Source organism: Marinovum sp. J2-8 (assembly GCF_055808435.1).
This window is the reverse complement of the sequence record NZ_JBVVRZ010000001.1, coordinates 602,501-660,171: the sequence shown is the minus strand read 5'-3', so window position 1 is coordinate 660,171 and position 57,671 is coordinate 602,501. Positions and strand designations below refer to the sequence as shown.

Annotated in this window: 41 protein-coding genes, 1 tRNA gene, 2 rRNA genes and 1 pseudogene (1 of these 45 cut by a window edge); 21 read left to right on the top strand and 24 right to left on the bottom strand. The window is 55.6% G+C overall.

Going from position 1 to position 57,671, the window contains the following annotated elements; all coding sequences use genetic code 11:
• The 9 genes and pseudogenes from AC0L4F_RS03280 to AC0L4F_RS03240 form a co-directional block, all read right to left on the bottom strand.
• A pseudogene (locus AC0L4F_RS03280) lies at positions 1 to 918 on the bottom strand (IS3 family transposase); it reaches 241 nt to the left of the window's first position.
• A gap of 30 nt (positions 919 to 948) precedes the next feature.
• Positions 949 to 1,353: a hypothetical protein gene (locus tag AC0L4F_RS03275; protein WP_244685320.1), complete on the bottom strand. Its 405-nt coding sequence runs from the start codon at positions 1,351 to 1,353 to the stop codon at positions 949 to 951.
• Positions 1,354 to 1,785: 432 nt separating this feature from the next.
• Positions 1,786 to 2,307, bottom strand: coding sequence for a hypothetical protein (locus AC0L4F_RS03270; protein ID WP_244685318.1), 522 nt, complete (start codon positions 2,305 to 2,307; stop codon positions 1,786 to 1,788).
• A 290-nt stretch (positions 2,308 to 2,597) separates the two neighbouring features.
• Positions 2,598 to 3,263 carry a hypothetical protein gene (locus tag AC0L4F_RS03265; protein ID WP_244685316.1) on the bottom strand — a complete coding sequence of 222 codons (666 nt, stop codon included), beginning with the start codon at positions 3,261 to 3,263 and terminating at the stop codon, positions 2,598 to 2,600.
• Positions 3,253 to 6,333, bottom strand: a complete 3,081-nt coding sequence (locus AC0L4F_RS03260; RefSeq protein WP_244685314.1) for an HsdM family class I SAM-dependent methyltransferase — start codon at positions 6,331 to 6,333, stop codon at positions 3,253 to 3,255. The genes AC0L4F_RS03265 and AC0L4F_RS03260 overlap by 11 nt, the downstream gene beginning before the upstream one ends.
• Positions 6,330 to 6,860: a hypothetical protein gene (locus AC0L4F_RS03255; protein WP_244685303.1), complete on the bottom strand. Its 531-nt coding sequence runs from the start codon at positions 6,858 to 6,860 to the stop codon at positions 6,330 to 6,332. The genes AC0L4F_RS03260 and AC0L4F_RS03255 overlap by 4 nt, the downstream gene beginning before the upstream one ends.
• A 77-nt stretch (positions 6,861 to 6,937) precedes the next feature.
• The gene (locus AC0L4F_RS03250; protein WP_244685300.1) at positions 6,938 to 7,891 is read right to left on the bottom strand and encodes a relaxase/mobilization nuclease domain-containing protein; all 954 of its coding nucleotides are present in this window, start codon (positions 7,889 to 7,891) and stop codon (positions 6,938 to 6,940) included.
• The gene (mobC, locus tag AC0L4F_RS03245; RefSeq protein ID WP_244685290.1) at positions 7,888 to 8,442 is read right to left on the bottom strand and encodes a plasmid mobilization relaxosome protein MobC; all 555 of its coding nucleotides are present in this window, start codon (positions 8,440 to 8,442) and stop codon (positions 7,888 to 7,890) included. The genes AC0L4F_RS03250 and mobC overlap by 4 nt, the downstream gene beginning before the upstream one ends.
• 122 nt (positions 8,443 to 8,564) lie before the next feature.
• On the bottom strand, positions 8,565 to 9,266 hold the full coding sequence (locus AC0L4F_RS03240; protein WP_244685288.1) for a type IV secretion system protein: 702 nt from the start codon (positions 9,264 to 9,266) through the stop codon (positions 8,565 to 8,567).
• A gap of 73 nt (positions 9,267 to 9,339) precedes the next feature.
• Between AC0L4F_RS03240 and AC0L4F_RS03235 the strand changes: the two genes are divergently transcribed.
• The 8 genes from AC0L4F_RS03235 (at position 9,340) to AC0L4F_RS03200 (ending at position 21,325) form a co-directional block, all read left to right on the top strand.
• Positions 9,340 to 10,499, top strand: a protein-coding gene (locus AC0L4F_RS03235) for an IS3 family transposase (protein ID WP_244685286.1) whose coding sequence is annotated in 2 segments (ribosomal slippage) — positions 9,340 to 9,589 and positions 9,589 to 10,499 — 1,161 coding nt in all. Because the reading frame shifts where the segments join, the coding sequence is not laid out codon by codon here.
• Between the two features lie 34 nt (positions 10,500 to 10,533).
• Positions 10,534 to 12,072, top strand: coding sequence for a type I restriction-modification system subunit M (locus tag AC0L4F_RS03230; protein ID WP_244685284.1), 1,539 nt, complete (start codon positions 10,534 to 10,536; stop codon positions 12,070 to 12,072).
• Entirely contained in the window at positions 12,069 to 13,124 is a 1,056-nt protein-coding gene (locus AC0L4F_RS03225; protein WP_244685281.1) for a restriction endonuclease subunit S, read from the top strand. The genes AC0L4F_RS03230 and AC0L4F_RS03225 overlap by 4 nt, the downstream gene beginning before the upstream one ends.
• 110 nt (positions 13,125 to 13,234) lie before the next feature.
• Complete coding sequence (locus AC0L4F_RS03220) at positions 13,235 to 13,741, top strand: hypothetical protein (protein ID WP_244685279.1); 507 nt, start codon at positions 13,235 to 13,237, stop codon at positions 13,739 to 13,741.
• A 23-nt stretch (positions 13,742 to 13,764) separates the two neighbouring features.
• Positions 13,765 to 14,688 carry a DUF4145 domain-containing protein gene (locus tag AC0L4F_RS03215; RefSeq protein WP_244685277.1) on the top strand — a complete coding sequence of 308 codons (924 nt, stop codon included), beginning with the start codon at positions 13,765 to 13,767 and terminating at the stop codon, positions 14,686 to 14,688.
• Positions 14,654 to 17,164 (top strand): type I restriction endonuclease subunit R, encoded by a 2,511-nt coding sequence (locus AC0L4F_RS03210; RefSeq protein WP_244685275.1) that lies wholly within the window; start codon positions 14,654 to 14,656, stop codon positions 17,162 to 17,164. The genes AC0L4F_RS03215 and AC0L4F_RS03210 overlap by 35 nt, the downstream gene beginning before the upstream one ends.
• 16 nt (positions 17,165 to 17,180) lie before the next feature.
• A complete protein-coding gene (locus AC0L4F_RS03205) occupies positions 17,181 to 19,988 on the top strand; it encodes an AAA family ATPase (RefSeq protein ID WP_244685272.1) in 2,808 nt (935 codons plus the stop codon).
• Positions 19,985 to 21,325, top strand: a complete 1,341-nt coding sequence (locus tag AC0L4F_RS03200) for an McrC family protein (protein ID WP_244685270.1) — start codon at positions 19,985 to 19,987, stop codon at positions 21,323 to 21,325. The genes AC0L4F_RS03205 and AC0L4F_RS03200 overlap by 4 nt, the downstream gene beginning before the upstream one ends.
• Before the next feature lie 359 nt (positions 21,326 to 21,684).
• Here the strand turns inward: AC0L4F_RS03200 and AC0L4F_RS03195 are convergent, their stop codons facing one another.
• Positions 21,685 to 22,470, bottom strand: coding sequence for a tyrosine-type recombinase/integrase (locus AC0L4F_RS03195; RefSeq protein WP_244685268.1), 786 nt, complete (start codon positions 22,468 to 22,470; stop codon positions 21,685 to 21,687).
• Between the two features lie 231 nt (positions 22,471 to 22,701).
• Here AC0L4F_RS03195 and AC0L4F_RS03190 point away from each other — a divergent pair, with 231 nt between their 5' ends.
• A complete protein-coding gene (locus AC0L4F_RS03190; protein ID WP_244685266.1) occupies positions 22,702 to 23,745 on the top strand; it encodes an IS110 family RNA-guided transposase in 1,044 nt (347 codons plus the stop codon).
• 190 nt (positions 23,746 to 23,935) lie between these two features.
• Here AC0L4F_RS03190 and AC0L4F_RS03185 read toward each other — a convergent pair whose 3' ends face one another.
• The gene (locus tag AC0L4F_RS03185) at positions 23,936 to 24,109 is read right to left on the bottom strand and encodes a hypothetical protein (RefSeq protein ID WP_244685263.1); all 174 of its coding nucleotides are present in this window, start codon (positions 24,107 to 24,109) and stop codon (positions 23,936 to 23,938) included.
• 889 nt (positions 24,110 to 24,998) lie between these two features.
• On the opposite strand from AC0L4F_RS03185, the gene AC0L4F_RS03180 reads away from it, so the two are divergent.
• From AC0L4F_RS03180 to AC0L4F_RS03170, 3 genes are all read left to right on the top strand, one after another.
• On the top strand, positions 24,999 to 25,730 hold the full coding sequence (locus tag AC0L4F_RS03180) for a hypothetical protein (protein WP_244685261.1): 732 nt from the start codon (positions 24,999 to 25,001) through the stop codon (positions 25,728 to 25,730).
• A gap of 107 nt (positions 25,731 to 25,837) precedes the next feature.
• The gene (locus AC0L4F_RS03175) at positions 25,838 to 26,116 is read left to right on the top strand and encodes a hypothetical protein (protein WP_244685258.1); all 279 of its coding nucleotides are present in this window, start codon (positions 25,838 to 25,840) and stop codon (positions 26,114 to 26,116) included.
• 2 nt (positions 26,117 to 26,118) lie between these two features.
• The gene (locus AC0L4F_RS03170) at positions 26,119 to 27,906 is read left to right on the top strand and encodes an ATP-binding protein (RefSeq protein ID WP_244685256.1); all 1,788 of its coding nucleotides are present in this window, start codon (positions 26,119 to 26,121) and stop codon (positions 27,904 to 27,906) included.
• A gap of 473 nt (positions 27,907 to 28,379) precedes the next feature.
• Here the strand turns inward: AC0L4F_RS03170 and AC0L4F_RS03165 are convergent, their stop codons facing one another.
• Complete coding sequence (locus AC0L4F_RS03165; RefSeq protein WP_244685254.1) at positions 28,380 to 28,685, bottom strand: tyrosine-type recombinase/integrase; 306 nt, start codon at positions 28,683 to 28,685, stop codon at positions 28,380 to 28,382.
• Between the two features lie 683 nt (positions 28,686 to 29,368).
• Here AC0L4F_RS03165 and AC0L4F_RS03160 point away from each other — a divergent pair.
• The 4 genes from AC0L4F_RS03160 (at position 29,369) to AC0L4F_RS03145 (ending at position 36,476) form a co-directional block, all read left to right on the top strand.
• Positions 29,369 to 32,038 carry a DUF4214 domain-containing protein gene (locus AC0L4F_RS03160; protein WP_244685252.1) on the top strand — a complete coding sequence of 890 codons (2,670 nt, stop codon included), beginning with the start codon at positions 29,369 to 29,371 and terminating at the stop codon, positions 32,036 to 32,038.
• A 684-nt stretch (positions 32,039 to 32,722) separates the two neighbouring features.
• Entirely contained in the window at positions 32,723 to 33,919 is a 1,197-nt protein-coding gene (locus AC0L4F_RS03155) for a tyrosine-type recombinase/integrase (RefSeq protein WP_280520442.1), read from the top strand.
• Between the two features lie 146 nt (positions 33,920 to 34,065).
• Positions 34,066 to 35,610, top strand: a complete 1,545-nt coding sequence (locus AC0L4F_RS03150) for a bifunctional DNA primase/polymerase (protein WP_244685239.1) — start codon at positions 34,066 to 34,068, stop codon at positions 35,608 to 35,610.
• Entirely contained in the window at positions 35,532 to 36,476 is a 945-nt protein-coding gene (locus AC0L4F_RS03145; protein ID WP_244685229.1) for a phage/plasmid primase, P4 family, read from the top strand. The genes AC0L4F_RS03150 and AC0L4F_RS03145 overlap by 79 nt, the downstream gene beginning before the upstream one ends.
• A 612-nt stretch (positions 36,477 to 37,088) precedes the next feature.
• On the opposite strand, the gene AC0L4F_RS03140 is transcribed toward AC0L4F_RS03145, so the two are convergent.
• The 7 genes from AC0L4F_RS03140 to AC0L4F_RS03110 form a co-directional block, all read right to left on the bottom strand.
• Positions 37,089 to 38,248, bottom strand: a protein-coding gene (locus AC0L4F_RS03140) for an IS3 family transposase (RefSeq protein ID WP_244685227.1) whose coding sequence is annotated in 2 segments (ribosomal slippage) — positions 37,089 to 37,999 and positions 37,999 to 38,248 — 1,161 coding nt in all. Because the reading frame shifts where the segments join, the coding sequence is not laid out codon by codon here.
• A gap of 286 nt (positions 38,249 to 38,534) precedes the next feature.
• Positions 38,535 to 39,308 (bottom strand): short-chain dehydrogenase/reductase, encoded by a 774-nt coding sequence (locus AC0L4F_RS03135; protein WP_244685217.1) that lies wholly within the window; start codon positions 39,306 to 39,308, stop codon positions 38,535 to 38,537.
• A 12-nt stretch (positions 39,309 to 39,320) separates the two neighbouring features.
• Entirely contained in the window at positions 39,321 to 40,454 is a 1,134-nt protein-coding gene (locus AC0L4F_RS03130) for a DSD1 family PLP-dependent enzyme (RefSeq protein WP_244685214.1), read from the bottom strand.
• 4 nt (positions 40,455 to 40,458) lie between these two features.
• The gene (locus tag AC0L4F_RS03125; protein ID WP_244685212.1) at positions 40,459 to 41,775 is read right to left on the bottom strand and encodes a TRAP transporter large permease; all 1,317 of its coding nucleotides are present in this window, start codon (positions 41,773 to 41,775) and stop codon (positions 40,459 to 40,461) included.
• On the bottom strand, positions 41,775 to 42,293 hold the full coding sequence (locus AC0L4F_RS03120) for a TRAP transporter small permease subunit (RefSeq protein ID WP_244685209.1): 519 nt from the start codon (positions 42,291 to 42,293) through the stop codon (positions 41,775 to 41,777). The genes AC0L4F_RS03125 and AC0L4F_RS03120 overlap by 1 nt, the downstream gene beginning before the upstream one ends.
• 5 nt (positions 42,294 to 42,298) lie before the next feature.
• Positions 42,299 to 43,384: a TRAP transporter substrate-binding protein gene (locus tag AC0L4F_RS03115; protein WP_244685207.1), complete on the bottom strand. Its 1,086-nt coding sequence runs from the start codon at positions 43,382 to 43,384 to the stop codon at positions 42,299 to 42,301.
• A 40-nt stretch (positions 43,385 to 43,424) separates the two neighbouring features.
• A complete protein-coding gene (locus AC0L4F_RS03110) occupies positions 43,425 to 44,798 on the bottom strand; it encodes an amidase family protein (RefSeq protein WP_244685205.1) in 1,374 nt (457 codons plus the stop codon).
• Positions 44,799 to 44,828: 30 nt separating this feature from the next.
• Between AC0L4F_RS03110 and AC0L4F_RS03105 the strand changes: the two genes are divergently transcribed.
• The 4 genes from AC0L4F_RS03105 to AC0L4F_RS03090 all read left to right on the top strand — a co-directional run bounded on the left by AC0L4F_RS03105 (position 44,829) and on the right by AC0L4F_RS03090 (position 46,742).
• Positions 44,829 to 45,119: an SH3-like domain-containing protein gene (locus tag AC0L4F_RS03105; RefSeq protein ID WP_280520441.1), complete on the top strand. Its 291-nt coding sequence runs from the start codon at positions 44,829 to 44,831 to the stop codon at positions 45,117 to 45,119.
• Positions 45,120 to 45,126: 7 nt separating this feature from the next.
• Positions 45,127 to 45,450, top strand: a complete 324-nt coding sequence (locus AC0L4F_RS03100; protein WP_280520440.1) for an SH3-like domain-containing protein — start codon at positions 45,127 to 45,129, stop codon at positions 45,448 to 45,450.
• Positions 45,451 to 45,528: 78 nt separating this feature from the next.
• Positions 45,529 to 46,074, top strand: coding sequence for a nitrile hydratase subunit alpha (locus AC0L4F_RS03095; protein WP_244685203.1), 546 nt, complete (start codon positions 45,529 to 45,531; stop codon positions 46,072 to 46,074).
• Positions 46,071 to 46,742, top strand: coding sequence for a GntR family transcriptional regulator (locus AC0L4F_RS03090; RefSeq protein ID WP_348524058.1), 672 nt, complete (start codon positions 46,071 to 46,073; stop codon positions 46,740 to 46,742). The genes AC0L4F_RS03095 and AC0L4F_RS03090 overlap by 4 nt, the downstream gene beginning before the upstream one ends.
• Before the next feature lie 161 nt (positions 46,743 to 46,903).
• Here AC0L4F_RS03090 and AC0L4F_RS03085 read toward each other — a convergent pair whose 3' ends face one another.
• Both AC0L4F_RS03085 and AC0L4F_RS03080 read right to left on the bottom strand, forming a co-directional pair.
• Positions 46,904 to 48,457, bottom strand: a complete 1,554-nt coding sequence (locus tag AC0L4F_RS03085; RefSeq protein WP_244685198.1) for a radical SAM protein — start codon at positions 48,455 to 48,457, stop codon at positions 46,904 to 46,906.
• 84 nt (positions 48,458 to 48,541) lie between these two features.
• Positions 48,542 to 51,781: a DUF4214 domain-containing protein gene (locus AC0L4F_RS03080; RefSeq protein WP_244685186.1), complete on the bottom strand. Its 3,240-nt coding sequence runs from the start codon at positions 51,779 to 51,781 to the stop codon at positions 48,542 to 48,544.
• Positions 51,782 to 52,254: 473 nt separating this feature from the next.
• Here AC0L4F_RS03080 and AC0L4F_RS03075 point away from each other — a divergent pair.
• Positions 52,255 to 53,375 (top strand): IS3 family transposase gene (locus AC0L4F_RS03075; protein ID WP_244685183.1). Its coding sequence is split into 2 segments (ribosomal slippage): positions 52,255 to 52,465 and positions 52,465 to 53,375, totalling 1,122 coding nucleotides; the frame shifts between segments, so codons are not numbered across the junction.
• A 287-nt stretch (positions 53,376 to 53,662) separates the two neighbouring features.
• Here AC0L4F_RS03075 and AC0L4F_RS03070 read toward each other — a convergent pair.
• From AC0L4F_RS03070 to AC0L4F_RS03060, 3 genes are all read right to left on the bottom strand, one after another.
• A tRNA-Met gene (locus AC0L4F_RS03070) sits at positions 53,663 to 53,739 on the bottom strand.
• Positions 53,740 to 53,849: 110 nt separating this feature from the next.
• Positions 53,850 to 53,964 (bottom strand): 5S ribosomal RNA (gene rrf, locus AC0L4F_RS03065).
• A gap of 143 nt (positions 53,965 to 54,107) precedes the next feature.
• Positions 54,108 to 57,650 (bottom strand): 23S ribosomal RNA (locus tag AC0L4F_RS03060).
• Positions 57,651 to 57,671 lie beyond the last annotated feature (21 nt).

The window sequence follows — 57,671 nt, the reverse complement described above, 5'->3', positions numbered from 1 at the left end:
TGAAGCTCTCGATGAACGCGTTCTGCTGCGGCTTGCCCGGATCGATGTAGTGCCACGGCACCTCGTTCTCGTCGGCCCATTTCAGGATGGCCCGACTGGTGAACTCAGTTCCATTATCGCTGACAATGCAGCCGGGCTTTCCGTAAAGCCGGATCAGAGCGCTGAGCTCCCGGGCGACCCTTGCGCCGGAGAGGCTGGTGTCCGCGATAAGGCACAGGCATTCCCGAGTGCAGTCATCGATCACTGCCAGCATCCGGAACTTCCGCGAGGCGCCGAAGCTGTCGGATACGAAGTCCAACGACCAACGAGCATTGGGATACGCCGCAACTGGCATCGGCACCCTGGTGCCACGCGCCCGTTTCCGGCCGCGCCGCCGCTTCACGGACAGCCCTTCTTCGCGATAGACCCTGTAGAGCTTCTTGTGGTTCATGGTCATGCCCTTGCGCTCCAGCAGCACGCCGATCCGGCGGTAACCGAACCTGCGCCGCTTGGCAGCGATGTCCTGCATCTCCTTGCGGATCTCGGTACAGTCCGGTGGGCGTTCTCGCCGGACTGTTTTGGGATCGACACCGACAAGCCTGCAGGCCCGGCGCTGCGAGATGTCATGATCCCGCATCGCCCGAAGCGCCGCGTCTCGCCGCTTGGTCAATGTCGTCAATTCTTTCCCAGCAAGTCTTTCAGCACGACGTTGTCGAGCATGGTATCGGCCAGCAGGCGCTTGAGCTTGGCGTTCTCGTCTTCGAGCGCCTTCAGCCTGGCGGCCTCAGAAACTTCCATCCCGCCATACTTGGCCTTCAACTTGTAGAAAGTCGCCGTGCTCAGCCCGTGCCTGCGACACACCTCCGCTGTCGGCATCCCTGCTTCCTGTTCTTTGATCATACCGATGATCTGCGCCTCGGTGAAACGACTCTTTCGCATCTGTCTGCTCCTTCAGAGTTGGCGCAGACTCTACATTACGGTGAGGGATTTCGCGGGGGGCAGGTCACCTCGCACAACTCCCCCCACCTGCTCGAAACAGGTCAAGTAGCCGTTGAGGAAGCCCTTCTTGAACGCCTTCTTGCGTTTATCTTCGTCCCAACTAACCCCAAGCTGTCGTTCCCATGTTCTGAAGTAAAGCTGCAATGAGGGTGAGAGCATTGACAGACATGTCCGGCCAAGCACCTCAAGTGCTTCAGAGGCCTCGATCCATTCGACTAGATAGGTCGGCTCGCCATCCTCGCTGTATGGTGGATTGTCGAAGGGCGGCGCGCCCTTCTCGATTGCCTCCATTGTCTGAAGAAACGGAACGGCTGCTGTGTCATAAAACTGGCGAATGAAGCGGGTGCGTTCCTTGAAGAAAAACAGGACGTCCATGGGGGCCTCAAATTGAATAGAGTAGTAAAACTCGTACGTTGGGAGCGCATCAGAGAGAAAACACCCAAGTTGTGCGTCGCAAATCTTGGCAAAGGCACTAGCTTGCTACAACACTCCACAGATCGCAGACGTCTAACGGAAGATCAAGACACCCGCGAGGCCCAAGTAGCTGCCATTCCAGAGATGATACGTTGTCGGCGCTGCCGGCTACAGGAGGCATTCGCGCCGAGCGAGAAATATTTTCAGTTTCAGCACCATAAAGCACTCCCCGCCCCACAAGCTCCCGTACTGCGAAATTCTCTTCTCAGACGCAGCCGGTTAGAAAATGAGAGGGGAACACTTTGACCGTCTATTTAGATATGTCCCCAAGGGCAGGCGGAACCATCAACGACTGAAACCGCGACACGCTTGGAAAGTGGCCTTAGCTGTGGGTCAATCACTCGACCTGTGCCAAGACATCTCTCCAGACTTAATCGCGGAAGTCGTTTCCGAAAAGCCCGCCCAAAGGCCTTCTGCTCCGGCGCCATCACCTCGCACACGCATTTGAAACACGCCGTGATAGCCGGATTTTCCGCCTCGGTTGTCGAACCAAAGACCTGTAGCAATCGACTTGTCACAACTCAACTTGCCAACAAACGCGTAGGGAATATTGCGACCTGACATCGTGGTGCCGCTCCCCTCAATAGCAAAGCTGTTGAAGCACCTATAGAGACGTCCCGTATCTTCATTGTCTGGTAGGAAATTCTCACTTCCAACACGCCAGGCAACATTCCACTTTCCGCTCCAAAGCGGGTCATTAAGAGCCCAGCTAGTTAGGCAATCGAAGATGCGTATAGCCCAAACACCCACCGAAATGCGCTTGGCAACATCGCCCCATAAAGATCGCCCAAGCGCCTCTAATGCGAGAGTAGCACCGCCACCGGCAACAGCCCAAAGCACTTGAGAAAAATCCACGATGATAGCTCCTTAAACAAAGTACGGATAAGCAGGCGTACAATAAATGTTTCTGGCATTCCATGGCTTCGCAAAATACTTCCACATTTCCTGCGGTTAGCCCCATAGAAGCCGCGTTTATTGCTTCGCTCTGGTGAGGTTTCGGCCCATTGCGGACCATCGTTGACGAGGCCGAGAACGGCAGGTCAGAGTCGGCGTGACGATTGCTGCGTCGAGTTCAAACGAAATCAATGCGCCCTGTTTGCTGTCGTGGGGAGGCGCAGCTATTGATCCTGAAAGCCGCCGTTGGCTCAATCGTTTGCGGGTGCTCCCGGCACCATATCAACGATGATATGCCGCAGACGGATAGAGGAACCATCGGGACGTTGGACGGCTCCCTCATGAATGGCGAGCGCGTCGTCGTGCATTTCCACCGTAGAAAGCGCCGCGGCTGCTCCATAATCCAATTGCAGACGACTGTTGACCGCTTGAACGATAGCATCCGCCGGTAGCGCAAGGGCATAGCCCAGCATGAAGCCCCAAGCGTGTCCATTCGCATATTGGCCATTTATAAATCGTTCGACCCCTTGGGTGACATAGCGGGAGTTTAGTTGGCTGAATGCGCTTCCAGCACCAACACGCTTGCATTCGACGCCGACATAGTCGTCTTCGTTTCCAAACTGACGCGAGAACTTCAATGTGAGGTCGATGCGCCCGAGCAATTTGGCCCCGTTGGTCTCCATGTCGTCGATCTCGACCTCGCCCGCGACCTCGAGATTGGTCAGGCCAAGTTCACGCTTCTTACGTTTCATAGCTTTCCGCACGATGACGGTCATCGGCACTTCAAGGAGGCCAGCTGCAATTTCCTGACGGGCTTCGCGGGCCCCCTGACAGATAAGATCGACCACTGTCTCGATCTCTCCTGCCTCTAGGTCGAAGGAGGGCACGCCGGCGGGCTGATCAAGTCTAAACTGCATGCGACGCCTTGAGCCAATGATCGGCAAGGATGACATCCGCATCGTTGAGGCCAGCCGTCTTCGTCCAATAGCGGACTTCGGAAGGTTTCACGATGAATAAGCTGTCGCCAAGATAGAGCCGCAAGTTTCGCCGCTCATTCAGATAAGGAGGCATGTCCGACTTCACCCATCCCTTCAATTGGTCCGCAAGTGCCGTTAGCTCAGCATCGTCGCCGAGCGCGATGGCTGGCTCGCGCGGCGGTGCTCCGGCGCTCATGCGAAAGCGAATGGCCGTGAGTCCGGCACCACCGTCGGCCCAGCTAGCGCTCACCAGAGGGCGCGTATAGACCGAAGCTTCGAGGTGTCGAACGCCTCGCCTACGCAGATAGCCATCGACAACGCTGGTCACGGTTGCTGCATAGGCTTTAAGCGGCTCACGCTGAGGCGGCTTGACGAACGCCAGGCGGCGCTTACGACCCTCGAAAATCAGCACTCGTGCGCGTTCGATGCTCTCTCGCGCGAGGACCAACTCGTGCCGATCGAATTCATAAAGCTCTGCGACGGCGGCATCGAGTGCCTGAAAATGCTCGGGGGTGGCCTCGCGAGCTACGGCGGCTTCAGCCTCGGCGATTAGCTGAAGGGACGCTGCGTCAACCCTGCGAAGATCGGGAACGCGTAGCGACAAAAGATCCTTTGGCTCGACGGTCGAACGCTCTAGCCCCCATGCACCGCCGCCATAAGCAAGTTGGAACGTCGTCACGCAGGAATTGAGGATTCCGGAAAGGGCCGCCGCAAGCTCGGAAGCATGGTCGGCGAACGAGATTCCGTAAAAGCTCTCGGTGTAGAGAATATCATGTGGGACCCTAGCGGCACTGTAGCGCCCCTCCTCGACGCTCAATTTGAAGCTTGCCTTGGGACAGAGCAGCAGAGGGCCACGATAGATCGATGTGTTGCGAATGCGGTGCAACGTCGGCTCCGAGAACGGCGGCAGCGCATCGGAATCGATACGAAATGGCTTGTAGTCGTCCGGAGTCAGCGTCGGAGTATCATAGAAATAGTCCGGTGGAAAATTGGGGTTTCCCTTGACCTGATAACCCTGTCCCCGACCCTCGGCCGCAACGATACCCAAGGAGTTGAGCGTTTCTCCCAGCGTAGGGAATTCCCGCTCGAGGCGCTCGATGAGCCAACTGTCGCGGACCGTGCCGAACGTCGCCGCTTTGAGCATCGCGGGGGTGCGCAGAACCCGACGGAGTGGGAGCATGCGTAGCTCACCCGGCCCGACTTGGAAAAGGCCGTTGCGAACAAAATCCGGTGTCCAAGGGATTGAACCGACAAGCAGTTGGTCGGCCTCCGGCATCAGCGAGCAGCGCGCAAAGAACAGCAACGCCGGACCGGTCGCATTAGGGAACAGGTGCTCCTTGCGGAGCGCCGAAAGATTGACTAGCGCCGCCGGCTTCATGCGCGAAAGTAACCCCGCCCTAGCTTCGACCGCATGTTCATCCTTGGAGAAGAAAGGTGATGCCTTCATCACCATGCCGATGCGGCCTTTCTCGCCGGCGAGCGTCGCGGCTACGTCGAGAAACGCCCAGTCGGGACTGCGACGCGGGCGCAAAGAGCGCGCATTGCTCTTATCGCGTGGCTTGGCCTTGATGGATTTGTCGAAAGTCCAAGGCGGGTTTCCGACGACAGCCTCGAAGGGACTCTGGACGAGTGGGGCGGGCAAATCCTCGCCGATCGCATCGGCCTCGAAAAGCGTCGTTCCGATCAGCCGGTCGAACTTCAGGTCGGCGATGTCGGTGATCGGCTCTTCATCAAATTCGAGCGCTGCCAAGTAGAGACTGAACGCGGCGATTCCGAGCGCGGATGGATTGATGTCGATGCCAAAGAGCTGATTGTAGAGGATATCGCGCACGACGGCGCGGGATGCCTGTTCGTCGCCGCAGCGCTTCCAGATAAGCCGACGAAACGCTTCGACGAGAAAGGCACCAGAGCCGCACGTCGGATCGATCAAGCGCGCGGTCGCGGGAAGGTCTTCGAAAACTGGATCGAGCGTCAGATGAACCAGCTCGACGGGCGTATAGTGCAAGCCCTGCACCCGCGCTTTTTTCTCCGCGCTCGACCTTGCGAATTGCTGATAAATCGAGCTGACAAGATCGACCGGGATCGCGTCAAATCGGAAGCGGAAAAGGCGTTTCTGCCCGTGGTTTTCGGGAACAAGGCTGCTGCCTTCGACGAAATCTCGCACCAATTCGAGATGGGCAGGCCCTAGGCGCATTTGCTCGGCGCCGGGATCGTCCATCGGGAAGAGATCGCCGTTGAAGGTATCGCGCAACCAATCAAACAGGTTGAATGCGCTGGTGGGCGTTGCCATCATCGCCGCAAGGTCGTCGGGCAACGAGCATGGAAGGAATGGCTGCGCGATGCCGCGGTCGAGCAAATACCACGTGAAAATGCAGCGACCGATCAGCCGTTGCGCAAAATCACGTGCTGCGGCGATTTCATTTTCGCCGTCCAAATGTGCTCCGCTCTGCACGGGGGGCAGCTCGGTTAACCGCCCTTCCAGCGCATTGATCTCGGCCAGCAATTCGCGGTCAACGCGATATTGACGATCGATCCTCTTTCCGATCAGGCTAGACCAGAAGGCGCCGGTTTCGGTCGCCACTCGTCCACACATCGCATCGAGCGCGCGAAGTCGGTCGTCAGTAGCAAGGTCGAAGCGGTCGAGCGGTGGCTCCGCAACTCCCAAACCCGTGCTGCGCCAAGGCGACGCATAACAGTTATATAGACGAACTTCGGTCGGTGTGATGATCCACAGCAGTGGCGCTACGCCGATATTCCAAGCCGCTTCGCGCCACTGGTCTACCTGCTCTTCGCTGGGTGTGAAATCGCCGGCGTCCTTGAAAATTGATGTCGGCACATTCTGTGCCGAGAAAACTGCATCTGCCTTTAAGCCAACGCGCGCGTCCTTGAGGACAGCTCGCAAGCGCGCGGCCTCCGGCGCGTCGTTAGTCACGAGGCCGGGTGCAGACTGTTCTTCGGGACCAAGGTACCCCGTCGCCTGCAGCGCTTTACGAAACGCATCGGAACTCATGCCCACCCTCGCAACTGCTGCTTGTGTGCGGCAGCCGCCGTTTCATCGCCTTTGGGCGCGAGTTCTGTCAAAACCGACCGTGGCGGGAAAAGTTCAAGCTGCGCCGTCGGCGGCAAACTCGGCATCGCGAATTTGGTCGCCGACGCAGCAAGATGGGAATCAAGATGAACGATGATGGCGTCGGTGGCCATTTGGTCGACCGAATCCGCATTAAGCACTTCCCAACTCTCGCAATCATAGATTGCAACGCTTGTACCCCACAACTTAACAAACGACGTATCATGCAGCGCCTCGCGCAGCACTGCGAACAGCCTGCGGCGTGCATGGAACTCGACATGAAAGCGATCCTTGAGCTGCAGCGCAATGCGCAACAGCGGAATCGCCTGCCAGCCAAACTGAGCCGGAGAGCCCCGCCCGCTATTCTGGATATCGGCGGGGATAAACGCCCGTCGGCTTGACCAATCCCTGAGCTGCTCGGTCGACAGCTCAGTCTGAATCTTCGCTCTGCGCGTTTTTACAAGCCGCACCGATATACCTCTTTGGTTCGGGTACGACACCCGACTTTCCCAGATCGGGTATCACACCCGACTTTCTTCTGGAAGGGCTACGTTAGCGTGGGCAGGTCAGTCGCCATCACCCGGTTGCGCCGCGCAATCATTGCATCGTCCCATGCCTTCTGCGGCAGGCGCCCGCCATTGTCGTCGAGATCGCGCCGAACTTGACGGATCTTTCGCGCATCAGCCAAAGGCTTACCGCCTCGTTGCCTGATCTTATAAACAGGTGTGACCTCACCCCGCCGCGCCACACCTCTGGCATGGCGGGGGGTGGATTCCGCCTCGATCCCACGGGCCCGAAGTTTCTCGGCAAACGTGTCGCGTAGACGTTGCAGATCCGCCTTTCGCAAATTTAGCTTCTGGCCGTCCGCGCCTACGGTGCGCAGCGTCAGGTGCACATGGGGGTGGTGCGTATCCGTGTGCAGGGCCATCGCATAGTCGTGACTCCCCTGAAACTCCTGCACAGCCAATGCCCTGACCGCATCCTTCAACGCTTCTGCGTTCACCGAACCCGGCATCGAAAACACAATGCTGGTCGTGATCCTGGTCCGATCCGTGGCTGAACCTTCACGGCGATCCTCGTCGTGCTTTTCCATCCATTCGCGATAGATCGCACCAACCTCCGTTCTCCCGTTGAAGACCTCGCCTAGATCGTTCTCAACCTCGAGCTTTCCGTTTCGGCTGATGTAGGCGAGGTGTTCTGAGACCCTTACCGCTTCAGATGCTCGGGTAACTTTGGTCGGATTACCTGTCTTGTCGTTTTTGGCGGGCTTGGACACTTTCACCATGACCTCCGGCACACCTTTGACGATACGCGCCAGACGCGCTTTGTCTGCCGCCGGAATCGTCTGCGCCTTGGCAGAGGGACGATCCGCAGTCAGAGCGACGGTCTTGAGATTTTTGCCCCCGCCACCGACTGATCCACCGGCAGGTTTGTTCAACTTCGAGTTTGCCACCGGGTCCCAACAGTCCTGGAAACCCATCTCAGACTTGAAATCGCTCATGTCTCCTCACCCTGCCCCGACTGAAACTGGAAGCGGCCTTCTGCATAGGCACTGAGCGCCCTGCGCAGCTGCGCGATATCCCGGCGCAAGCCTTCGACTTCAGCCTTGGTCAGGTTGGCACCCGCCCCGGTGAGGACACCTCGGTTCAGCGCATGGGCAATCTGGTTGGTGTTGACAGCCAGGCCGCGCAGTTGGCGATAGGCAGCCCGGACACCCCGTCTCTCGCCCGATACCATCTGCGGTGCCTGTCGCATCCGAGCCGAAAGCAGAGCGGCGGTCCAGGTTGAGATCGTGACCCCTTGGGAGCGCGCCTCCTCCTCGAGATCTTGCCGCACATCCGCGGCCAGTCGCACTGTCACCTTTCCCTCTCGCCGCGCGCGCGATTGCGGACGATCTGGCGGAGAGGTGGTCCCCTCTCCTTCCAGTGCCAGGCCAATCAAACGCCCCAGAAGGACCGACACCGTTTGCCCTTCCGATGCTGCCAAAGCCGCCAACTGCGCATGGCGCTCCGGCGGTAGGTACGTCTTGGCGGCTTTTTTCTCTGTGGGCATAATTACTCAAAAGTGGCCTACTTGCTGGCGCTTCGCCTATCCTGCATTAGAGCTCAACCGACGCGCAGATGTGGTCCCGGACCACATTCACATTGCTGAGATCGCCTTCTTTGAGGACTTCATCATCCATTTCGCGTGGCGCTGCCTTCGTAGCTGCTGGAGTTCTTGGAAGGGATGCCTAGCCGCCGCTCAACTGCGCGCTGGACCATGCCTGTCGATGCGCCTGCGCCTGCACTCAGCGCCGATGCCATCGAGGGCAGGAGGAAAAACAGGAAGAAGCTCGTGGCGACGATGCCCAGGAAATAGAACAGTCCGATGACTACCCCAAGCTTAGAATTGGCCGTGAGCGCATTCTCCAACATTCTCAGGATGACGATTGCCATGACATAGAGCAAGACCTTGTAGATCGTGAAATTGATCAGCTGTCCCAGCCAACTAAAGAACCAACCTCGAGAGAAATTGAACAGGGCGAAAGAAATGAATAGAGGTCCGATCGCAGCTAGCAGAGTTAAACCCAAGGTGACTAGGAGAGAGAACCCGAACGCAATTGCGCTCAGCAAGACTCCTGCGGCCATCGTGAAGAAATAATACAAGGGCCCCGCGACCCGGCTACTCACCCCGCCCTTCTGCGCATAGAACTCCAATACATCCTGGGCAACGCTGTTGGTCTTGGCAAAAATCGAATCCGAAGGGAGCACATTGCCTTCTCCACCGCCCGTCAGCTGGTCAACAAATTCGGGTAGCCCTTCGGTGATGGTGCTGCCCACCCAAGCCGTGTAAGAGCCCGCCTGAACGACCAAAGTCCAGATCACGAACAGCTTCATTGCTCGTGACCTGCCCCCCGCGAAATCCCTCACCGTAATGTAGAGTCTGCGCCAACTCTGAAGGAGCAGACAGATGCGAAAGAGTCGTTTCACCGAGGCGCAGATCATCGGTATGATCAAAGAACAGGAAGCAGGGATGCCGACAGCGGAGGTGTGTCGCAGGCACGGGCTGAGCACGGCGACTTTCTACAAGTTGAAGGCCAAGTATGGCGGGATGGAAGTTTCTGAGGCCGCCAGGCTGAAGGCGCTCGAAGACGAGAACGCCAAGCTCAAGCGCCTGCTGGCCGATACCATGCTCGACAACGTCGTGCTGAAAGACTTGCTGGGAAAGAATTGACGACATTGACCAAGCGGCGAGACGCGGCGCTTCGGGCGATGCGGGATCATGACATCTCGCAGCGCCGGGCCTGCAGGCTTGTCGGTGTCGATCCCAAAACAGTCCGGCGAGAACGCCCACCGGACTGTACCGAGATCCGCAAGGAGATGCAGGACATCGCTGCCAAGCGGCGCAGGTTCGGTTACCGCCGGATCGGCGTGCTGCTGGAGCGCAAGGGCATGACCATGAACCACAAGAAGCTCTACAGGGTCTATCGCGAAGAAGGGCTGTCCGTGAAGCGGCGGCGCGGCCGGAAACGGGCGCGTGGCACCAGGGTGCCGATGCCAGTTGCGGCGTATCCCAATGCTCGTTGGTCGTTGGACTTCGTATCCGACAGCTTCGGCGCCTCGCGGAAGTTCCGGATGCTGGCAGTGATCGATGACTGCACTCGGGAATGCCTGTGCCTTATCGCGGACACCAGCCTCTCCGGCGCAAGGGTCGCCCGGGAGCTCAGCGCTCTGATCCGGCTTTACGGAAAGCCCGGCTGCATTGTCAGCGATAATGGAACTGAGTTCACCAGTCGGGCCATCCTGAAATGGGCCGACGAGAACGAGGTGCCGTGGCACTACATCGATCCGGGCAAGCCGCAGCAGAACGCGTTCATCGAGAGCTTCAACGGCAGTCTCAGGGATAAGCTACTGAACGAGGAGATCTTCGACAGCCTGGATGATGCGCGGCGCAAGCTGGCCCTATGGCGTTACGACTATAACACGGTCAGGCCACACTCGTCCTTGGGCAACCAAACGCCGCTGCAAGCGCGCCGTGCGCTTGAGCAATTTGAAAACTCCGCGCCCGGCGCGCTTGCGTCAGACGCGGAAGCCGAATACCCAGATTCAACCTGCAAACTCTCATTATGAATGAGGGACCAGCAGGGGGCAGGTCAGCCCTTCAATGCTCACAGGCACCATCCGCACGCAAATCGACCAAATCTGGAATGCCTTCTGGTCTGGAGGCGTCTCCAATCCGCTCTCCGTCATCGAACAACTCACCTTCTTGCTGTTCATTAAGCGGTTGGACGAGATCCACACCCGCGAGGAAAGCAAAGCCGAGATGCTGGGCACCCCGATGGAACGCCGCATTTTCCCTGACGGCGCGGATGACAAGGGCGAACCCTACGACAACCTGCGTTGGTCCCGTTTCAAGAATTTTGAGGCCCGCGAGATGATGCGTATTGTGGATAAGCACGTCTTCCTCTTTCTGCGCCAGATGGGTGAGGAAGGATCTTCTTACGGCACCCATATGAAAGACGCGCGACTGGGCTTCTCCAACCCCAACCTGCTGGCCAAAGTCGTGCAGATGCTCGACGACATCCCGATGGAGGACCGCGACACCAAGGGCGACGTCTTTGAATACATGCTGGGCAAGATCGCCAGTGCGGGCCAGAACGGCCAGTTCCGCACACCACGCCATATCATCAAGCTGATGGTCAACCTCATGGCGCCAACGCCGAAAGACATCATCTGCGACCCTGCTGTGGGCACCTGCGGCTTCCTGGTGGCGGCGGGCGAATACCTGCGCGACCACCACCCCAAGATGCTGCGCGACCCTGAGCAGCGCGACCACTTCCACAACTCCATGTTCCACGGCTTTGACTTTGACAGCACGATGCTGCGGATCGGCGCGATGAACATGACCCTGCACGGCGTGGACAACCCCGACATCGCGTACCGCGACAGTCTGGCCGAGGAACATGGCGCCGATGAAGGGCGCTATTCCCTGATCCTCGCCAACCCGCCCTTTGCCGGATCGCTGGATTATGACACCACGTCCAAAGACCTGCTCAAGATCGTCAAAACCAAAAAGACCGAGCTGCTGTTCATGGCGCTGTTCCTGCGCCTGATGCGCACCGGTGGGCGCGCGGCGGTGGTTGTGCCGGATGGCGTGCTGTTCGGTTCCTCCAAGGCGCATAAGGACATCCGCAAAATGTTGGTTGAGGATCACCAGCTTGAGGCGATCATCAAACTGCCCTCGGGCGTGTTCCGCCCCTATGCGGGCGTGTCCTGCGCCATCGTGATCTTTACCAAGACCAACAGCGGCGGTACGGATAACGTCTGGTTCTATGACATGACCGCCGACGGGATGAGCCTTGATGACAAGCGCACGCCGCTGCTGGAGGACGCCAAGCTTGGCCCCGTGCCGGAAGTGGCGTTGACCGAGGACGAGCACGCCAAAAACAACCTGCCCGATATCCTGACCCGCTGGCAAGCGCTGGAGAGTGAGGCCGACCGCCCCCGCACCGCGCAAAGCTTTATGGTGCCCGCGTCCGAGATCATCGCCACCGGATCATGGGACCTGTCGCTGAACCGCTACAAAGAGATCGAGCATGAAGAGGTTGAGCACCAATCCCCCGCCGAGATTATCGCCGAGCTACGCGCACTGGAGGGTAAGATCGCCGAAGGGTTGGATCGGTTGGAGGGGATGTTGGGATGAACATGGTCCCCTTGGGTGAATTCATGCCCTCAAAGATCCCGAGCGTAAATCCAGCCAAGTTTCCTGATGAGACTTTTGAGCTTTGGAGCATACCTGCGTTTGATGCTGGAAAGCCTGAAGTCCTTCTTGGTTCGAATATAGGCTTATCGAAAAAATGCATTGAGCCCGGCGATGTTCTCCTTTCTCGAATTGTGCCACATATTAGGCGCTCCTGCGTTGTCTCGCCCAGAGGGTCCAACCGCCAGATTGCCTCAGGAGAGTGGATCACCTTTCGAGGCGATGCGTTCGATCCAAATTATTTGCGTCAAATTCTGGTCTCAGACCCTTTCAACACTGAGTTTATGCAAACCGTTGCCGGTGTTGGTGGATCACTTCTGCGAGCAAGACCAGAAGGTGTCAAACAAATCAAAATCCCCCTCCCGCCGCTGGAGGAGCAGAAGCGGATTGCGGGGATATTGGATCAGGCGGACGCACTCCGCCGCCTCCGCACCCGCGCCCTCGACAAACTCAACACCCTCGGACAGGCGATCTTTCATGAGATGTTTGTTGCAAATTCCGACCCATCTTGGCCGACCGTCACAGTTGAAGAAGTCACAGAAAATGCGCGAACCGGACCGTTTGGAAGTCAGCTTTTGGTTTCCGAGTTTGTAGATGAAGGAATTCCCGTTCTGGGGATCGACAACGCGGTTTCAAACCAGTTCAGATGGGCGAAGGAAAGATACATCACGCCCGAAAAATACGAAGCGCTAAAGCGCTTTACCGTCTTACCCAACGATGTGCTGATTACAATCATGGGCACGTGCGGGCGCTGCGCAGTTGTGCCTGATGACATCCCTATCTCCATCAACACAAAGCACCTGTGTTGCCTAACTTTAGACAGCCAAAAGATACTTCCATATTTTCTCCAAGCGACCTTTCTTCATCATCCTAACGTGTTGCGCCAATTGGGTGTTGAAGCCAAAGGCGCGGTCATGCCGGGGATGAATATGGGTATTATCAAAGCCCTAAAGATTTCCGCTTCCACCGTTAACAATTCAGTACGAGTTCACTAAACGTTTAGGGGGTATTCAGACGTTACAGGATGATGCACGGGCAACAGAAAATTGCAACAACGCGCTATTTGCCTCCCTTCAACACCGCGCCTTTCGCGGTGAGCTTTGACATGGCCGCTGCGCTCCATCGCCTTACCCTTCCGGGGGCAATGCTGCAACGGGGGTTCTGGCTTTATGTCTGGCGCATCGCCACGCCAAATGGGGCGCTGCATTATGTTGGCCGCACCGGCGACAACTCCAGCCCCCATGCCGCAGCACCCTTTACACGGATGGGCCAGCACCTTGGCACATCCCCCAATTCAAACGCCCTGCGCCGCAATCTGATCGCCCATGGTGTCACGCCAGAAGACTGCACCAGCTTCGAGCTGATCGCCCACGGCCCGATCTACCCGCAAGTGGATCATGACGGCAGCGACCGCGCCACATTGATGGAACGCCACAAACCGCTTCGCGATCAAGTGGGGGCGATGGAAAAGCTGCTTTGTGATGGGTTGAAAGACGCAGGTTACGACGTGCTGAACACAGTCAATTGCAATTGGGTTTTGTCGCCGGAGGGAGAAGAAAAGTGGGAAGAGGCAAAACAGGCCTTTCGCAAAGATTTTCCCGCATTAAGGTAATGCCATTCGCATAGGTTGTTTTAATGTCCCAATTTTCTTTTCTCTCCACCAATTTTCAAGACCTGAAGCAACACGCCGAGAAGGCGGAAAAACTGGCCCTGTCCGATCCACGCGGCGCGTGCTTCTGGTCGCGACTGACGTTGGAGACGGCGCTGAAATGGCTCTACCGTCGTGATCCCGCCCTGCGCCATCCCTATGAGCGCACGCTGGCCGCCCTGATCGCAGAACCCAGCCTTGAGGCGCTGACGGGTCCTGCCATCACCACCAAGGCGAAATACATCAAAGATCAGGGCAACCGCGCCGCTCATGACAGCGGCAAGGCCCTGACACCGCAAGACGCTGCCACTACGGTGCGCGAGCTGTTCCATGTCTGCTACTGGATCGCCCGCACCTATGCGACGGGGGCGAAGCCTGATCCCGCCCTATCGTTCGACATCGGCAAATTGGAAAGATCCCTGACGATCTCGGCCAGCACGGTTGCACAGATCCAGAAGATTGAAGGAGATGTCAAAGCCGCCAATAAACGCGCTGAAGAAGCTGAGGAAGCGCGCAAGGCCTCTGAGGAAGGTCGCAAGGCAGTAGAGGAAGAACTGGCGCGTCTTCGCGCCGAATATGCAGCCGCGCGCAAAGCTAATCAGGCAATTCAGGACGATCACGACTATGGGGAGGCCGCCACCCGCGATGCCTTCATTGATCTATTGCTACACGAGGCCGGCTGGGCATTGGACCAGCCTCGAGACCGCGAATACCTGGTCAAAGGCATGCCGAGCCAGAGCGGCAAAGGATTTGCCGATTATGTCCTTTGGGGAGCTGATGGGAAGCCATTGGCGGTGGTCGAGGCTAAGCGCACCAAGAAGGATTTCTCGCACAGGTCAGCAACAAGCCAAGCTCTATGCGGACTGTCTGGAAAAGATGTACGGCCAGCGTCCGGTGATCTTTACCACTAATGGCTATGAACACTGGATTTGGGATGATCTGCGGTATCCCCCTCGGAAGATATCTGGTTTCCTGAAACGCGATGAATTGGAGCTGTTGCAACAAAGGCGAGGCAACCGGAAAACTCTTGACGATGTGACCGTTGATGAGACGATCGCAGGGCGGTTTTACCAACAGCGCGCGATCCGCCGTATCGGACAAGCCTTTGAAAAGGATCGCCAACGCAAGGCGTTGCTTGTGATGGCGACTGGCAGCGGCAAAACTCGGACCGTCATTGCCCTGATCGACCAGCTGATGCGCGGCAACTGGGTCAAGCGCGTGCTGTTTCTTGCTGACCGTGTGGCACTGGTGAAGCAGGCACATGGGGCCTTCAAGACACACCTGCCTGCCACCCCGAGCGCAAACCTCTTGGAACGGCATGACCCTGCGCGCAATGACCATTCCGGCGCGAGGGTATTTCTTTCTACCTACCCCACCATGATGGGGTTGATTGATGAGATTAAAGGGGGTGAAAAGCGCTTCGGGCCGGGACATTTCGATCTGATCGTGATCGACGAAGCACACCGATCCGTCTACCGGAAATATCGAGCAATTTTTGAGTACTTCGACAGCTTCCTGGTGGGTCTGACTGCCACACCAAAAGATGAGATCGATCACAACACCTATTCTCTGTTTAACCTTGAGAGTGGTGTTCCGACCGATGCATATGATCTGGATGACGCGGTGCAGGATGGCTATCTTGTGCCCCCGAAATCAATTTCTGTACCCTTGAAGTTTCAACGCGACGGGATTGCATACGATCAGCTTTCAGACCACGAGAAAGACGAATGGGACGCGATTGAATGGGATGAGGACGGTACGATCCCGGATCGGGTTGAATCTAACGATCTGAACAAGTGGTTATTCAACAAGGATACTGTCGATAAGGTGCTTGAGCACGTAATGCGAAACGGTATCAAAGTCGCGGGTGGTGATCAGCTGGGAAAGACCATCATCTTTGCCAAGAACAGCAAACACGCTCAATTCATCATTGAGAGGTTCGACGAAAATTACCCCCACCTGGCTGGGCAGTTTGCTCGATTGATTGATTACAGCGTCACCTATGCCCAATCACTGATAGATGATTTTTCCGAGCCGGAGAAACCGCCGCACATCGCGGTGTCCGTCGACATGATGGACACGGGCATTGATGTTCCAGAAGTCGTGAACCTCGTGTTTTTCAAAATTGTGCGATCCAAGACAAAGTTCTGGCAGATGGTCGGTCGCGGCACTCGCTTGCGCGAGGACCTATTCGCGCCCGGTGAGGACAAAGAAGAGTTCATCATTTTCGACTTCTGTCAAAACCTGGAATTTTTTCGTGAGAACCCGGATGCCCGGAATGCCGGTACAGCGCTTCCAATCGGTGAACGTCTGTTTAAGACGCGTGTGGAGCTAATCGGGGACCTACAAGAGCAGGAAGGCACTCATGCTGACTTGGAGAAATCTTTGAAGGAACGCCTCTTTGATGAGGTTTCTGGCATGAACCTCGAAAATTTCATGGTACGCGACAAGCGCCGCGCGGTAGAGCAATTCAAAAAGATAGATCGCTGGGCAACTTTGGATCTCGACGCAAGGATCACGCTGACTGATGAGATCGCGGGTCTACCATCTGCCTTCCAGGACGACCATTTGCCTGCGAAGCAATTCGATCTTCTGGTGTTGAACGCACAGCTGCTTCTGCTACGCGGTGATGCCGGTTTTCAACGGCTGCAAATGCGAATGATCAAATTTTCCTCTGCTCTTGAGGGTTTATCCAACGTTCCCACTGTAGCCAAGCAGATGGAACTGATCCTTGAAATGCAAACAGATCAATTTTGGACTGATATTTCAGTCGATATCCTGGAGGAGGTCAGACGCAAGTTACGCATGCTCGCAGACCTAATCCAACCTAAGGAACGCAAGGTCGTGATAACCGACTTTGAAGATGAGATTGGTGGTAATGAGACCATAGATCTCCCAGAAGTAGGCACCGGGGTAGACAAGGCGCGGTTCAAAATGAAAGTCCGCAAATTTGTCGAAACACATATGGATCACATCACCCTGCAGAAAATTCATCGCGCAGAGGCTCTCACACGCACTGATGTTGAAGAGCTCCAAAAAATGCTGATCGAACAGGGTGTTTCAGACACAAAGACGCTCTCTGCTCTCCAAGAGGAGGAACCGCTGGGAGTATTCCTGCGCCGATTGATCGGACTCGACCGCGCCGCAGCAAAACAAGCCTTCAGCGCTTTCATGTCAACGCACCAGCTAAATCCTGATCAAACAGAATTCATTGATATGATCATTGATCACCTCACCGATAGCGGAATTGTGGAACCCAGGACTTTCTATGAAAGTCCTTTTTCAGACATTGATGACCTCGGAATTGCCGGCGTTTTTAAGAAGGATCATGCGGCCGAGATTATTCGGATCGTAAAATCCGTAAACGACGCGGCGGTCGCGGCCTGAATATTGAGAGCTAAAGATGCAAGAAACTGAATTTCGAAAATGGCTCGAAGCCCAAGGCCAAAGTGAAAGATCAATAGGTTCCAGAATTAGCACGGCGCGCCGAGTTGAGAATGCGATCGGGGATTTGGATGAGGTTCTTGCAGAGCAAAAAATAGAAGATCTGTTGCGACGGTTTTCGTACAGTACTGAAGATGAGAGAAACAATGCACCCAATCCATCGCCTGTGCAGATTGATGGCAATCTAAGGAACGGCCTGGCAAGCCTGCGCCAATCCATTAGCCTATATGCTGACTTTATTCGCAACAGCTCATCCATGCCCAACAAACTGGAGCACTCACATTACCTTCGAGAGTTGACTAAATCCGAAATCATCGCTGCAATGGATGACTGCGACACGGAGGGGCTCAAAGCATTTTTACAAAACCGCAGCTTCGGAAAGCCGCAGGTTTGGACGATACGACCGGTCGCTGAGGCCGACCATAACAACGGTGAGGCGCTACGTTACCCTGCAAAAGCGATCGTAGCCACGGCGGTCGCGAAGTTACCAGACGGGCCTGCCTTGACTGCCAAGGAGTTCTTCAACGGCTTCGGTGAAAGCCAGTCATTCGAGCGTTTGAAAGAATTGGGCTTTGAACTGATCGACAACAAAGAGAAAGACAGGCAACCCGCCGATTTCTCTCGGCAGAATATTGAAGCGGCCATGGTCGCCTATGACGCTTATGTACTTGATGGCTCCCAGAAAGAGGTGTTTGATGCTTTCGGTGATCCCAGAGACTACTGGGTGAGATCAACGCGGAGAACGGCCACAAAGCCCTACCCGACCAAACCACTGGTTGGCTTTCTACTCGGAAAAACGACGCTGAATGGCGGGTGGGGGCAAAAATCGGATGCAGCCGCCCGTCTCCACAATGCTGGCTACATTATCGTAGATCAGGACAATACCCCTGTTGAGCCGCCAGAGCGCTATAGCCACCTCATTCGAGATGCCGATCGCATCCGGGCTTGCGCACTAAACTACCATATCGAACCAGCCCGCGAGGCGGGACAGGCTTCCGTTACGATCAAAGCTGGGGACCTTGGAAAAGAAATAGGTCTACAAAACTCTCATCCAAACATTTGCAGCGCACTCTTGGGTTCGAAATTTCAAGAAATGACAGGCCTTCCCAAACCCACTTACACAGAGCCGCAGCCCAGCAGCACGACCGAATTCACCTATCAATTGACCCGTACCGCCGGCGCAAGCACACCGGAAACAATACTACGGCCAGAACAGGGATTAGATATGGAACAAGCGAAGAACCTGATCCTCTACGGCCCCCCTGGTACAGGCAAAACACATGCGACAGCGACCGAGGCGTTACGCCTGTGTGGCGAAGAGGTGCCGCAAGACCGCAAGGATGTAATGGAGGCCTACAACCGCCTCAAATCTGAAAAGCGGATCGAATTTGTAACCTTCCATCAATCGATGTCCTACGAGGACTTTGTCGAAGGCCGGCAACCTACCACAGATGTAGAGGGAGACGGCAGCTCTGGAACCGGTTTTCGGCTGCAAACCGTCCCTGGCGTTATTCGACGAATGGCAGAGCAAGCTCAGTTCGGCGGATCCGAAAGCAGTGGGGACGACGACTTCTCCTTGGAGGGTCGACAGGTTTTCAAAATGTCGATAGCCGCCGGAAAGGACCCTTCTGAACAATACCTGTTCGATGAGGCAATCTCGGAAGGTCACACCCTCTTAGGATGGGAAGACATTGATTTCAGCGACCCCATATATACCGACCCTGAAGAAATTTTGAAGATATGCCGCGCCGAGGGGCGCCGCGAAGGACCTGTCACTAAACAATCCGGCCAAGTCGCTCTTGTTGATGCCTTCCGCAACCAGGTTCAGGTCGGTGATATCCTAATTGTTTCGAAGGGCAATAGTCTGTTCCGAGCAATCGGAGAAGTGACGGGAGAGTATGAGTACAAGCAGAGAGACAATCAAAAATATTGCCATCGCAGGGCCGTGAACTGGCTTTGGGTAAACCCCCAGGGGCTTCCGGTATCAGATTTATACGGCTCGAATTTCACGATGCGTTCGATCTACCGCCTGGGGGAAAGCAAGCTAAAGAAGCCCGCCCTTCTCCGGCTGATCAATGGCGTGAATGAAGAAGCGGTCCTCGAACAGCTCCCACATGTGCTAATCATCGATGAGATCAATCGCGCGAACATTTCTAAAGTCTTCGGTGAACTGATTACCCTGATCGAACCGGACAAACGGTTGGGGATGGAAAATGCTCTGAAGGTTCGACTGCCTTATTCTGGCGAAGACTTCGGGCTACCCAGCAATCTACATATCCTCGGCACCATGAACACCGCTGACCGCTCTATTGCGCTCCTTGACACCGCCCTGCGTCGCAGGTTCGAATTCAAAGAGATCGAGCCCGATCCCGAAACCCTGCGCGACGCGGCGCGGCGATGTGGGCTGGACCTGCCCAAAATCCTGCGCGTAATCAACGATCGCATCGAATATCTCTATGACCGCGAGCATCGGATCGGGCATGCCTATTTCATTGGCTGCGCATCCCGCAATGACGTTGATCAAACAATGCGCCATAAGGTAATTCCTCTTCTGGCCGAATACTTCTTCGAGGACTGGCACAAGGTTGCCGCAGTATTAGGGGATGCCGAGGCGCATGAAGGGCCAATCATTGGCGGCTTTCTCAAGCGAGAGCTGTTGAAGGCCCCTCCTGGCATGGACAGTGAAGCGGACGGCCCAACCCGGTTCCGCTGGAGCCTCAAGGATGCAGATGAAGGCTTTGAATATACGAGATTGACCAGCCAATGAAGCCGCATACCATTGGCGAGTGGAAAAAGATTGCCTTCGGAGCAAAGAGTGATCCCATTTCCGAAGGTCAGGCTGACCGCCTCGCTAAAGTTGCGCGACAATCAGTTTTTGCGGGGAGTAGCGGCGAAGGTGTTTTAGAACACCGCCGAAAACACCTGCGCGCTCGGGGTGTCGTCGGAGTGATTGCCGCCACAGACTGCCAGCTTGAGATACTCCCCAAAATTGAAGCATCAGGGGAGCACGACGCAGCACCAGAAACCCTACGCCGACGTCTTGTTCATATGCTGTCTGTGGCGCGCGATCTTCGAATTGACGCACAGAATACAGCGAGTCTGGGATGGCAGCGCGACACTCTGCTTGAGATCCTGATCAGGATCTTCTGCAACAAGATGACAGAAGCCGTACGTCATGGGATCCCGCGTCGCTACATCGCCCACACGGACGATCTACCAGCGCTGCGTGGGCGTCTGAATGTCACAAGGCAGTTTTCTGTTCTTGCGGCACAGCCCCAGCATCTGGCGTGCGAATATGATGAACTCTCTCCGGACATTGACCTCAATCGGGTCATGAAGGCCGCAATTTCTAAACTGTCTCGGGTTGCGACCTCCGCCGATAACCTGAGGTCTCTACGTGAACTCTCTTTTGCCTACGCCGACATCACCGACGTCGCACCCTCGGCGCTTCGCTGGGACCGTATTACACTTGATCGCACCAATGACCGATGGCGCGAGCTACTGTCACTTGCCAAATTGCTTTTAGGAGATCGTCACCAAACAACGAATGCGGGGGCCACCGATGGCCATGCGCTCTTGTTTGAAATGAATGTGCTCTTTGAGGAGTATGTCACCAAGCTCCTCAAACGAGGGCTTGCTGGTACCCCGTTCACAGCTACTTCCCAAGGTGGTCAAAAGGACTGCTTATTTGAGGGGGAACAAGGCCGATTTAGAACGCGCCCTGACATCATAATTCGTCACCATGGTGAAGTGGCCATGGTCATCGACACAAAGTGGAAACGCATATCTCCCCGTATTGAGGACGCCAAACAAGGCATTAGCCAGGGCGATGTGTATCAGTTGATGGCTTATTCCGAACTCTACAAATGCGACCGCGTCATGCTGCTCTACCCGCATCACCATGGGCTGCCTGGCAGCCAGCCGCCGCAGGCTTACTCAATTGGTTCTGCAGGGGCCCGCAAGAAGCTCTTTGTATCCACAGTTGACGTGTCGCGGAGGCATTCTCAGGTAACCACGTCACTGGTACATTTGGTCAAGACATCACTGGAAACGAGCTTGTCAAAACCTGACAATTCAGCCCAAAATTCAGTTTACAGACGCTAAGGTAACTCATTGATTTCACTACCACCACATTTCGGCTCAGTTTACAATTTTATCCAATAAAAACAGCACCTGCATACGGATTGCAAATCCGTGTACAGGAGTTCGATTTCTCCTACTCGCCTCCATTTAAAATCAAGCACTTAGCCGATTTTCCATGAGCGCCACGCGGCGCGTCTAAACATTTGCCTAAACATTCTGTTTTTGTTCTGCTCGCATTCTGCGCTTTCCGACCAAGGAAAACGGGCCACCAGATGGCGACCCGCTTTTGGAATTTTATGCCGTAGATAGTGCGTTGCGTAGCGCCGACGCTTATCGCGCCTACCCGCTTCTGATGACGTCAGGCAAGCTCGCGAAGGCCGCTATTGCGACTTCTTCTGTTCGGTCCGCTTTTGCTGCGCCTGGACGGCTCTGATCCGCTGGCGGACCTTCTTGGTGTAGTGCAGGACCATAGCCGGGCTTTGGCCGGTGACAGCCGCGACAAGGTCGTCGCTACATCCCGCCTCTACCAACTCGCAGGCGGCGTTATAGCGCCAACTGTGGATGTCGTAGTCCAAGGCACCAATTTTTTCCCTCACCTTTCTGACAGCCGCTGACGCGCCCCGATAGGACCAACGATTGGTCCCACGCTCGTTGGTGAGGATAAAGACTGAATGGCGGCTGGCCGCTTCCAGCGCCGCCTGCAATTCGTTGAGGATCGGAACCCAAAGTTCCTTTTTGGTTTTGCTTTGCCGGACGAAGACTGCGCCATCTTTGATGTCTGACCAGCGCATCTCCAGAACGTCACCGATGCGCTGGCCTGTTCCGACGCAAAGCTCCATCACCAGCCGCTCTCGGACGTCCAGCGGACAAGCGGCACGGTAGGCCTCCAGAAGTTCCTGCGGCCATGGCTCTCGCTCTGTCTTTTCGGTTTTGAGTTCCGAGACGCCCCGCGCCGGATTTGTCTCCGTCCAGCCGAGATCGACGCAATGCTCCATCAGAACCCGCAAGACGCGGAGCGAGTAGTTCGCGAAATAGGCTTTCTCTGCATTGGCATCGCGCAGGCGAATGACATCCTTGCGCTGCATCCTCGCGGGATTTCTGTCGCCCATGATTGAAGCGAAGAAATCGAGGTGCTTGTCGTAGTCCAGCCCCGTGCGCGGCTTCAAGTTCCGGTAGCGCGGCGAGCTGCGATAGCTTTTGATTGTGAATGTGGTATTGCAGCTTGATGGCCTGACCCATGCTACGATTGACTTCGTGTCATTGCGTTGACGTGTCGACCATCAGGTTGCCCCGGCAGCGGGCGAGATGTGACCTCATAGGAGCCTGACGGTCGGCGTACCATCACAGTCCTGTCCTCTTCGATCGGTGCTTGGGCCATTCCAGCGAAAGGGCCTTTCATGGATCAGGTTATCATTGGCGTCGATACGCACAAATCCAACCACATTGCCGTCGCCATCGACGCTAACGGCACCCGTCTGGGGAGCACGAGTATTCCCACGACACGAAAAGGGTATCATGATCTTCAAGTCTGGGCCTCGCAGTTCGGTCATGTCAAAGCCTTTGGTATTGAAGGAACCGGCTCTTTTGGGGCGGGTCTGTCCAGAGATCTGCTGGCCAAGGGGCACAAGGTCCTCGACGTCATGCGCCCGCTCCGCCAACTGCGCTATCTTCATGGCAAATCAGACAGCCTGGATGCCGAGAGCGCGGCCAGGTCAGTCCTGAACGGGCAAGCCACAGCCTTAGCCAAGACACAGACAGGGTCATCGGAGATGATCCGCCACCTGAAGGTTGCGCGAGACAGCGCGGTAAAAGCCAGGTCTCAGGCGATGATCACGCTGAAAACACTGATCGTGAATGCGCCATCAGACCTTCGTGACGCGCTCGACGGAATCAGAGGAAGGATCACTTTGGTGCGCCATGTTGCAGCCTTGAGGCCAAGCGAGATCACTTCCCCAATCGCATCCGCCAAAACAGCCATGCGCGCGATTGCACGACGCTGGCTTGCTCTGCATGCAGAAATCCAGTCACACGACCAAGAACTTGATCGGCTGGTCCGGGAAAAAGCACCCGAGTTGATGGAATCGCATGGCATCTCCACAATGACCGTGGCCGAGATGCTGATCCTCGTGGGAGACAACCCCGAGCGCATCCATTCCGAAGCCGCCCTGGCCAAGCTCTGCGGTGTCTGCCCGATCCTGGCCTCAAGCGGCAGGACCAACAGGATGCGATTGAACCGAGGTGGAAATCGACAAGCCAATGCCGCCATCTACCGTGTGGCCATTGTGCGCCTACGCGACGATGAGAGAACCAAAGCCTATGCTGCTCGACGAACTTCGGAAGGCAAAACCCGACGCGAAATTGTGCGTTGCATAAAGCGTTACATCGTGCGCGAAATCTACCGCGCTCTCTGCGCCTCACCCGACCTGGTTCCTGCCACTTGACAAATATAGGAGCATCAACGCATGAAAAATCCGAGAGGTCACAACACGCGGTTTATCCTTGAGTGAGAGAATATCCGCGTATTCCTTCCAGAATTCCGGTGTCCCAAACTCGTGCTCGAATTTCTGGGACGCCCAACCGCGCCGCTGGAAATAGAGCCCGTTCCGTTGCCGGTAGACGTGTTTGGGAAGCTCACGCTTTGCCATGACGCATGTCGATCCTGTCAAATTCATCGAGATTCTCACCCGAAGAGAGCGTAATCTCAATCCTGCGCCCATCGACGGCGATACCGCTCACCGACTTCCCGGCTCTTTCCAGAGCGGCAAGCAGGCTAAGCGCCTTCTGTTCCACTGTCCCTGTCGCCATCTTCCCGACACCCCGCTTCGACCGTTTGGACCACCTAACGACTGGTCCCATAAATCACTGAAAACGCGTTAATTTGCGCATCCTGTGGGCTGAATGAGATCGTCGATCCCATGCAATCCGTTTGTGTGTTGAATCTAGCTTGGGGACGCAGTCGTAACAATCGTCGACGATTCCCCCTGTCACTAAACGCATATACCAAATTGTAACATTTCGTGATCGTTTGGGGCCTTCGTCGACGTAATGTGACAGCAATTCTGCCCTGCCGCATCGATAGGTCTCGGCTCTGACGGCCAAGGACGGAATTACTGTCACTAAATGCATATCCTAACAAGGAGGGGGGAGGATGTGGGGACCGACTTACCCCCAGAAACTCCAATATTTGGAGTTTCCGTTTCTGGGGATAAGTCTACGACAGCGCTTCGGGATGCGAACCGCATAGCTCGCACGCTTCACAAGCTCGACATACGGGTCATTCGCTCGCCCCGGCACCCTTGCCCTGCAAATCGGTCGCCTCGCTCAATCTAAACGCCCCTCCGCGGCTCTAAGAGGCGGTCCATTATTCAGCTAGCGCAATGAATGTATGAAGCCAACCGGAAGCCGCGGCGATCTTCGACGTAAAGGAAACCGCACGGCAGCTGAAGGTCGGCGGAGAAGCTGACCTTCACCGCAAGTCGCGCGAAGGTCTCCTTTGCGGCAGTATTCTTCTAGTTGAGGTCTGAATTCAAAGGTTCAACAAGGCAAGCATCAGTAATGAATTTTCTGGGGTGAACAATCTTGGCGTACCGCCTTTCCCTTTGTCGTGCTCTAACAGCTTCGTAGGTACCAAAACGCGTGCACTCCCTCTCAAAAAGTGCTGTGCTACACGCATGCAATCAAGGGACGATTCACTTTGCCGAACATTAACAAGTCAGACATTTACGAGAAGAATCTGAATTTTCTGCTTGGCTCTGGGGCGTCTTATGGCTTGCTGCCGACCCTTGCTCTGCGAGTTAAGGAGAATGGCTCTAACGAAGCGCATACGGTCGAAACGTTGGCGACAAAGTACGAGGAAGATGCAGACTTTTTAGCGCATCTTTTCTCTTGGTATGTTCATGAGGTTATTCTTCCAGCCGCCGAGTATGATCCCGGTAATGCGACTATGAATACTGCGCTACAAGACGCAGCGGTTGAAAACTACCGCCTGTTCGTCGAAACGATTTTGAAGATACTCAGCAAGAAGAGTCACAAAAAAAGAGTTAACATCTTCACAACCAACTATGATGGGATGATTGCCCACACGGCCGAGGCTCTTCTGAGGCTTGGCTCGTATGACTTCCATCTGAATGATGGCACCGACGGATTTGTTAAGCGCACTTTGAATGCGCGGAACTTTGGAAGGTATTTTCAGGACCACGGGGTATTCGATCGTCACTCTAAGAGCGTTCCCCAAATAAACCTGATCGAGCTTCATGGCAGTGTTTACTGGTACAAAGATGTTGAGAAAATCGAGGTATCCTATGATTTGGATCGAGCGAAGCAGCGAATTTCTGAAGTCCCTCTAAGAGAAGATCAGGACTTTTTTGATGACTTGTTGGATGAAGTCTTAAAACGGATGAGGATCTACAACCTCCTGCGGACGTAACGTTCACCCAAAACGAATTATTTCAAGCAGCTTACAAAGCTCTTCCGATTGTGAATCCAACGAAATGGAAGTTCTACGAAACTGTTTTCGAAGAGCACTATTATCAGATGTTGCGGCTGCTGAGCTACGAGCTTGAGAAGCCTGACACCGTATTCATCGCATTTGGGTTCTCATTCGCGGATGAACATATCCTGAACCTAGTAAAGCGTTCGCTTTCCAACCCATCCCTTCATATGTACGTTTGCTGCTTCGACGACGACGAGAAGCACTCGATGGAACAGAAGTTTCTTGGCTTTGCGAATGTTGAGTTGATACGGGTAGACGGGTTGCTCGACTTTACGGCCTTCAACAATGAAGTATTCACAGCCAAGCCAACGAGTGCCTAGCGATGAGTATTCAAATTGGCGAAGTCGTAGCGGTAATGGGCGTCGAAGTTTCTGTAAAAGCCTTCGAGAACTCAAACCATGAGACACACTTTTTCAATGGCAAAAAGTTCAAAGGTATCTCTATCCGGGAGTTTGTATCCATTTCACACGGCTTCCGCGAAATTGTTTGTACCGTTGAAGGTGAATACTTGGACGAGCGACACTACGAACTTGAGGCAAGCGAGAAGTTATTCACAAGAAAGCTAAAACTCCGGCCTATCGGGTATTTTGAGGACGACGAATTTAAAGACGGGATCAAGTACCTTCCCAAGATAGGTGATGTTGCTCGACTTCTGTCCGAGCAGCAGGTTGGCAGTATCTTTGACAGTAAATCTTCTGATGGTTATGTTATTGGCAACCTCTTGAAAGAAGACTTGCCAGTTGCTCTCCCTTGGCAAAAGCTTTTCAATTCGCATTTGGGTATCTTTGGCAACACTGGCAGCGGAAAATCGAACACGCTGACGAAGCTGTTCACAGTGCTCTTCGACAACAAGCTCCAAAGTATCGGAACCCACAGCAAGTTTGTGGTTCTTGATTTCAATGGTGAATACACTGGCGATCAACTTGTTGGAGCCGATCATAAGAAGGTTGTTCGGCTGACAACGCGCAACGCCCAAGGTGACCGTTTCACGATCCACGACGATGAGTTTTGGGATGCAGAAACGCTTGGCATTCTTTTTCAAGCCACAGCGAACACACAAAAACCATTCTTGAGGCGAACCATATCTGGTCGCGCCAGATTTATCGACATACCAGATAGTTTGACACACTACGCGCGGACTACTATCAGACGCGTCTTGTGTTCGACTGATCCCAGAGTCGAGGCGCTTGAGCAAATTAAGTCGCTTGTCAGGCACATGCATGATGCTGGGAATCTAGCGGAGTTAGTTGGCAAAGTCGGGTGGAACAACACCAACCGCAGTTTTTACCTGATAGTAGACGGGCAAACGCGTTACCCAGACAACCAAGCCCACTTCAATGAAATCTTCGAACCACAAATTGCTCAGATAGACTTACAAAACCTTACCGGCTTCTCGGAATTACAGGTTCGCGCCAGTTTGCAACTGATAAACGACGTCCAATTCGGCTCTGCACAATACGAGCATATACAACCGCTTTTGCGGCGCCTTGACGCTCTGAAAGAGGAATTTTCAAGAGTCATTTCCGTTGGAGAGCTTGGTGATGATGAAGATCGGCTCGTAACCGTTATTTCTCTGCGGGAATGCAAACAAGACGTGAAGAAAATCTTACCTATTCTCATTGCAAAACATTTTTACGAACAGCATAGAAGTGTCGTGACAAGCCCACCTTCAACTACTCTCCATCTGATCGTCGATGAGGCGCACAACATACTTTCACTGCAATCAAATCGCGAAGCGGAAAGCTGGAAAGACTATCGCTTAGAACTGTTCGAAGAGATCATCAAAGAAGGTCGAAAATTTGGTGTTTTTCTTACGCTTGCCAGCCAAAGACCAGCGGACATCTCCCCGACCGTCGTCTCGCAACTGCATAACTATTTCATTCATCGCCTTGTGAATGACAGAGATCTTGCGCTTTTGGAAAACACCATCTCGACGTTGGACAGCCTTTCTCGAGGGCAGATACCGACGCTTCCCCAAGGCGCGTGCGTTGTAACCGGAACAAGTTTTGACATTCCGATGCTCATGCAAGTTGACAAATTGTCGAAAGAGCAAGAACCGGACAGCAGTGATGTGAACCTCGTCGAATTGTGGGGCAGTGATGATGGCTGACATTTAATCGCCAGCGCCAAGCTCACTGACTGCGGACGTTGGCTGATATAGCTGCCGCTGGATGGAACCTTTGCCAATGTCCGGTTTGGGCCGGGCACGCTTGGAAAACGACCAACAGGGCATGACTTTGCAAAGATGCCGCTCCTGCGCAATCCCAGACATTTGGACCCAACTCAGTGGAGGTCGTTGTCCCGCCCGATTTTTCGCTACACGGACGGAATATGATTTCTCACAGACGACTACGAAAGCTTACCGGAACAGCGCCAATTGCCGTCTAAACATTCACGGTCTGTTCCCGGGAATTCTTCGGTATCTCTAAACAAAATAGACTTGATAAACATCCCCTTACCTAGTCTTGCAAATCCGTGTACAGGAGTTCGATTCTCCTACTCGCCTCCATTTAAAATCAATCACTTAGCTCACCTCATAGATTGCGCGCACTGCGCGGTTTACAGGGGCGTTTACAGTTTTGTTCACTGTCCACCCCCTTTTGCTTGTGCCAACTTGACCAAAACTGCGTCAGTTTCGTTCGGCGATGCGCGGGCATAATGTTCGATCACGTTAGCGGCGTGACGGATTGACCAGCCCATGTGGTTGGCAATTTCCGACAGGCTCAAACCTACGTTCAATAACCGGGTTGCCGCCGTACCTCGGCAATCTTGCAACCGCAGATCGCGGCTCAGGCCCACTTTGTCACGCCATTGGCGCAGACCCTCAAAAGCGCGATGTTCGGTCAATGGCCGCCCACTGGCGTTGGTAAGGATTGACCAGAGCCCCAAGCTCTCCTCCCGCTTTGGGCAGCGTCCTTAGGGTTAAACCTTTGGCCTTAGGCGGCCATTTTATCCAACACCTTTCTCTGCAGGCATTCCATCGGGGTGTGGTTGCCCATTGTGCCACACTATTGCTCGATCCAAACGCTTCTGCATCGCTCACAGAAGGGCATCTTTTTGTATCGGTTTTTTTGTATCGGTCTGCGGCCTCATATCTCGGTTTTGAGATCCAACCGACTTGTACTACCCGCAACGGGAGGGCAACTTTACGTTGTTATTGCTTCATAGGAATGTGGAATACTGCCCGATCCCGTCGGCTTTTCCCGTTGCAGCATACCAAGATGTCCGGGTGGCAAGCGCTAACGCGATGCATTGGACATGAAAGGCGAAGTTGCAACAGAGGAGCACGGCCGCCAAACGCGACCAGCCCATGTCGAAAATTGAGCATGTCGAACATCGGGCATGCCGCCAGTGTCGCAGATCAGTGCTCCCAAGACGGAAGTTCATCAATCCGGCCACAATAGCCTGTTGCAGGCTCGCCAGGACAAGCCGCTGATAGATAGTCCAAAATCGCAAATTTTGAGAATTTGCAATTTGGTGATACAGTGAACTGACGATTTCTCTCTTAGTTTTCGTACAGCAGGCCAACGCGTGCGTTTATCGCCCTTGGTGCTTTAATCGGGATATTTTCAATGCCGCTAATTACTGCCATTCTCGGCTCGCCCTTTGTTATCAACACCACCCAGACCAATCGACAGAGTGATCCTGACATAACCTCTTTACCGAACGGAGGGTATGTTGTCGTCTGGACGGCGCCCGGTCAGGACGACCCTGACACTTTCAGCGATGGCGTATTTGGTCGGATTTATTCGGCAGAAGGTCAGCCCGTCGGACCCGAATTCCAGATCAACGAGATAACAGAAAATTTTCAACGGGGCCCTCAGGTCGTGGAGGATGGCAGGGGCGGATTTACCGTTTTTTGGGAGAGTTTTGTCGCCGATAGCTTAGGTGGCATTGTTGGACGCTCGTTCAGAGCTGATGGCACGGCGAGGGGTGGCGAATTTGATGTCAACACGACAACAAATAGCATCCAGCGCAGTGTCGTTGCGTCTCTTCTCGATAACGGCTCAATTGCGACGGCTTGGGAATCTCAAGGGCAGGACGGGGATCGGGGTGGCATCGCGGTACGCATCACAAGTCCGGCGGGCCGTGGCGATGATGATTTTGTCGTCAATACCACGGTTGCGCAAGAGCAGTTTGCTCCTGCCATAGCAGCACTTGCAGACGGTTCATTTGTGGTCAGCTGGACCGGCAACCTGCCGCGCGTCGGAACAACACCGCAAGCAGAAATTTATGCCCAGCGTGTCAGCGCGACAGGGGATTTGATTGGTGGCGAAACTCTGGTCAACACTGAAAGCGCAGGTGGTCAAACAAACAGCGATGTTGCGGCGCTCACTGGCGGCGGGTTTGTGGTCACGTGGCAGAGCTCTTTTCTGACAAACCGCTCGATCAAGGCGCAGCAATACGATGCGAATGGCGCGCCAGTGGGGGGGGAAATGCTGGTAAACAGCCATGGTAGCCCCGCCATGCTAATGCCATCGGTGATTGGTACGCCAGATGGTGGCTATATCATAAGCTGGCGTTCCGGAGGCGTATTTAATGACCCGGATTTACCCGGTGGACATTATGCCCAACGTTATGACGCAAGCGGAAACCGTGTGGGCGAAGAATTCCTGATTGCGACCGATGCCAGCTCTAGCCCCGGTGCTGCGCGGCTTGCTCTGACGGATACGGACGATATCGTGGCCACGTGGCAACATGGCGGCCGGGGCGATGATGCTGGTGGTATACGTGGCCAGCTTATCGTGACCACAGAGAACGAGCCGCCAACTGGCACGGTGAAAATCCACGGCTTTGCGGAAGAAGACGCAATGCTTACCGCCTCTTCCACAATCGCAGATGCCGATGGTTTGGGCGAACTGAGCTTCCAATGGCTGCGTGACGGCAGTCCGATTGCGGCGGCGACGAGTGAAACCTATACCATCGGTGCCGCCGATGTGGGCACGCGGATATCAGTCAATGTGTCGTACACCGACGGTCAGGGTACGGCGGCATCTGTCATTTCGGCCCAAACGACCGCGATTGCGGATCGTGTCGATCTGCTTGGCACGCCGAATGCGGATTTTTTTCCCGGCACCCCAAGGCCGGAAAACATAATTGGGCTGGCCGGAAATGATACCATCGCAGGGGGCGGTGGAACTGATCGGATTTTCGGCCGCGATGGCAACGACAATATCTTTGGTGACAATGCTGCGGCTGTTTATTACGGGGCCGCTGTGGCCAATCAGGTCTTTCGCCTCTATCAGGCCACGCTGGACCGAATGCCGGACATAGGGGGGCATACCGCCTGGTCCGGTCGCATCGCCACAGGTCAGCGGACATTGCTTGAGGTGACACAAGGCTTTGTTGGCTCGGTAGAGTTCATGAATAAATTCCCCATTGGCACAACGGCAGAAACATTTGTCAGACAGCTTTATGAAAACGTGCTGGGCAACACCTCGCCCGATGCGAACGGGCTCGCGCGCTGGACGGCTGTTGCCGAGACAAGCCGGGCAGAGGCGGTAATGGGGTTTCTCGACAGTCCGCAATTCATTCAAAGCACAACCAGTGCGGCCAACGCCTATGCACAGACAAGCGTCGCCACCAGGTGGAGCGACGATGTTTTCCGATTGTATCAGGCAACGCTTGACCGTGCACCCGATGTGAACGGGCAGACCAACTGGGTTGAACGATTGGCCACGGGCGCGTCGACATTGCTCGAAGTGGCGCAGGGTTTTGTCGGTTCGCCCGAGTTTACCGCTGCTTTCTCGGTTAACGCGACGTCCGAGGCCTTCGTGCGATTGTTATATAAAAACGTGTTGAACAACGAGAACCCTGACGCCGCTGGTCTCGCGCGTTGGATTAACGCGTTGGAAAACGGTGCGAGCCGCGCCGAAGTGGTGCTTGGCTTTTCGCAAAGCCCGCAATTCGCCGCGGAAACTGCAGCAAGTCTAAAGACTTGGATGCGCGCTCAGGGCGTCGATGACCGGATCGAGGGCGGACCGGGCAATGACCTTATGGCGGGCGGACAGTTTGCGGATGTATTTGTGTTTGATGCAAGTCACGACGGAGCCAACACGGTGGTTGATCTTGAGCCTTGGGACTACATCGACCTCAACGGTTTTGGCTATGCCAATGCAGCTGCGGCGCGCTCGGAAATGACCCAGACCGGTGCCGATCTGGTGTTTGATGATCAGGGCGTCACGATCACGTTTCGCAACACGATGCTTGGCGACGTCACAGACGACATGATCTGGGTTTGATGCGACAATTCCAAACGAAGCCGTGCTGGTTCGTGACAGTTCCGGTACGAGCAGAAATTGTTCAACGACTCCTATCTTTTGAGTTCAGGCAACCGAACATGCCGCCCTGGCTATTCATATATACCGAGGGTTGTAGAGTATCGCCCGTTGGCAATGCGCTTCTCGGAGAACGAGTGCATTTCTGATCATCAAAGAAGGATTTTGCGAACGCATCGAATGTCGGGCTTCCGACATTCTGCCCATCTCGGAGGCTACTTCCATGATCAAGGAAACGAAAATTAAAGGGGTATTCCATACTGATCGCAACCTCAGCGGCGATAGGCAACCAAGGCGGTAACCGCAGTCACTGGCAACCGCATTCAGGCTGACCTGTACAGCCTAAACATTCACACAAAGCTCCGCGCATAAAGCGGGCGAATTAAACAAATTTCCCAATAAATTCCGATAGATATCTTGCCTTGCAAATCCGTGCACACCGGTTCGATTCCGGTACTCGCCTCCATCACCACATTTCCGATAGATTTCCTGCAATCTGGGCCAAACCGGCCCTCTGATTTCATTGGGAAAATAGGTTACAGCCCATCTTCGGGGACAAGATAGACTGAGGGCACCCAGCTTGTGTGGGTATCGAATGCGGGTATTCTCGGAAACAAGGATACCCACACTCTCGCAGGACAGATTCCCATGCCTCTCACAGATGCAGCGTGCCGTGGCGCAAAGCCCGATCCCACGGGAAAACCTAGGAAAATGGCAGACGGGGGCGGCTTGCTTCTGTTCGTCTCCCCTTCGGGCGGGAAACTGTGGCGGATGCGCTATCGCTTCGATGGGAAAGAGAAGGTCCTGTCCTTCGGCGCATACCCACAAGTCACCTTGGCCGATGCCCGCGCCCTGCGAGACAAAGCCAAGCGCGCCCTTGCGGATGGGCTGGACCCTGGCGCGAATGCCAAGGCGGCGCTGACCGCTCCTGCCGGGGATTCCTTCGAAGCGGTGGCGCGTGAGTGGATCAAGGCTCAGTCGGTCACATGGTCCCCCGCCCATACCGCCCGCATCCTGTCGCGTTTCGAGCGCGATGCCTTCCCTGCTATCGGCCCAATCCCCATCGCGGAACTGACCGCACCGCAAATCCTCGAAATGCTGCGCCCGGTAGAGGATCGCGCCCCGGACGTAGCAGGCCGCATCCGAATGACGACTGGCGCGATCATGCGCTATGCCATCGCCACGGGCCGCGCATCCCGCGATCCGGCGGCAGACCTGCGAGGCGCGTTGAAGCCGACGCCGCGCGTCAAACACATGGCACAAATCGAGGCTGGCGAACTCTCGGGCTTCCTTTGGAAGCTGCACCGCTATGACGGAGAACCGCAGACCCGCTACGCCATTGAATTTGTGATGCACACCTTCGTCAGAACCAACGAACTGCGCTTCGGCAAATGGCGTGAAATAGACGGCGATGCTTGGCGCATCCCCGCATCGCGCATGAAGATAAATCGTGATCACATCGTTCCTCTGACCCCGCGAAGCGTCGCAATCCTCGCCAAGCTGAAGGAAATCGCAGGCGACTCGGAATGGATAGTGCCGGGGAACAAGGGCAAACCGATCAGCGAGAACACCATGCTCTATGGGCTGTACCGTCTAGGCTATCACGGGCGGGCCACGATCCACGGATTCCGTGGGTTGGCGTCAACGGTACTCAACGAAAGCGGCCTGTGGTCGGTCGACGCTATCGAGAAGCAATTGGCCCATGAACCGAAGGACAAAGTAAGGCGCGCTTACAACGCAGCTCAGCTTCTGCCCGAACGGCGGCGAATGCTCGAGTGGTGGAGCGAATATATCGAAGCTGCCGTGAAAAAGTCAGCCACTGACCTGTCCGATCTGCTTGTCTAAAGTTTCACATTTTATGTGAAATTACAGATACTTGCACGAATCATACACGTTCCTGTATGGTGTGTGAGTGATCCTGTTCAGTTCTGCCGCCGAGAAAAGAACAGGGCCACCGGGCTGCGACCCGATGACCCTTTTTGGAGATTATTATGGCAGAATATAGCAGCAATGCTGACCTTTCTCAAAGTCAAAGTGAGACCGACCTGAGCGATTTGTTCGAGGGTTTCCTGCCCGTACAAGCCGCGAATGCCCTCGAACCAAACGACTTGTTCGAGCGGACGCAACAGCCGATGCCCAACGTCGACGTGGCGTTGTCATTGGCAGCCCGTGGGCTGGCCATCTGCCCCGTGCGCCAATGGGGCAATGATGACGGATGGAAGCCGATTGCGCGGTTCCCAGAACTCGCCACGTCTGACCCGGCTCAAATCCGCAAATGGTGGCGAGATTGGCCGGAAGCGCGGGTGGCCCTGATCACGGGTGAGCGCAACGGGATCAGCGTCCTGGACGTGGACGTGAAGAACGGCAAAGACGGGCTGTTGTCGCTTTCGACCTTGGGCTTCGATGATCATCGGACAATGACTCCGATCCGAACGGTGACCCCGAGTGGCGGCTTGCATCTGTTCTTCGCCTACAAACCTGATCTTAAGGCTACGGTCGGTAAGATCGGTCCCGGCCTGGACGTGCGTAACAACTGCGGTTTCGTCATTGCCCCCGGCAGCCTCAAGGATGGAAAGCTGTATCGAGTAGAGGGTGAGGAACTGGCAAAGGGAATACCACTTCCCAACTGGCCTGAAGCCCTGACTCCCCCTCGACAGCCCGATAGACAGCTTGTCGACATTCAGGAAGCAACAAATTTCCATCGTGAATGGGCACTCGACTACCTTACCAAGCTCGCGGCAGGCGTTGCGGCGACCGCTGAAGGTGGGCGGCAGGCCGCGTTGAATGATGCAAGCCTTTGGGCGGGCGGCGCTGGCGCACATGGCGCTTTGTCCCGTGACAATGCGGCGGCTCTTCTTATTGAGGCTGGAAAAACGTGCGGCCTGTCGGAACGCGAAGCCCGCGACACGTTCAATCATGGCTGGAATGATGGCCTCAGAAAGCCAATCGAATTGCCACCTGATTACGGCAGCATGGATGACCTATTCGACGATCTGCCGGAAAACTTCGCTGATTTCCCCATGAGCGAAGACGGCGTGGCACTCGCTTTCGCGGCTCACAATGCTGATCGGCTTCGCTTTTGCCATACATCAAGCCGTTGGTACGTCTGGACGGGCAGCCATTGGAAAAAGGAAGAATCAAAACTGGCATTCGATAGGGTGCGCAAGATGTGCCGCGCTCGTGCTGCCTCTGAACCGCGATCTGCCGCCGCGAAGGCTCTAGCGAAAGCAGCAACAGCGTCTGCCGTGGAGCGTTTTGCCCAAGCTGACCGGGCCTTCGCCGTGACAGCAGACTTGTGGGACCCGGACCATTGGCTTCTGGGCACACCGGGCGGCACGGTCGACCTGCGCACTGGCGAAGTGCGCCCAGCGCGGCAATCAGACATGATTACCAAGATCACAGCCGCAACCCCACTCCCGCTGGAGTTTTCGATCTCAAACGTGACTGCCCAAGATGGATGGCTTTCCTGGACCAAGCGACCGGCGGCGATGCGGGTGCGATCCGGTTCCTGCAACAATGGGCAGGCTATAGCCTGACGGGCGATACGCGCGAAGACGCCTTGCTCTTCGTTCACGGGCCTGGCGGCTCCGGCAAGTCGACAGCCATTGTCACTCTGGGCGACGTTCTGGGCGACTACGCCATTTCAATGGATACCGAAACGATAACAGCGCAGAAACACGCCCGGCATTCGACCGAGGTGGCGCGGCTGCACGGGGCGCGGATGGTGTTCGCATCCGAAACCGAAGCGGGCCGCGCGTGGGCTGAAAACCGGATCAAGCAACTGACCGGAGGCGATGTGATGACCGCCCGCTTCATGCGACAGGACGACTTCAGCTTCAAACCGCAATTGAAGCTGGTGATCGTAGGCAATAACAAACCTGCCTTCTCGAACGTCGACGGCGCGATCAAGCGGCGCTTCAACGTGCTGCCATTCGACAAGAAACCGGCTGCACCCGATCACGGCTTGAAAGATGCATTGAAGGCTGAGTTTCCCGGCATCCTGTCTTGGGCCATTCAAGGTTGCCTCGATTGGCAACAAAATGGGCTGGTGCGCCCCGCGATCATGCTGGAAACGACCGCCGATTACTTCGAGACGCAGGACATCTTCGCGCAGTGGCTGACGGATCATTGCATCACTGGCACCCGCGAAGCGGCGACAACTGCTGATCTGTTCGAGTCCTGGTCCTTCTATGCCCGCTCGAACGGTGAAGACCCCGGATCGAAGGTGCGAACTTTTCCCGAGAAGCTGACGCAACACGGTTTCAAGCCGGTCAAGGATGCGATGGGCATTAAGGGAAGAGGGTATTCAGTGCTTTCGCTCAAGACCGTCCCGCCCACGGACGGCTTTGATCTGTTTGCCCTGAACGAAAACTCAGCGGTCAATCTAACCAGACCCAACTGAGAAAATCGGCTTCAATCAATCTTGCGACGGGCGCGACAGGTCTTCCGGCTCTCTCTGAATACCCGAACTCGTTTTTCGATAGCTTTCGGAAAGACGGAAAAGCGGAACAGCCGTCGCATCAGTCGCAGAATAGGCTGTAGCCAATGATCTGAAACCTTCCGCATCGGCAACCTCCTGCCCATGCGAAACCTCCAAGCAAACGAAGGAAAAAAGTAGAATGACCTTTTCCGAATTCTTGAAAACTAGCGGGCCTTGGGATGGGCCTGAAGGCGAGTTTGTAAGCGACACTCTCGCTGCAATGAAAAAACGTCCCCTCACATCTTGGTCAGAAGTGAAATGGTATCTGGAATTCAAGGGCTGCCGATGTGCTATTAGACCCGCTAGAAACGTCTGGGAAGCCTATCAGTCAGAGCTGGACGACATGCTCCTAGTCTAAACTGATGACCGCAACAGCTTTCGCGATCCCGGAAATCGTAAGCAAGAAACTGAACGATCATCACGATCTTGGATAGGCACGGTTTGCCGCCTACGATATGTTGGCGGCATGACTACAGAGTTGTACATCCCTCGCAGCCTAAGTGCAGAATGACCTGCCCCCTGCTGGTCCCTCATTCATAATGAGAGTTTGCAGGTTGAATCTGGGTATTCGGCTTCCGCGTCTGACGCAAGCGCGCCGGGCGCGGAGTCTTCAAATTGCTCAAGCGCACGGCGCGCTTGCAGCGGCGTTTGGTTGCCCAAGGACGAGTGTGGCCTGACCGTGTTATAGTCGTAACGCCATAGGGCCAGCTTGCGCCGCGCATCATCCAGGCTGTCGAAGATCTCCTCGTTCAGTAGCTCATCCCTGAGACTGCCGTTGAAGCTCTCGATGAACGCGTTCTGCTGCGGCTTGCCCGGATCGATGTAGTGCCACGGCACCTCGTTCTCGTCGGCCCATTTCAGGATGGCCCGACTGGTGAACTCAGTTCCATTATCGCTGACAATGCAGCCGGGCTTTCCGTAAAGCCGGATCAGAGCGCTGAGCTCCCGGGCGACCCTTGCGCCGGAGAGGCTGGTGTCCGCGATAAGGCACAGGCATTCCCGAGTGCAGTCATCGATCACTGCCAGCATCCGGAACTTCCGCGAGGCGCCGAAGCTGTCGGATACGAAGTCCAACGACCAACGAGCATTGGGATACGCCGCAACTGGCATCGGCACCCTGGTGCCACGCGCCCGTTTCCGGCCGCGCCGCCGCTTCACGGACAGCCCTTCTTCGCGATAGACCCTGTAGAGCTTCTTGTGGTTCATGGTCATGCCCTTGCGCTCCAGCAGCACGCCGATCCGGCGGTAACCGAACCTGCGCCGCTTGGCAGCGATGTCCTGCATCTCCTTGCGGATCTCGGTACAGTCCGGTGGGCGTTCTCGCCGGACTGTTTTGGGATCGACACCGACAAGCCTGCAGGCCCGGCGCTGCGAGATGTCATGATCCCGCATCGCCCGAAGCGCCGCGTCTCGCCGCTTGGTCAATGTCGTCAATTCTTTCCCAGCAAGTCTTTCAGCACGACGTTGTCGAGCATGGTATCGGCCAGCAGGCGCTTGAGCTTGGCGTTCTCGTCTTCGAGCGCCTTCAGCCTGGCGGCCTCAGAAACTTCCATCCCGCCATACTTGGCCTTCAACTTGTAGAAAGTCGCCGTGCTCAGCCCGTGCCTGCGACACACCTCCGCTGTCGGCATCCCTGCTTCCTGTTCTTTGATCATACCGATGATCTGCGCCTCGGTGAAACGACTCTTTCGCATCTGTCTGCTCCTTCAGAGTTGGCGCAAACTCTACATTACGGTGAGGGATTTCGCGGGGGGCAGGTCAGTACTTTTGCGGGTAGACGATGCGCTTTTTCATTTGAAATCAATGGCATGTGGTAGCGGTACTCGCCTCCTATGGGATCAATGGATTACGAATTTTTCTGCTCCTTACAGTTCATCGTGGTCCCCGTACTCGTCGCGCAGTTGCGAAGCTAGGTGGCCGGTTTGTAAAATGCCAATTTTCATTTAACTGAGTTCTTTTCTGATTTCGCTGCCTGCGGATTTACATTTTCCACGAAAGACCGCCGTCAATTTCCAACACCGCACCCGAGGTATACCCTGAAAGTTCTGACACCAGAAACGCTACAGCCGCAGCGATTTCCTCTTTCTTGGCGGCACGCCCGAATGGCAACTTTGCCACAAGTTCAGGCCAGCGTTCTGCATCGCCCCAATGGGTTTCAGCCTGTTTTCTTTGCAGGACTTCCAGACGGTCTGTATCCACTGGGCCGGGATTAACAGCAACAACCCGAATGCCATCTTTCGGGCTTGTCGAACCAAGCGCGCGGGTCATCGCAATCAAAGAGGCATTGCCCATGCTGCCCGCAAGATAGTTTGCATCAACCCGCAGCCCGGCCCAGCCAATCACATTCACAATCACACCGGACTGTCGTTTGACCATTGCCGCATGGAAGCTCCGGGTCATTTCGATGATGCCAAAAACCTTGAGATCCCAAGAGGCGCGCCAAGCGTTCGCATCAACCTGATCCAGTGCCCCACCGGGAATAGCGCCAGCGTTGTTCACAAGGATATCAACCTGTGGAAACTGCGTAACCAGCTGTTCTGGGGCAGTCGGATCTGCAACATCAAGCGCAACGCTTTGCACTTGTTTGCCAGTCTCAGCCAGTATCCAGTCTGCCGCCTGCGACAGAGTTTCGGGATTGCGCGCCACCAGAATGACCTCAGCACCTTCCTCGGCGAGGGTTTTGGCACTGGCCAGCCCGATACCTTTGGAGCCACCGGTAATCAGGGCTGTTTTTCCTTCCAGATGCAGTTTCATTTGTCCCTCACTTTACCAAAGTTTGCCGCGGGCCGTGACTGGCCAAACGGTTTCCACGACGTCGTCACGAATACCCACGATGTAATCATGTAGGTTACAGGTTGGGTCGCAGTGCCCGGGGATCAGGCGGATACGGTCATGGAGGTCCAGCTGTCCCTTAGGATCGCGGATCATACCGTGCTCGTCATTGCATCCGACATACTCTGCCCCATCGACATCCACCAATTTGGGGAGACCTAAATCCACCGCGTGGCTTTTGTGCCCGCCATCGCAAATGACAATACCTGGACGCGCTGCCGACATAATTGTGCACAAAAGGAACATGGCATTTTCAAAGGGCACTTCTTGTTCGCGATCGGCGTTCAACACCGTCATGTATGACGCATCCATCAACGCATATGTTCCAGCCTGTAACTCTGTAAAGACGCCCGAGGCGGCCTCTTTCCGAAAGGTGCCTGTGCCTGCGCCGCTGATAATGGCGCAGGCCAGTCCCAGTTCACCAAGCGCATCAAGGGTAGTTCTGACCTTGGCCTCGACGCTGTCATACATCGCTTGCCGCCTGGTCGCGTCCACACAGTGCTGGGCCGAACCGTTGTAGGCCTGCAGCCCGTCAAATCGCAGGCCGGGCGCATTGGAAACCTCTTGCGCCAGCCGGGCTGCATCAGCGCCCGGGTTTACACCGCAACGTCCGGCACCAACGTCAACCTCGACCAGACAGCCCAGTTTGACCCCACCGGCCACCGCCGCCTCCGACAGGTCAGCGACATTGCGGGCGTCATCAACGCAAACCCGCACAGTCGCGTGTTTGGCGAGGTCGATCAGTCTTGCGATCTTGGCTGGGGCCACGACCTGGTTCGAGATCAGGATATCCGTGATCCCTTCCTCAACCAGCGCCACGGCCTCAGACACTTTTTGGCAGCAAAACCCATGCGCGCCGCCGATTTCCATCTGGCGATGCGCAATCCCGGCGGTTTTGTGCGCCTTGGCATGGGCCCTTAAGCCCATTCCGTGGTTTTCTGCGATAGCGCGCATTTTGCGCAAGTTGCGTTCGAAGGCATCAAGATCCACTATCAAAGCAGGTGTTTCGACGTCTTTCACGGACATGCCAATTTGCGCAGGTACCGTCAGCCCTAGGTCAGTTTTCATTTCTTCACCATCCTATGAAACGGGGTAACCACAGCACGATGTCGCTAAACAGAAAGACCAGTGCGACCACGAGAAGCTGGATCCCGATAAAGGGCATCACGCCGATATAGATATCTTTCATCCTAATTTCCGGTGGGGCTACGCCTTGCAGAAAAAACAGCGACCAACCGAAGGGGGGCGTCAGGAAAGAAGTTTGCAAAATCACAGCAATCAGCATCGCTAACCAGACCATATCCACGCCTGCTGACTGAAAAAACGGCAGCATGATCGGTAGGGCAATATAGCTGATTTCAATCCATTCCATGAAGAACCCAAGCACAAAGATGATGAACAACAGGAACAAAATCGCACCATTCACCTCGCCCGGAACACCAGCAAACAGCTCTTCCACGAAATGCTCTCCACCCAACCCACGGAAAGCGATCGAAAACACTTGCGACGCCAGAAGAATAAAGAAGATCATGCTAGAGATTATTAGCGTGGTTTTCGTCGTCTCGCGGATCAGTTTCAGGTTCAGACGCCCATAAAGTGCGGCAATTGCCAACGCACCACTTGCACCGATGGAAGCAGCCTCGGTTGGGGCAGCGACACCACCAATGATCGACCCCAGAACAAACACTACCAGTGCCATCGGGGGCAGAACGACGACGACCATCTGCTTCAACAGTTTTCTAGCGTCCACCTGCGCGCGTTCTTCGGCATCAATCGCGGGCACCATACCCGGTTTGAAGATCGCAAGCCCCAACACGTAAACCACGAACAAAGCCGACAATAACAAGCCTGGTACAAAGGCCGCTGCAAACAGCGTGCCAACAGACAAGCCGACAATATCTGCCATCAGGATCAACACCAAGCTAGGTGGAATAATTTGCCCCAAAGTGCCAGAAGCGCAGATCAACCCACAGGACAGGCTTTTGGAATATCCCCGCTGCAGCAAGATCGGCAGCGTGAGTAGCGTCAGAGTCACGATTGTGGCCCCTACGATCCCCGTGGCTGCCCCCAGCAACACGCCGCAAAAAACGATGGCAATACCCAACCCACCGCGCAGTCCACCCATCGCATAACCGATGACGGTCAGCAGATCTTCCGCAATCTTAGATCGCTCCAGCGCCACGCCCATGAACACAAATAACGGAATGGCGATGAATTCATACTTGGTAATAACTCCGTAAATTCGGTGCGGCACAAGCGCGAACAATTTGCCCTCAAACCCGGTAAAGCCAAACACGAAGCCCGACACAGCAATAGCGATCGCCACGGGAAACCCGATGATGAGCAACACGAAAAAGGCGCCCAGCATCATCATAATTTGCAATTCCATCACTTGGTCTCCACTTCGCCTGAGATCAGAATGTGGGCGTTTCGAATTGTTTCAGCCGCGGCCTGCAACAACAAGCTCATGAAACCTACAACGATTGTGGCTTTCAAAGCGTAACGCATAGGCAGACCGCCCGGATCCGCAGACCCTTCAAGGCTACGCCAGGATTGTTGGACGTAAGGGATGGTGTAGTTGCAGATTAAAATCGCAATTACAAAAAGCGACAGCGCCGCTGCCAGGTCAATCGCGGCCCGGGTGCGCGGGCCGGCGGGTTTATAGATGATATCGACCCGTACATGTTCGCCTTTCTGATAGGTGTAAGCCACCCCAAGAGTTGCGACAACGGCGAGGAAATGCCATTCCAATTCCTGCGTCCAGACCGTGCCGATCCCAAACAAATATCGAACGAGCACATTCGCCGTGACCGTCACGATGATCCCGAAAACGCAGATCATTGCGACCTTCCCAAGGAAGGCCACAACAATTTCGCAAATTCCGGCAAGTTTCAAAAGAACCTGCAAGGCGCTCACCCTCGAATGCGGCGGTGCCATTGGCCCTCGCTGACATCTGTCCAAGCATCATGCTTGGCCTTGAAGTCAAAGTAATGGTCACGCACGCGGGCAAACAGCGGATCGCCCGATCCAAGTTCTTCTAGCACACCTGGTGTGGCGTCTTTCAGACCATTGAGGATTTCGTCAGACAGAATGCGCAGCTGGGTGCCATGGTTTTCAACCAGATCTTTCAGAGCTTCGCCGTTGACGGCCTCCGACCAAGCCTGTGAGCGCACATTGGTAGACGCACATGCGTTGCGTACAATATGCTGCAGATCTTCGGGCAGGCTTTCCCATGCAGACTTGTTGACAGCAAATTCAACCACGTTGTTTGGTTCGGACCAGCCGGTGGTATAATAATAGGACGCTGCATTGTGCAGCCCCAAGATTTTATCCTGCGCAGGGCCCACCCATTCAGCTGCTTGAATAACGCCACGTTCCAGCGCCGGGAAAATCTCTGCTGGCGGTAGCAGTTTTACATCAACACCGACAGCTGCATAGATACGGCTAGATAGGCCAGGAATGCGCATCTGCAGACCTTGCAGATCTTCCAGTGTGTTGACCTCTTCCTTGAACCAACCGGTCATCTGCACGCCAGTATTACCGCAAGGAAAAGGCACCATGCCGATGTCCGCATAAAGCTCTTGCCACAGATCAAGCCCGCCGCCTTCATACATCCAGGCGTTCTGGCCTTGGTAGTTCATACCAAACGGTACGCCGCCAAGGAACTGCGCCCAAGGGCGTTTGCCCGCGCCAAAATAGGATACCCAGCCGTTGCATTCGACGATGCCCGACTGCGCCGCGTCGAAACCTTCAAAAGGTGGAACCAACTCGCCGCCATGGAACACTTCGATGTTCAAACGCCCACCGGACATGGCGCGAATGCGATCGGTCAAATCTGTCAGGCTGCCAGGGCCGACCGAATACATCGGCAGGCTGGGCGGATAGGCCGTCGTCATCTTCCAGTTGAATGTCTCTTGCGCGCGGGCCACGGTAGGCGCGGCCAGCGCCGCTCCGCCAAGTGCCGCTGCACCACCAGTCAAAATTTGTCTTCTGTCCATGTTTTAGTCCTCTCTATTGATGTGGTTGGATCCGATTCTCTCAGACTTCTTGTTGTGAGTTTTCGCGCCCGATCTGGGCCATGCCCGGCTCGAAGCGGGCGGCGAGATCAAGCAGGCGTTGGTCCTGACCAAAGCCAGCCACGAGTTGAACCGCGCCTTTCAGATTGTCGTGCAACGGGGCCGTTGGAAGCGTGATGCAGGGCAAATACAGCAGCGACCACGCACGATTGACGTAAGGGTCGCCGGTACTACCCAGCCCCTTTGGCGGCAGGGTCTTGGCGGAAGGGGACGCAATCGCATCCAGATCGGCAAACAGCGCCTCTATCCAGAGGCGACCGGCCTGCCCCACTTCCAAAGCGCCAGCATATTGATCCGCCGTGATGTTGGCCGCCTCTTGGCAGTATGTGCGCAACTGGTCCGAGATCAGCGCGCTGTGGTTTGTCAGCTCGTGTTCCAGCGACTTAAGAACCTCATAAGCCATCACGTCGCATTGCGCGTCGATCAGGTCGAACAGACGCTGACCTTTGCCTAGATCGACAACGTTTTCGCCGTCCTCCCGAACCTTGGCCTTGAAGCTGCGCAGCGTGTCCTGAGTATAGCTGTCTGCCTCCGCCCAAGTTGCATCGTCGAAAAAACCAATTCTCTTGGGGCCTTCGTCAAGCGATGCGAACACAGGCAGATCTGCAATTTCCTCGCCCAACCTGCGGGCGGCGCTGACGCTGCGGGCGAAAACCCCGACCCGATCCAAAGACGGCGAAACGACCTTGAGCCCGGTACGGCTGACGCTGCCCATGGTGGGTAGAAAACCCACGACACCACAATATGCTGCAGGGCGAATGACCGATCCCGCCGTTTGCGTGCCAATCCCGTGCGAAACCAATCCCGCCCCAACCGAAGCAGCGGAACCACTGGAAGACCCGCCCGGCGTATAGGCCATATTCTGTGGATTGGTGGTAGGCCCGGGCTCAAAGGTCGCAAATTCTGTCGTGACCGTTTTCCCCGCAATCTTGACACCCGCCCGCTCAGCACGGCGCACCACTTCGGCGGACTGGCTTGGAACGGCCCCCGTATAGATCGGAGACCCGCATCCGGTGGGCATACCCTGAACGTCGAACAGATCTTTGACAGCCAACGTTGCCTGCGAAAGCGGTAAATCAGCCTGCGCTTTGGCGGGAACTACCGAAAGATCCACGTCATCCGCCAAATGAACAAAAGCCTTCAAATGGACCTCAACCTCTTCGAATGACACGGTTTTCGACTGAGTATTCATCGTTCCCTCAACTGGCAGAGTGCCGATATTGCTATCAATTATTATATACGATATCATATAATATATTATTTCAAGTGTGTTTTGGGAACCTGAAATCGCGTACGCTGTCGCGAAGAAGGAAGTGCCCAGAAAACAAGCTGTCATCTCGGCCGCTGACAAAATGAAAGGCGAAAAATGGAACGCACACACGATCTCGGCGGGCTTCCCGCAGGGAAGATTGACCAGACCGATCACGAACTGACCTTTTTCGACAAGCGGGTAGATGCACTTTATGTGCTGCTGACCGGTCCGCAAAAAGCGGCCTTCAAGATGGACGAAGTGCGCCGCACCGTCGAAAGCTTTTCGCAAGCAGACTATTTCGGGCTGAGCTATTACGAGCGTTGGCTCAAGGCGATCGCGCTGTTGCTGATCGAAAAGGGGCATGTGGACGCGGACGCGTTTGATATCCCTAAAGCCAGCAGTTGAGGTGGCCATGACATCTGTTTCAACACATTATCCTGTGCCGCCGAAATTCGCTGACGGCCAGCGGGTGCAGGTGATCAACGATGAATCGCTCGGGCATTGCCGCACACCGCTTTATGTGCGGGGTGCCTATGGCACCGTCGTGTCCTGTATCGGCAGCCACAAGAATCCCGAAGATCTGGCCTATGGCGGCAGTGGGTTGCCGGAATCCCCGCTCTATTGGATTGAATTCAACCTGTCCGAGCTGTGGGATCATTACACTGGTGACGGCACCGACATGCTGCAGGTCGAAGTTTACGAGCATTGGCTTCGCAAGGTTACAAAGGACACATAAGAATTGCCCCACGATCATTCCCACCCCCATCCACTGTCGCGTGACCACGCCGAGCCCAGACCTGCCTTCAAGAGACTGTTGGATCAAGTTCTGAGCGAGCTGGACAAAAGCGGGCTGCTGACCTCAGACGAAGTCACCGCCCAAATCGAAGACATGGAGGGACGCAACCCAACCGAAGGCGCCCGTCTGGTGGCCCGTTGCTGGACGGACCTGAAATTTCTGGAACTCGCGCGCGAGGATCTGCCAGCCGCCGCCGCGCAGCTCGGCATTTCCATGCCCCCCTATCCGGTGTTCCTGCTTCTGGAGAATACCGACGATCTGCACCACGTCGTAGTTTGCACGCTCTGTTCTTGTTACCCACGTCCTATCCTTGGCCCGCCGCCCGTGTGGTACAAATCGCGCAACTACCGGTCTCGCGTAGTGGTGGAACCACGCGAAGTTCTGAAGGAGTTTGGCACCTCTCTACCTGAAGGCACAAACCTGCGAGTGGTGGACAGCACAGCAGATTGCCGGTATTTGGTCCTACCCAAACGCCCAGCAGGGACCGAGAACTTTTCGGAACCGGAACTTGCCGAACTGGTCACCCGTGATAGCATGATCGGCGTCACCAACGTGAGTATATGAACCAAATGTCCGCGACAAAAGCCTCGTCTGCTTCCAAATCATCCGGCTCGACAACGGATCGAATTTGTCAGGCGTTGCGCGAGCGGGTTCTATCAGGTGAGTATTCCACGGGAATGCAGCTGCGTCAGAACGACATTGCAAACCAGTTTGGCGTTAGCCACATCCCCGTGCGCGAAGCCCTTCAGACCCTTCGGTTTGAGGGGCTGGTCGAACAAATCGCCAACCGCGGTGCGTTCGTCGCCAGTATCAGCCTGGAAGAGCTGCGCAACATCTGGAGCCTGCGCCGCAAGCTTGAGCCCATGGCGATTGAGCAGGCGATTTCTCAGATTTCTGAGGTCGAGTTAAAAGATGCAGAAAACATCATCAAGAAAGCCTCGGGCGCGAGTGACAGCCTGACCTCGGTGCGACTGAACTGGGAATTTCACCTGTGCCTTTATAAACCCTGTGGCAACGATCTGCTGATTGAGTTCATCGAACGCCTGTACCGCAAGGCAGATCGGTATTCCTGCGTCCTGTGGACCAACCACGAATACGGTGCACAGGCCGAGAAAGAGCACCGTGAAATTCTGGACTGCATCAAAACCGGCGATGTCGAATTGGCCAAAGCCCGAACGCTTGAACATATCAATGCGGTCGAGCGGCTTGTGGAACATTCGTTTTCGGCCTGAGAGATGGCTGTATGTTCACAAAAGCGAGCGTCATGCGCTCCAAACATCCCGCTAAAAACAGTTGTTCGTGGGGAAAGTAGCGACGGAAGCTGGATTTTTCCGACTTTCTTACGATGACGGGCTGGTGACGCCATCGGGATAGCGCATGGCAATCGGCCTGGTCAATCCGTTTTGTGATGGAACAACGCCGAGGCCACGGGCACCAGCGTTGCGGGCGGCACGAGCCGGACAAAGGCGTGGCAGTCGCGAAAGCTGGCGGGGCGCAGCGGTATTTGCTGTTGTGGCAGGGTCCCGCCCGGGGTCTGCGCGATCAGAACACCAAGACAGCGATAGTCCTCGACCCCCAGCCAATCCGCGGGAAACCAGGCGTTGGGACAGAACAGATCAACAGTGATTTCACCCTGCGACCACCAACTGGTCGGCACATCCAACGTGACATTGCCCCAGGCGCAATAGGGCACGGTGATCTTGTACAGCCGTCGCCATGGCGTGCGCAGGAAAATCTCGGTACCTGAAGAAACGGAGCTCGAAGAATTGGAGCCCGACGAATCCGGGCCCGGCGCTTCGGAGGCGGCGGCGGGGCTGTTGGTGGAAAGGGAAAACGTGATCTTGCCATCCCGGATCGTCACGCTGGGGCGACCATGCCAGTTGGTCCAGCGGGCGCGCCCGAATTTCGGCAGATCCTCGGGTGGGAACAGGCCGTCCACCGGGGCAGGCGGGCGGTTATAGCCATAGGCGACATTGATCCAAGGCCGATAGCGGCTGTAGCCATAGCTGCCTTCGGCCAGGCGGTAAGACCAGCTATCTTCGGGGATATGGGTCAGATAGATGCTGAAATCGTTGATGCCCAAATCTTCGGCCAATTCCAGCGCGGCATCCAGATCGTCAAACCCGTCGGTCCAGCGAAACCCCAGATAGCGCCACGAGATATGCGGGCGGGTTGTGCCGACGGCGCGGCGGGCCTCGACCACGTTGCGCATTCCGCGCAGGGCGCTTTCCAGCCGACCATTGACGTGATAGCGCGCATAGCTGTCCTGGGTCATACCGCTGATGGTAAAGACGATATGATCCAGCCCGCTTTCAACCACCTGTTGCGCCTTGTGTTTGGCGGCCAGTGGAATGCCATTGGTGCTGGTCACGATTTTGGCGCCGGGGCTGTGGCGGCGGATGTCGCCGATCATCTTGGGGGCATCGCGATGCATGAATGGATCGCCGTAGTTGAAGAAATAGACCTCCTCCAGTCCATCCCCCAGTTGCGCCAGCGCCCGGTCAAGCACATCCCGCGGCAGATCATCGCTGTCGCGGGTCTTGTGATCGCGGCTGTTGTTGGCAAAACACGCGCTTTGCGGACAGCGCAGATTGCAGCGCACGGTGGGTTCAACCACCAGCTTGCGCGGTAGCCGAGGGCGCTGCGGGCGTGGGCCGGTCAGCGGTTGATAAAGCGCACAATCGCGACATTTCTGGCCCTTTTTCAGCCCGTCGCGCAGACGCTGATATTCGGGGTTGGCAAAGATCTCTGGCAGGGATTGTTCGTGTACCGAGCCAAAGCTGCGCAGCCCGTCGGAATCATCCAGCCCACAGGTCACGGTGCCATCCGACAGGATGGTCATGCTGTCCTCGATCCAGGGACAGAACCGCGGCGTGCCATCCGCCGGTGTCATGTGGCGGCTGGGTGTTTTGTCTTTGCGGTTGTGCCGCGTCAGGTCAAGCAGCATGGAGCCTCGATTCGTCAAAAATCGCCCGCATATGCGGGCGATTTCGAGAGGATATCCCGCCAGTGTCGGGCGGGGTCAGAGACATCAGACCCAGATCATGTCGTCGGTGATCTGCGCCAATGTGGTGTCGTGGAAAATGATGATGTTGCCCTGATCTTCAAGGGCCACATAGTCATTGCCTTGGGGCTGTGTCATATGCGAACGGGCCTCGGCCACGCTGGCATAGCCGAAATTGCTCAGGTCGATGTAATCCCAGGATTCGAGATCCATCACGCTGGTCCCACCGGTATCGTTGACGTCAAAGATGAACACGTCGGCAAATTGGCCCCCCGCAACCACGTCGTGCCCAGCCCCCGCATCAATCCTGTCATGTACACCCTGATCGCGCATCCATGTTTTCAGCGCCTCTGTCGTATTGGTCTGGAACTGCGGGCTTTGCGAAAAACCAAGCACCACGTCGGCACGGCTGGCGCCATTGTCGAGTTCGCCCACCCAGCGCGCCAGCCCCTGATCATCGGGGGCGCGGTCCAGCACGTTGTTATAAAGCAGCGTGACGAATTCGGTATTCGACAGATTGTCGGAATAGGTTGCCTTGAACTGGGGTGAGCGGACAAAAGAATCCGCCACCTCTTCGAGACTGTATGAACCATCAGCCAACCGTCCGGTCCAATTGGTCTGGCCCGTCATGTCCGGTACGCGGTCCAGCGTCGCCTGATAGAGGCGGAACACCTCGTCGCTCCAGTTGGAGGCCAGACCGTTTGCGGCAAAGGCATTGGCCGCAGGGTTGGTGGCGGCGATGAACTGCGGGCTTTGCACAAAGCCCAGCACCACATCGGCGCGGCTGGCCCCGCTGTCGAGTTCGTCAACCCAGCGCGCCAGCCCCTGATCATCGGGGGCGCGGTCCAGCACGTTGTTATAAAGCAGCGTGACGAATTCGGTATTCGACAGATTGTCGGAATAGGTTGCCTTGAACTGGGGTGAGCGAACAAAACCGTCGGCGACGTCAAGTGCGCTGTATTCGCCGTTGGCATAGCGTTGGGTCCATGCGGTGTGCCCGCCTGCGTCCGGCTCTCGGTCCAGCGTCGCCTGATAGAGGCGATAGATATAATTGGCATGAAAGCCGGTGTAATACCCCGCCGCCGCGCCATCGCCAAAGATCCTGTCATTGCCACCCCGACCGTCGAAATATTCACCCGAGGTCGAACCGAAAATCTGGTCGTTGAAGGCGTTGGTGCCACGCACCTCTTCGATATTGGCGATGGTGTAGTTGAAGGCATATCCATCAAAGACACCGCTGGCCGTGCCCGCACCCAGATCGACATGTACCCCGGTGTCTATATCAGAGCGGTCAAAGCGCAGCCGGTCCCAGCCACCCAAGCCGTCGATCATGTCATTGCCGCCGCGACCGATAAAGCTTTCATTGCGGTGGCTGCCGATGATGGTGTCGGCATGGTCGGTGCCACGAATTTCGAGACGGTAATCGTAATTGCCGCTGATCTGTTCCTGAAAGCCAAACCCATCATTGGCGATCATGCCGCTGCGCAGGTCGATATTCAGCCCTTGCGTCGCGCGGTTGAAAGCCGCGTCGCGGTGGAATTCCAGCCGTATGGTGGCGTTTTCGCCGTCCGGGGCGGCAGTGTTGAGATCGTAGCTGTCAATGCCGCGTCCGCCGCGCAGTTCCAGCCAGGCACGATCGTTCAGGGTCACATTGAACGTATCGGCCATGTCACTGCCGATAATTTGCGCGCCATCCGCCAGCAGAGCGGAATCAACATTCAACAGAGCGGTCGTGCCATAGGCGCCTTTGTCGATGCTGGCATCAACGCCGCCGACGCCATTGGCTATTGTCATATCAAGATCAAGCGTCAGCCCGGTCAGATCATGCAGCCCGACGTGAGAAATTCCGACAAACCCGTATTGCATGGCCCCAAGCTCGACCTGATCGTTCCCGGCGCCGGGATTGACATAATCATAGCCATAATTGCTGTCGCCGGGATCGAGGTAATCGTCCCCATCGCCGCCATAAAGGTCGTCTTCGCCGCCCATGCCAAACAGGCTGTCATTCCCACCCCAGCCTTCCAGCGCGTTATCGTTGCTGTCACCGCTGATGAAATCGCTGCCGTCATACGAGCCACGGATTTCTTCGACGTTGGACACCTCATGCGTAAAGGCTTCGCCCCACCATGTGCCGGTGATGATGCCAGTTTCCATATCGGCGTTGATCGCCTCGACGCCATTGCGGTTATAGCGCACAACGTCCCAGCCACCTCCGGCATCCAGCGTGTCATTGCCCCGCTCCAGGATAAAGCGTTCGGTGTGATAGCTGGAGCCGATGATGTTGTCGTCGAAACGGGTGCCCTGAATCTCAAGCCGCCCAGCGGTGCCTCCCAGTATATTAAGGGTGTCGGTGGTGCCAAAGCCATCATCGCTGATCACGCCGGAGGCAAGATTGGCGGTGATCCCATTTTCCGGACCTCCGTCATAACCGCCAGTATAATTCAGCCGGACAACCCCATCCAGCGTCAGGTTGAACGTGTCATTCCCGGCCATGCCGTTGACTTGCATCCAGCCGCCAAAGCCAGAGTTGAGGTTGAACGTATCGTTGGCTTCGGTGCCCCAAAGCCCCAACCCGTAATCCAGCACATTGCCGATGTTCAGGAAGCTGTCCATGTCACCGCCGGGTTTGGCGACATTCATCGTGCCGGCATTGCCATTCACATTCGCGGTGATCGGCCCATTGATCGGCTCATAGCTGACGTCCAGATAGCGGTTGGGGCCCATATTCCCAACGTTATAGCTGTCGCTGCCGCCGCTGGCCCAAAGCAGGTTGCCACTGTATTCCGCCGTGTTTCCGGGGTTGATGGTGTCATCGGCAAGCCCGCCCTGGAACCTGTCTGCAAAGGCGCTGCCTTGGATGGTGACCGCTTGGGTGACGCCGGAGAAGCTGATATCATTGCCCATATCCGCAGTCGCGGCGTTGTAATTCACCGGTTGCAGGCTGAGCAGCGCCTCTAGCGTGACGGTTTCGGCCCCGCTTGCGATTTCATCAAAGGCGACGACAAACTGAGCCATGCTCCAATTGACCCCCGAGAGGGAAAACACCAGGTTGTTTGCGGCATCATGGATCTGAAGGCTGGTTACAGTGCCGGATACATTGTCATTTTGAACATTCGAGAAGCCAAATCCATTGATCGTGGTAACAAACTGGGTGTCCTGATCAGTCAGGATAACTTGTGTGGCGCTTTGTGAGGTGACATCGGCCTCGTTAAAAGCATCGCCAAAAAAATCATACGAAATGCCATAATAATTTAAAGTCGCAACCATTGAAATTATCCCCTTGTTCGCGCTGGAGCAATTAGCATTCTAATACTTTATTTTCCATAGGGTCTCACGAGACGATCGCAAGACCACTAGGGAATCCGCTGGCGGTAGAAAAAGGGCACCGCGCCTTGGAGTCAAGTTCGATCGCCTCCCGGATCAGATTGGGCGCGAGGTCCGCAGTCATGCACCTCCCAGCCGACGATTTTGCGACTGAAGATGTCCACGATCAGATCGATATAGAAGAACACACCCGCGACGGGCCCCGGCAACAAGCAGGTGGTCATAGCCGTGCCTCAGGTCCCTACAGGCACAAGATACACTGTAAAGGAGACCGACTACGGGCACTATTCTTCGCCTATCATCGCGCAGCTTGACCTGCCCCCCGCGAAATCCCTCACCGTAATGTAGAGTCTGCGCCAACTCTGAAGGAGCAGACAGATGCGAAAAGTCGTTTCACCGAGGCGCAGATCATCGGTATGATCAAAGAACAGGAAGCAGGGATGCCGACAGCGGAGGTGTGTCGCAGGCACGGGCTGAGCACGGCGACTTTCTACAAGTTGAAGGCCAAGTATGGCGGGATGGAAGTTTCTGAGGCCGCCAGGCTGAAGGCGCTCGAAGACGAGAACGCCAAGCTCAAGCGCCTGCTGGCCGATACCATGCTCGACAACGTCGTGCTGAAAGACTTGCTGGGAAAGAATTGACGACATTGACCAAGCGGCGAGACGCGGCGCTTCGGGCGATGCGGGATCATGACATCTCGCAGCGCCGGGCCTGCAGGCTTGTCGGTGTCGATCCCAAAACAGTCCGGCGAGAACGCCCACCGGACTGTACCGAGATCCGCAAGGAGATGCAGGACATCGCTGCCAAGCGGCGCAGGTTCGGTTACCGCCGGATCGGCGTGCTGCTGGAGCGCAAGGGCATGACCATGAACCACAAGAAGCTCTACAGGGTCTATCGCGAAGAAGGGCTGTCCGTGAAGCGGCGGCGCGGCCGGAAACGGGCGCGTGGCACCAGGGTGCCGATGCCAGTTGCGGCGTATCCCAATGCTCGTTGGTCGTTGGACTTCGTATCCGACAGCTTCGGCGCCTCGCGGAAGTTCCGGATGCTGGCAGTGATCGATGACTGCACTCGGGAATGCCTGTGCCTTATCGCGGACACCAGCCTCTCCGGCGCAAGGGTCGCCCGGGAGCTCAGCGCTCTGATCCGGCTTTACGGAAAGCCCGGCTGCATTGTCAGCGATAATGGAACTGAGTTCACCAGTCGGGCCATCCTGAAATGGGCCGACGAGAACGAGGTGCCGTGGCACTACATCGATCCGGGCAAGCCGCAGCAGAACGCGTTCATCGAGAGCTTCAACGGCAGTCTCAGGGATGAGCTACTGAACGAGGAGATCTTCGACAGCCTGGATGATGCGCGGCGCAAGCTGGCCCTATGGCGTTACGACTATAACACGGTCAGGCCACACTCGTCCTTGGGCAACCAAACGCCGCTGCAAGCGCGCCGTGCGCTTGAGCAATTTGAAGACTCCGCGCCCGGCGCGCTTGCGTCAGACGCGGAAGCCGAATACCCAGATTCAACCTGCAGACTCTCATTATGAATGAGGGACCAGCAGGGGGCAGGTCAAGCTCAACAAAATGGATGCTGAACTGACCCAATCACGGGCCAATCGGGGCACAACGGCAACGGCTACCGAGAACAATTTCGGTAGCCGTTTGATTTTGGGTGCATTTCTTTCGGGGGGGCTTGTTTTGCAGGGGGCTTACGGAACCTCGACGCGGACCTTGGGAACTCAGCGTTGCGAGTTTTTGTCGCGGTTTTCTGTGCTGAACGTAACAAAGCCCGCCTTTTGGGCGGGCTTGTGAGTTTGCGAGAATTCTTGGTGTTTGGTTGCGGGAGTAGGATTTGAACCTACGACCTTCAGGTTATGAGCCTGACGAGCTACCGGGCTGCTCCATCCCGCGCCATTTTTTGGCCTATTGCCTTGAGGCTGGTGTGGCCTTTTGCATATCGGCTGGTATTGGCCTTTGTCGGTGATATCGTTTGAGAGATACATTTTATCGGGGCTTATCAGGTCTGGCGATGACCTACTCTCCCACGTCTTGAGACGCAGTACCATTGGCGCGACGGCACTTAACGGCCGGGTTCGGGATGGGACCGGGTGTTTTGCTCGTGCTATGATCACCAGACCGGGAAAGCCCCGGTAAGTTTGCGCGGCTGAAGCGCAATTGTGTTTCACTCTCTGTCGAGAGTGTCCAAGTCAGGTACATTTATCGTGTTTTATGTGATGTTTGCTTTGATCATGTTCCGAGTAATCTATCTATTACTGGATCAAATCAAGCCTATCGGACCATTAGTACCAGTCAACTGAACGCGTTACCGCGCTTACATCTCTGGCCTATCGACGTGGTGGTCTACCACGGTCCTCAGGGATACCTTGTTTTGAGGGGGGCTTCCCGCTTAGATGCCTTCAGCGGTTATCCTGTCCGATCATAGCTACCCAGCACTGCTCCTGGCGGAACAACTGGTACACCAGTGGATCGTTCACCCCGGTCCTCTCGTACTAGGGGCAACTCCTCTCAAGTATCCTACACCCACGGCAGATAGGGACCGAACTGTCTCACGACGTTCTAAACCCAGCTCACGTACCTCTTTAAACGGCGAACAGCCGTACCCTTGGGACCTGCTCCAGCCCCAGGATGAGATGAGCCGACATCGAGGTGCCAAACACTGCCGTCGATATGGACTCTTGGGCAGTATCAGCCTGTTATCCCCGGCGTACCTTTTATCCGTTGAGCGATGGCCCTTCCACTCGGGACCACCGGATCACTATGACCGACTTTCGTCTCTGCTCGTCTTGTCAGACTTGCAGTCAGGCTGGCTTCTGCCATTGCACTCAACGACCGATTTCCGACCGGTCTGAGCCAACCATCGCGCGCCTCCGTTACTCTTTAGGAGGCGACCGCCCCAGTCAAACTACCCGCCACGCAGGGTCCCGGATCCAGATAATGGACCGCGGTTAGACATCAAGAATGCAAAGGGTGGTATCTCAAGGGAGGCTCCACAGAAACTGGCGTTCCTGCTTCAAAGCCCACCACCTATCCTGCACATTGCAGTCCTGATGCCAGTGCGAAGCTGTAGTAAAGGTGCACGGGGTCTTTCCGTCTAACCGCGGGAAGCCTGCATCTTGACAGGCAATTCAATTTCGCTGAGTCGATGTTGGAGACAGCGGGGAAGTCGTTACGCCATTCGTGCAGGTCGGAACTTACCCGACAAGGAATTTCGCTACCTTAGGACCGTTATAGTTACGGCCGCCGTTTACCTGGGCTTCAATTCAAGGCTCTCACCTCTCCTTTTAACCTTCAGGCACCGGGCAGGCGTCAGACCCTATACGTCGTCTTGCGACTTCGCAGAGCCCTGTGTTTTTAGTAAACAGTCGCCACCCCCTGGTTTGTGCCCCCAGCCCCTAGTTGCCTAGGAACCGGGCCTCCTTCTCGCGAACTTACGGAGGTATTTTGCCGAGTTCCTTCAACATCGTTCTCTCAAGCGCCTTGGTATTCTCTACCAGTCCACCTGTGTCGGTTTAGGGTACGGTCTGATGGAGGGCTATTTCCAGGGACCTCTCAGCAGCCCATTCAATCCAATAAGGATGAACTACCTCTGAGATCCGTCACATCCTCCTGGCCCACGAATATTAACGTGGTTCCCATCGGCTACGCATTTCTGCCTCGCCTTAGGGGCCGGCTTACCCTGCTCAGATTAGCTTTAAGCAGGAACCCTTGGACTTTCGGCGAGAGTGTCTCTCACACTCTTTGTCGCTACTCATGTCATCATTCTCGCTAGTGATCTCTCCACCGGATCGCTCACGCGCCGGCTTCACAGAAAGCTCCCTGCGTCCAATATCCCCAAAGGGATCAAGGACGCGTGGAACTATGTCACACTACGCTCTGCTACCATGCCTTACGGCATCCTAAGCTTCGGCTCATGGCTTGAGCCCCGTTACATCTTCGCCGCAGGACAACTTATTTAGACCAGTGAGCTGTTACGCTATCTTTAAAGGATGGCTGCTTCTAAGCCAACCTCCTGGTTGTTTTGGTCGTCCCACCTGCTTTCCCACTTAGCCATGAATTAGGGGCCTTAGCTGTAGGTCAGGGTTGTTTCCCTCTCCACTACGGACGTTAGCATCCGCAGTGTGTCTGCCATCTAGTACTCCCGGGTATTCGGAGTTTGGTTAGGATCAGTAAGCCTGTGGGGCCCCATTACCCATCCAGTGCTCTACCCCCCGGGTATTCGGATGACGCTCTACCTAAATAGATTTCGCAGAGAACCAGCTATCTCCGAGTTTGATTGGCCTTTCACCCCTAGGCACAACTCATCCCGACCTTTTTCAACAGGTGTGGGTTCGGACCTCCAGTAAGTGTTACCTTACCTTCATCCTGGTCATGCCTAGATCACTCGGTTTCGGGTCTGATCCATCTAACTCATGCGCCCTATTAAGACTTGCTTTCGCTGCGCCTACACCTAACGGCTTAAGCTTGCTAGATAGACCAAGTCGATGACCCATTATACAAAAGGTACGCCGTCACAAGACTGGACACTAATAGTAATCTGGAGTTGCCGCCGCGGGCGACAACCGCTTTGCGCCGACCTTTGGCCGGTACACCGATCCTTCGGATCGCCACTTGGGCAGATCCTGAGAGCGGCTCACGCATGATGCATTTTTTGATGCGAATATTATCTGGTTGGTACCGACACGCGCAGTTGCACGGTCTCAACACCCGGATTGTGGTCATAAATCCCCGCATTCGATCGATGATCGAAGCTGAGACCAAACCGCCAACCGCGTTTGTTTTCCCAACCGACCTCGGCACCCGAACGGAACGCAATAGCGCCGCCCAGATCAAGGCCGTCACCGGCGTCATACACACCGGTCATCGCATGCAATTCCGCAAAAAACGGGCTGGAACCAAAGTCCATCGTGTAGGTCTGACCAATGCCGACCCAGGTTTCACCCCGAGACCCGACACTCAGCCCCACCGCATGACCAAAGGGGCCGGTACGGCGCCCAAGATCATAGCGAAGATAGACTTCACTTCCCGTTTCTGCGCGGCGTTCAAGAACCTGACCGCCCGAGAAGGCGATCCTTGGTGTCACGTCGCTCCGGCCAAGACAGCCCTGCGATGTGCCACAATGATTTATTCCCATATCCGTCAGTCCTGCGACCAACATGAGAATGGCAAAAGTTCCGTCTGCCATATCCAACTCCCTGTTTCCAGGAAGCGGCATGCATCAGATTATCATTAGAGTCCAGTCAAGCTCCGACTGATTGTAGGCGTTCGGTTTCAGGTACTGTTTCACTCCCCTCGTCGGGGTGCTTTTCACCTTTCCCTCACGGTACTGGTTCACTATCGGTCAGTAAGGAGTACTTAGCCTTCGAAGGTGGTCCTCCGATCTTCAGACAGAATTTCACGTGTTCCGCCCTACTTAATACATCCCATCGAGCTTCAAATACGGGGCTGTCACCCACTATGGCCGACCTTTCCAGGTCGTTCTTTTCACTCTCAAGGCTTGGCTGATCCGCGTTCGCTCGCCACTACTAGCGGAGTATCAATTGATTTCCTTTCCTCCGGGTACTTAGATGTTTCAGTTCCCCGGGTTTGCTCTTAAAAACCTATGTATTCAGTCTTTAAGTACCTGGTTATGAACATTATAAACAACCGAAGTTATTATAATGAACATTCAGGTGGGTTCCCCCATTCAGAAATCCATGGATCAAAGCATATTCTCGGCTCCCCATGGCTTATCGCAGAGTATCACGTCTTTCATCGCCTCTTACTGCCAAGGCATCCACCAAACGCCCTTCTCGCGCTTGATTTGATCCAGAAAGAGACAGATT

What these genes read in the sequence shown, in the direction of transcription:
- AC0L4F_RS03085 (WP_244685198.1), bottom strand. Translation starts at nt 48,457, where the DNA reads ATGCTGCTTGACCTGACGCGGCACAACCGCAAAGACAAAACACCCAGC.
- AC0L4F_RS03250 (WP_244685300.1), bottom strand. Translation starts at nt 7,891, where the DNA reads ATGAGCGATTTCAAGTCTGAGATGGGTTTCCAGGACTGTTGGGACCCG.
- AC0L4F_RS03240 (WP_244685288.1), bottom strand. Translation starts at nt 9,266, where the DNA reads ATGAAGCTGTTCGTGATCTGGACTTTGGTCGTTCAGGCGGGCTCTTAC.
- AC0L4F_RS03080 (WP_244685186.1), bottom strand. Translation starts at nt 51,781, where the DNA reads ATGGTTGCGACTTTAAATTATTATGGCATTTCGTATGATTTTTTTGGC.
- AC0L4F_RS03210 (WP_244685275.1), top strand. Translation starts at nt 14,654, where the DNA reads ATGTACGGCCAGCGTCCGGTGATCTTTACCACTAATGGCTATGAACAC.
- AC0L4F_RS03185 (WP_244685263.1), bottom strand. Translation starts at nt 24,109, where the DNA reads ATGGCGACAGGGACAGTGGAACAGAAGGCGCTTAGCCTGCTTGCCGCT.
- AC0L4F_RS03155 (WP_280520442.1), top strand. Translation starts at nt 32,723, where the DNA reads ATGCCTCTCACAGATGCAGCGTGCCGTGGCGCAAAGCCCGATCCCACG.
- AC0L4F_RS03125 (WP_244685212.1), bottom strand. Translation starts at nt 41,775, where the DNA reads ATGGAATTGCAAATTATGATGATGCTGGGCGCCTTTTTCGTGTTGCTC.
- AC0L4F_RS03205 (WP_244685272.1), top strand. Translation starts at nt 17,181, where the DNA reads ATGCAAGAAACTGAATTTCGAAAATGGCTCGAAGCCCAAGGCCAAAGT.
- AC0L4F_RS03100 (WP_280520440.1), top strand. Translation starts at nt 45,127, where the DNA reads ATGACATCTGTTTCAACACATTATCCTGTGCCGCCGAAATTCGCTGAC.
- mobC (WP_244685290.1), bottom strand. Translation starts at nt 8,442, where the DNA reads ATGCCCACAGAGAAAAAAGCCGCCAAGACGTACCTACCGCCGGAGCGC.
- AC0L4F_RS03190 (WP_244685266.1), top strand. Translation starts at nt 22,702, where the DNA reads ATGGATCAGGTTATCATTGGCGTCGATACGCACAAATCCAACCACATT.
- AC0L4F_RS03145 (WP_244685229.1), top strand. Translation starts at nt 35,532, where the DNA reads ATGGCTTTCCTGGACCAAGCGACCGGCGGCGATGCGGGTGCGATCCGG.
- AC0L4F_RS03175 (WP_244685258.1), top strand. Translation starts at nt 25,838, where the DNA reads ATGTTGCGGCTGCTGAGCTACGAGCTTGAGAAGCCTGACACCGTATTC.
- AC0L4F_RS03215 (WP_244685277.1), top strand. Translation starts at nt 13,765, where the DNA reads ATGTCCCAATTTTCTTTTCTCTCCACCAATTTTCAAGACCTGAAGCAA.
- AC0L4F_RS03225 (WP_244685281.1), top strand. Translation starts at nt 12,069, where the DNA reads ATGAACATGGTCCCCTTGGGTGAATTCATGCCCTCAAAGATCCCGAGC.
- AC0L4F_RS03230 (WP_244685284.1), top strand. Translation starts at nt 10,534, where the DNA reads ATGCTCACAGGCACCATCCGCACGCAAATCGACCAAATCTGGAATGCC.
- AC0L4F_RS03090 (WP_348524058.1), top strand. Translation starts at nt 46,071, where the DNA reads ATGAACCAAATGTCCGCGACAAAAGCCTCGTCTGCTTCCAAATCATCC.
- AC0L4F_RS03220 (WP_244685279.1), top strand. Translation starts at nt 13,235, where the DNA reads ATGGCCGCTGCGCTCCATCGCCTTACCCTTCCGGGGGCAATGCTGCAA.
- AC0L4F_RS03105 (WP_280520441.1), top strand. Translation starts at nt 44,829, where the DNA reads ATGGAACGCACACACGATCTCGGCGGGCTTCCCGCAGGGAAGATTGAC.
- AC0L4F_RS03265 (WP_244685316.1), bottom strand. Translation starts at nt 3,263, where the DNA reads ATGCAGTTTAGACTTGATCAGCCCGCCGGCGTGCCCTCCTTCGACCTA.
- AC0L4F_RS03200 (WP_244685270.1), top strand. Translation starts at nt 19,985, where the DNA reads ATGAAGCCGCATACCATTGGCGAGTGGAAAAAGATTGCCTTCGGAGCA.
- AC0L4F_RS03110 (WP_244685205.1), bottom strand. Translation starts at nt 44,798, where the DNA reads ATGACAGCTTGTTTTCTGGGCACTTCCTTCTTCGCGACAGCGTACGCG.
- AC0L4F_RS03275 (WP_244685320.1), bottom strand. Translation starts at nt 1,353, where the DNA reads ATGGACGTCCTGTTTTTCTTCAAGGAACGCACCCGCTTCATTCGCCAG.
- AC0L4F_RS03170 (WP_244685256.1), top strand. Translation starts at nt 26,119, where the DNA reads ATGAGTATTCAAATTGGCGAAGTCGTAGCGGTAATGGGCGTCGAAGTT.
- AC0L4F_RS03135 (WP_244685217.1), bottom strand. Translation starts at nt 39,308, where the DNA reads ATGAAACTGCATCTGGAAGGAAAAACAGCCCTGATTACCGGTGGCTCC.
- AC0L4F_RS03115 (WP_244685207.1), bottom strand. Translation starts at nt 43,384, where the DNA reads ATGGACAGAAGACAAATTTTGACTGGTGGTGCAGCGGCACTTGGCGGA.
- AC0L4F_RS03260 (WP_244685314.1), bottom strand. Translation starts at nt 6,333, where the DNA reads ATGAGTTCCGATGCGTTTCGTAAAGCGCTGCAGGCGACGGGGTACCTT.
- AC0L4F_RS03160 (WP_244685252.1), top strand. Translation starts at nt 29,369, where the DNA reads ATGCCGCTAATTACTGCCATTCTCGGCTCGCCCTTTGTTATCAACACC.
- AC0L4F_RS03150 (WP_244685239.1), top strand. Translation starts at nt 34,066, where the DNA reads ATGGCAGAATATAGCAGCAATGCTGACCTTTCTCAAAGTCAAAGTGAG.
- AC0L4F_RS03130 (WP_244685214.1), bottom strand. Translation starts at nt 40,454, where the DNA reads ATGAAAACTGACCTAGGGCTGACGGTACCTGCGCAAATTGGCATGTCC.